The following is a 57,671-nucleotide window of genomic DNA, read 5'->3' on the forward strand; positions in this document are numbered from 1 at the left end:
AAAAGGGCATCAGCGTAATACTGAACATTACGGTGTTCTTTATAATGATGAAAAACCAGTTCCTGGAACAACATATTTAACTCCTGTTTACGGGTTTGTTTTCCTTTTATTATCAGGTGTTGCTTTTCATAGATGAAAGCGACTTCGTAAAGCAGCATATTTAGGGTATTCCTGGAGATTTCGACACGGTAGGGATGTTCCTCCCGCTGCAATGTTTGCTTTATAAGTGCATATATATTTTGCAATACTTTAACATCCTCCTGTTCAGGATAAATAACCGGGATAGAGGCGCTTTTAAAATAACTAAAGGATTCGAGGAAGTGGCTGTTAACATTATTTTCTGTTAAAAAAGCTTTCGAGAAAACGATGAACCTGCAAAGGAAATCGTCGCTGCTGTCATAAATTCTTAAAACGTGAAAAGGCGTAGCCAGCAGCATCGCATCCGGCCTGGCCTGGTATACCTGCAAATTTACTTCCACCTGCGCCGTTCCGCGTGTACATATACCTATAATATAACCGTCGGACCGGTATGGAAATTCGCTTAGGCTCAGCAATTGCTTCTCATCGGTAATAAAAAAATCCGGGCCAACTAATTTATCGGCATACAAATCTGCAAATTTTGATAAGCTTAATTGTGCAACTTTTTTACTCATTTGTCTAATTTATAAAATGATACTTCGGCAAATGCGCATATTTAAATTTAAATATGTTGTTCGGAAAATCACCCAGTATAATTCTCCGACTTTTTGACTAATATCTCCGCAGTATAGCCCTTTTTTTCTTTCAAATGCAAGCTAATTTTATTTTCTGATAGTTGTAAGCTTTGCAGCCATGCAAACTGCACATTATAAACCAATTCTATATTATATTAAATTATGAAGAAAATTTTGTTATTAGTGCTTGCACTAATTCCTGTATTGACCTTCGCCCAGGGTTTCCAGGTTAATCTTGAGGGGCAGAAACAGATAGGTATGGGGCACACCGGCACAGGGCTGGTTCAAGACGGCGCATCAGTTTTTTTCAATCCGGGGGCGGTGGTATTGCTGCCTGAGAATTATATCCAGGCAGGAATAAGCCCTCTGCTGTTTAAGTCTGACTTTAATCCATCGGGCACAAACGCTCAATATCAATCGTTGAACAAAGTGGCCACTCCATTTAATTTTTATGCCGTTTGGGGTCCGAAATCTTCCTGGTGGAAATTAGGCTTAGGTGTTTATACGCCATTTGGGGGATTAACCGATTGGGGAAAAAGCTGGCAAGGTAAATATGTACTGGAAAGCCTCGACCTGAAAGCCATCTATTTTCAACCCACGCTTAGTATTAAAATAAACAAGGTTTTAAGCATAGGCGGAGGCTTTGTTTATAACCGGGGAAGCGTTGACCTTACGCAGGCCATTCCTCTTGGCAATTCAAGTGGGCAGGACGGGCAGGCCGAATTAAAAGGCACCGGCAAAGGCTATGGCTGGAACGCCGGTTTATATATCAAGCCTTCGTCAAAAATATCCATTGGGCTTACGCACCGTTCAAAAGTGAGCACAACAATAAACAATAGCGACGCTATTTTTACCGTTCCAGCATCAGTTCAAGGCGGTTTTCCGCAGCCAAACACATTCACTGCAACTATACCTTTGCCCGCCACCAATTCGCTAGGGATTGGCTTCTATCCTACCGATAGGTGGACAGTTGCCCTGGATGTTAACCTTATTAACTGGAATGTTTACAAGGTATTGGCATTCGATTATAAAACCAACACATCATCGCTGCAAGATACTTATTCTCAACGAAACTATAAAAATGCGGTATCACTGCGCGCAGGCGCCCAATATAAGGCTAACACTAAGACGGCATTGCGATTTGGTGGAGGGTACGCTTCAACGGCCGTTCGGGATGGTTATGTAACCCCGGAAGCTCCGGACGCAAACCGGGTGTATGTTACGGCAGGACTTGGGTATAAATTGGCAAAAGGGCTTGATGTGGATGTGTCATTTGAATATGAGCACCTGATGTCGCGTACGCAAACAAACATCCAATCTCAATTGTCAGGCACATTTGAAACCAATGTGTACATCCCCGGTATTTCACTTGCTTATCACTGGTAATTTAAAAATCAAAACAAATGAAGACACTTAAACACTTTATTTATATTATAGTAGGTTTGGTTGGGTTGGTTGCCTGCAAACCCGAAATAAATACACCAAAGCCAAGCCATGGCACAGCCAATTTTTCAAGATTTATTGCTGTAGGCAACTCGCTGACAGCAGGCTACGCCGATGGTGGCCTTTACCTGCAGGGCCAGTTAAACTCCTACCCTGCTATCATGGCCAAACAGATGCTTTCCGTTGGCGGTGGAACATTCACCCAACCACTATTCAGCACCGCGCAGTCAAATGGCTCAGGTTATTTACAATTAACCGGATTTAGTTCAACTGGCAGTCCTATTACTGCCCCAGTTACTTCAAACCTGGCTGTTAGGGGAATTTTGCCTGTGCCCGGCTTTGGCAATGTAACATTGTATAGCAAGTACAGCGGCGATATTAATAATTATGGCGTACCGGGCATCAAACTGCTTAACATCACTTATGCACCTTATGGTAATTTAAATGGTTTTTATGAAAGGTTGTTACCAGGAGACTCACCAACAAATACCACCCCTTACCTTGCTTTCATTACCGCAAAACCTTTTACTTTCTTTTCAAACTGGCTGGGAAATAATGACGCCCTTGCCTATGCCACATCTGGAGGAGCCGGCGATGTCTTGACAGATCCCACAACTTTTGCGGCCTTAAATACTTTGTTGATAAATACGTTAACACAAGGCGGAGCAAAAGGCGTTGTAGCCACAATACCTGATGTAACGTCAATTCCGTACTTCAATACCGTTACAGAAGGTGCGATCCTTGCGGCAGTACAAAAAGCGAACCCATCGGTTACTGGCCTGTATATTAACGCCCTTGTTTCGGGCACAACATATGCACCACGGGTAGCAACGCCGACTGACCTGATTGTGCTAACATTCCCGACAAGTAAGATCGGGCAGCCGGTAAGCACGCCATACGGCACGCTTCCTTATGGATTAACACCTTATACGCCAATTGATAACCAATATGTGCTCGATGCCAACGAGGTAACTTTAACTGAAAATGCGGTTACAGCGTTTAACAGCTCTATAACTTCAACCGCTAATGCCAAGGGGCTCGCGGTATTTGATGCTTACACGTTCCTGAAAAACATAAAATCAAATGGCCTGGTTACAAATGGCATAAGCCTCAATTCGAATTATATAAGCGGCGGTTTGTTTTCTTTGGACGGGGTACACCTTACTCCACGGGGTTACGCCATCGTAGCCAACGAATTTATTAAGGCTATCAATTCAAAATATGGTTCAAATATTCCATTAGCTGACGTTGCGGCTTACGGCGGAATTAAGTTTCCTTAAGTAAAAAAATTCGCAATCGGACTTTTGCCTGAATGCTGGCATCGCAGAAAATGGATAACTTAAAACCTGACGCGTATTGAGTTAAAGACCGTTCGATGATTAGTGAAATCACCTGGTTTATTCTATTTTACCAAGTGCTTCTATTCAGGGGCCGACAAAAAAACAGAGAGCGAACTAAAATAAAAATCCTGCAAATCGTCTGATTTGCAGGATTTTTCGTTAAAAACGACTTAGAATTACCATTATTTATCTGATCAAATCATCGATTGGGTTATAACAGGCAGATAAACTTTCGGCAATCAATCGAGCAGACTAATTTTCAGCAGTAGAACCCGTAAATCATTACAGGCAGCGCCGGTTTTGATGCATATGACAGCAATGCATTCACGCTGTCATTTATTTGACCGGCGCAGCATTAACCAGCACCTGTAAGCCGGGCACAGTAATCGCAAAACTTGTGCCGATATCTAGTTTTGATGATACCTCAATATCTCCGCCAAGGCGGAGAATAAATTCCTTAGCGAGCCGGAGTCCCATACCCGATGAATCACTCCGAATGCTGTTCCATTCAAACAAAGCCGCCAATTGCTCGTTGGTCATGCCTGAGCCGGTATCAGTCACTTTTAATTTTAGGTTGCTGCCCATTGCTTCAGCTGTTACATCTACTGAACCACCAGCCGGAGTGAATTTTATGGCATTGCTGATGATGTTACGCAGCACAATTTTCAGGAAGTTAACATCGGTAACAAGCACCATATTTTCCGGGCATTCCGCATTAAGGGTTATGTGCTTCCCCTCTGCATGATTACGGTGCATATCCACTGCATGCGCTATCAATTCGCATACTTCAATTTTTTCGGGACTTAAGGCAAACGATTCCATCTGGCTTTTACTCCAAACCAGCAAATCCTCCATCGATTCCATCAGGTTTTCTGCCGAATGTATCAACCGTTCATTATGTTCCTTCTGTTGCTCCGGGTTTAATTTGTGTGCATGGTTTTTTTGTATTGTCAGAAACAGGAACAAATTGCTGATGGGCGACCGTAAGTCGTGGGTGATGACAGTGAAAAGGCGGGTTTTCGTCGTATTTGCTTCATTTAGTTTAGCGTTGAGCAGGTTTAGCGTACTATTTTTTTCTTCAAGCAGCATGTTCGAATCCCGTTTGATGCGAAAACTGCGATACAGCAAAAATGCGGTTACCGACAGAAAAGTGACCATTAGCAGCATCAGCCACCAATTTCGTTTCTGGTCGCGCAGTTCAATATCCTTCAGCTTACTCTGCTGATTTAAAAGTGTAATACGCTGTTCTTTCTCATTAGTCTGGTATTTTATTTCCAGGTCGGCGATATTCTTTTTCGAAGCCGCTTTTTCAATAGAATCTCTTATGGTATTGTATTGCGCATCATATTTATAAGCTTTTTCATATAATCCTGCTTTCCCGGCCACATCAGCAAGCAAACCAGATACATAAGATTCGCTATCATAATGTGCTGTTCGCTTGGCTATCTCAAGAGCCTTTTCAAAGTTAGCTATAGAAACGGGGTAATGGCCCTGGTTTCTTTCCATCTTGCCCCTCATTATCAGCACATACATAAAACCGGCTTCGTATTTCTTAGCTGTGTAGTAGGCCGTAGCTTTATTTAAATATTCCGTGGCTTTGTCATATTGCCTAAGCTCAATATACGGCGATGCTATTGATACGTACATATCCACCACATATGAATAGTAATTCATCTTTGTAGCTGCCTTAATAGCATTTTTATAAGCTTCAACTGCTTTTTGATATTCTTTTAAATCCACGTAATCAGAGCCAAGGTCGTTGAACACTACCATCCTGTTAAAATGACTTTCGCTCATGTACGATAAACTCTCCAATGCATAATCAACCGCCTTTTTGTAGTTTGCTATATGCTCATACATTTCGCCAATGTCAGAAAGCTCTACGGCAATTGTTGAACTGTCTTTTTGGGCACGGGCATGCTCCAGCACCCGAAAATATAGCTGAATTGCCTTTTCAGGCTGGTTGGTGGTTCCATAAATATCGGCCAGTTTTTCAAGCAGCCGCATTTTCATCGGCACATTTTTGATGGTATCGGCCTCCTGGCTCATCCTGTTCTTGTAAATATTTACCGAATCGGGTTTACCAGCATCATAGTAGACTCCGGATAGCGTGATCTGCGTAACAATTTTCAATTCCAGCGCATTGGACGCAGCTGCGTATACTTCGCAAGCTTTATAATAATTGATGGCGCTATCCTGGCGGCGCAGGCCTAAATAACCGTTGCCGATATTTGCGTATAAATATGCTACATGCTTTTTTACGTTGGCCTGCTTAGCCTTTGGAAGTTCCCTTTTCGCCTCTGTTATTATGCTGTCAAACTTTCCTTCTTTAAATAACCGCGCCATCTGTTTCTCAAAACTGAGAAAAGCTTCGTCTTTTGGGCCCTGGTGTGGCTCTTTTTTTCCCGCCAGATGGTTACAATTTGCCAGTAGTAAAACCATCGCCAACAACCCGGTACATTTTAAACAAGTACGCCGCGCGGAAAAGTTGATTATGTGCCTGGCAAAATTCATATTTACCTTTTTACTGAATATTATTAAGCAGCGCCTTGTTGATTTCACTGCGGAATGTCTTACCTACCGGAAGCCTTAAATTATCAAGTAGCAGCTCGTTCTGCTCCATTTTACGTATCTGGTTTATGGCAACCGCAAAACTTCGGTGTATTCTCAAAAAGCGGTCGCCTGGCAATTTCTCGAAGAAGTTTTTTAAACTGCACAACGTCAGGTACGTCTTGGCACGGGTAATCACTTTGGTATAATCCTTTAATGCCTCCAGGTAAATAATATCGCTCACTTTTAGCTGTATCAGGTTGTAACTCTCCTTTATTGTAAGGTAATCGCCTACGAACTGCACGTCGTACAGTTTTGCTTTATTCTGGATGTCAAGGTACTCACGCGCCCTTAGTACTGCGCGCTCCAGCCTGTCGGCTTTGGCCGGTTTCAACAGAAAATCGAATGCGTGGCTTTCATAGCTTTCAAGCGCATATTCGGCATACGAAGTTATAAAAATGCACAAAGGTGGATTTTTAAGGGAATTGAGAAACTCCAACCCGTTCAGGTATGGCATATCAATATCAAGAAAAGCAAGTTGAATATCAGCGTTCTGTATGAGTTCAAGACATTCAATAGGGTTTGCAAAACTCCCCAGTAGCCTTATAAACGAATATTTTTCCAGATACGATTCAATAGCAATTCTGTCTAACTCATTGTCATCTATTATGATACTATTGATATTTGCCATAAGAGGGGTCAAGGTCACGGATTCGTCAACTAAAGTATGCAAAAATTAATATCAAAGGAAATTTTATAGCTATTGAGCATACCAATATGGGCAAACAACGTATTATTTGAATATTATTTATCTTAAATACGTCAATGTACCTGTGTAGTTTGTAGTATTATTAAACGACAAAGAGGCAGGAATACCCCGCCTCTTTGCCGCCTGATTATTAAAATACTTTTAAAATGAGGTAAATGCTTCGTTGCTCTTTGGAGACGTTTCTGCAACATTTTTTCCGATTGAACGGATATAAAAATACCAGGTCTCGCCTTTGGTAGCAGCTTTGTCAACGTAAGTATTTGTTGCTGAAGGCACCGTGGCAATAAGTTTTGGTGCCGCGCCGCGTTTGTAACGGTAAATAGCAAACCGGGTAACGCGCTTGTCGTTTATAGCGCCCCACTTAAGTGTGATACCGGTGGGATCGGCAAGCGCTATCAAGCCTCCGGGCTGAATATATAGGTTAGGTGTAACAGTGATAGCATTACTTGGTACCTGCATGCTATGCGCTTTTCCGGCCGTACTTTCTATGTTGTAGGTATAGGTTAAACCCGGAACAGCAGTGCTGTCAACAAAAGTGCTGAACGGTGCCGGATAAGCGTTCCTGATTATAACGTCTTGCTTGCCATCATCCGAATGTCTTGTGATACGATAGCCTGTTTGATACTTATTGAATTTTAACATCTGCATCCAGGTAAGCCTTACAGCCCGTCCCTGTAGTTCCGCATGGAAGTTTTTCGGTGCAATTAACGCACTGTCAACGGTGTTCGCTTGAATATAAGCAATTGTGGAGTTTTTACTTTCCACATTACTTATATTTTCACTTCGTACGGCATAACCATACATTATGCCTGGTCTTAATTTTGATGAGTCGATATAGGTGTTAGTTGTAAGCAATGTGGTAATCCGTTTCATCGGCATCCCCACACCTTCGCTGCGGTACACATAAAAGCCGCTTTGTCTCTCGGCCGGTGGCTCCCAATTTACCAATACTGAATTTTCTTTCAGAACTGCAGTAACGGATCGCGGCGGAAAATTATTGACTTTGGTTTGATAAAGGCCAAAGGTTTTGGCGCTACGAACAGCCTTACGGCCCATCTTATCCACCATCTGCAGAAAATAATAATACTTCTGACCCGGCTCGATGCGAAAATCGGTATAAACAGTATCATACGGCATAGCAAGGCCCACCTGCTGATAACCTCCATCGTCATACGAAGTACTGCGCATTACAGCAACGCTCCCTATAAAACCCGGATTCGGCAGGTGATAATGAAGCTTGATGGTGTGTGTTAGTTCATCACCCACAGCCTTAAAATATTGCGGCGTCAATAGTCCCCGTGCCTCCATACATGTAGCGGGTATAGTATCCGATACCACGTTACCACCGCCGCCAAAGTTGTTAACCGGCATAATAAAATATCTGTACATCGTGCTAAAAGCTACATGTTCGTCCCGGATGGAATATTTCAGCGTATCACCTTTTCGTTCCATATAAACAAACGGGTGTATTTCCTCAAACACTTTATCCTGTTCGGCCTTGCGAAACGTTCTAAAATTGAAAGAATTATTATCGTTTTTAGCGAACCATTCCAAGCGAATAGCTTCGCTTTCAACTTTGCGCGACAATATATGTGGCTTCAACGCTGTAACCACTGCGGGATATTTTACGCTATTGGTGATGAATGATGTGCCCCCTGACCCAACTTCCGAAACCCGATAGCGGTAAGTTTTTCCTTTAACAACAGTTGTATCGGCAACCAGTATGTTAAATGCCATTTGCATCGGCGTAAAAGCCAATTCGTTGCTTAGCGAATCGAGCGTTTGGTTAGTGGAGAGAAACTTTTTCCATATTGCCGGCGGGTCAAGCCGAAGTTGTTTACCATCAGGAAAAAAGTGGAACGATGCGCGCAAATTCCTCACCAATTCATCAATATTCTTCGGTGTATGAAAATCACGGATCATCACCCATCTGTCTGGGACGCCGGCATCCTCACGTTCCAGCTTGTATCCGGTGATACCATTATTGGGATAAGTAGCCGATGCTGGATGAAATGCATGATAAATAAATACAGCCCCATCGCCTCCGTAAGCGGTTATTGGGTTATCCTGAGCTCTGGCAGCAGTAAGCCCGAACAATACTATTTGAAAAATTGTTATAAATGCCTTTCTCATTTTAATCTTAATAACTTAAGCCAGGGATATTAACATGCGTAGAATATGTATTGTCAAAAATACTTAACCAAAGGTTACCATCTGTTGGGGTCAGTTTGCCCGGAGGTTTTGTTACGTTGACGCCCATCCCAAGGTCCATCGATTTACCGATACCTGTAGAATGACATCCAGGAGGAATTTTAACGCCGAATACTTTTATTGAATTACAGTTATCGTCGCAAACCCCAAAGCCTACATAAGCACTACCTGATAATATAACATGTGCACTGGCGCTCATAGTAAGGTCGCTGGCCGACAGCAGGGCAACCGGGTCAAAGCCAAATTGGCTGAATGGCGGGAGGCCGACATGCTGCACAACGGTTGCGTTCACCTCGGCACTCAGGTTTAACCCTGCACAGCCTACCAGCACCGACGCCCCTGCATGCACTTTTACATAAGCGCCAACTTTTATTCCGCCATCGATGTTTACATTTTTGCCGCCAAAATCTATTGCTGTAAATATATTAGCGTAAATCCCTTTTTCAACAGTAACCGATGCAATTGGGCCGACATTCAAATTGATATCAGGGATGATAGGTAGATTCATATCGACCGCAGTAACCATTAATGTGCCTTTAATCGTGTTAAATTGCTTAAAACCATCAGGCAATATACCATCATGAAACTGTGATTGTATGATTGACTGGATACCCGGGGTAATAGTGCTTGCCCCAATCCATACGGCCCCATTGGCACTGTTTACCGGCACTGGCGAGCCTGTTATATGGTCAATTTTCGCCATGCCGAGCACATACCATTGCCCGCTGCCGAGCTGTAGCTCAAAATCTGTATGAAATTGGGCATTCGGTGTTGTTTCATCAAGGTGGAATGAACCAACAATCGCCTTTTTGTCGAAATCGTAAGTAAAATTCCCGTTCGACATATCGCCAAACGACAGGTTTTTTACGCCGATCTGGCTTTTATTTGCCACCAGGTCGCCTTGTACAACAAAACCCATTCTTGTTTTATTTGTGTTGGCATCAACCGAGGTACTGTCGCGCATACCTTCTGCTCCGATTACATCTCCTATAAATTTAAAGTTTTGCCACGACGAAAAATCACCGATCATCGTCCCTTGTATGGCCGATAGTTTTTGTGAGCCGCCCATCTCTACAAAATTGCTTTTATCCTGGGTTACAGATATCATGTGGGAGTTAGCATTATATTTAAGCAGTTTTACTTTGAAATTGTATGGCGAATTCGGTGCTTTATCTTTTAAGTGGCCAGGGATGATTAATTGATTATTGATGAAAGTTTGCCCAACATTATCAAATGTTACGTGTACGCCGTTGCTTACCATATCAAGCGGAGGTAAATTGGTTTGCAGGTGCACCAGCGATGTGCCATTGCTTTTGTAAGCCAGGTTGTAAATTTTATCACTCATACCTGTAAGGGCCGGTATATTAAGGTCGAGCGAGCCATCAAACGATATGTTGTCAATTCCATTCGCTACCTGGTAAGGTGTAAAGGTTGCAAAACCATTGAGTGTTAACGGTTTTTGACTATTCGAGATAACGATGCGCGATTCATCACCCTTACTGTAAAGCGATATGTTCGAAATCAGGATCTGGTCGTTTGTTCCCAGGTCCGGTAAGTCTTTTATCACGGTTACCGGGGCGTCGGTTGTTGAAACCATCGATAGCGACCATGAGCCATACTGCGGATTCTTTAGCGAGCCATATTTGGCTGCTTTATCATACCCGAACGAGGTAGCAACGTTTGAGCCCAGCGGCAGATCTTTAACGCCCGCAATGCCAATCTTATCTATGCTCATATATCCGTATCCAATATTATCGTATCCAATTTCAAGGTTACTAACCGGAACCGTGATGGAACCCGCAAACAAGTTACCCGTTAGTTTTATCGTGCCCTGATCCAGCGTCCATTTTCCCTGGGCTTTCCATTTATCAAAACCGATGCTGAGGTCAGATTTACTGAAGGTCTGCACCATCGACTTGTAATCAAAAATCAGGTAACCCACGTTAAGGTTCAGGTCGGGGTTGTTAATATTGGCAATGTTTGTATGTACCGTTGATGCAAGATGTAAACCTGTATAATCAAGATAACTGGCTGCAGAAGCATCTACGTTGTATAAATTGTTTAATGTGTATTTAAATGTTTTGCCATTTAAACTCTGAACCCGGTATTTGTAGGTGTTATCATCATCGAAAGTACTTACAAAAAGGTTAAAGAAATTTTTTGTAGCAGCGCCTAAACCATCGGCAAATACATCCGGCGAACCGGGCGAGTATACCTGCACCTGGTCAAGTCCGCCTTTACTTACTCCCATCTGCAAGCCCATATTGTTTCCATTATTTCCATCGTTACCGCCATTTTTCAGTATTTCATTGGCCACCTTATTGCTATTATCAAACTGTACTTGCTGTTGCTGTGACGGGGTAGGTGCATTTTGTCCTTGCTGGATTACCTCTTTACCATCGTCCACGAATGGAATTACCGTTTGCGAACCATTCCAAACCACGCCATGCGAAAACGAATTGGATGTTATAGCCGCCTCTCCCACTATTGAACCTCTGCCCGGGTCATTTGGCGCCTGCTGCAGCGATAAACCCTTCAGACCGGAAGCGGTTGCATGATAGTACTTGAACATCAACAAATCAATGTTGTTTTCGCTAAGCGCTATCGATCCATACGCCCCAACTATGATGTAAGGCGGCAATGGTCTGCCATACTGGTCGGTTGCATTTTTAGGCACCCGTTCAACAATCTTCACTTCTACATTTTTAAGTGTCAGAAAGTTGTTATAATAGTTACCCATATATATGTTTTTATTCGGCTTTACCTGCACTCTGCCATTCAGTATATAATTGGGACTATTGGGACTTTTTACCCATGATTCTACTTCTATCGGGAAGCCATATATAGAACTAAAATCGATAGCAGCATTACTGGTGAGGGAAAAATCAGCCTGGGCCGAATTGATAACAATATTTTTAAACATGGATGACTCCAGCTTTACCGGTTTTGTGGCTCCTGGCCCGGCTGGGTTCGAAGCTACAACCGTTATTTTACTTCCATCTTTCGGGAGGCCGTCAATGCTATACTTGCCGTTTTGGTCGGTGTAAACTTCCTGTACTGTTTGCCACATCTCCTTTATGTACACACCTACGTTTGCCTTTGGCTTACCGTCAACCTTAATCGTACCTATAATCGAAAATCCGGCGTCAAGTTTAATATCGAGGAACGTAACCGCATCAGGCGAGTTAGTTGCAATTACGGTGGTTTCCTGTGTAACATACCCGGCCGACACTACCTTTACGCCATATTTTACGGCACTGCTCTGGAAGGTAAAGCTTGCGCATTCACCTGCCTTAATATCAGTACCTCCCGGGGTCTCATCAGGCGGCAATTGAGTTATATACACCTGAGCCGGGATGGCCTTTTTAGTAACGGCACTCTTTACGCATACCGATAGCTTATTAACCGGGCGCAGCATTTCAAAAGCCTCCATTTGGCTGTAGCTATCGTCAATAGCACCTGCGTTAGCAAGGCCAATATTAGGCGGAGCGTCAACTGTTCGTGTAAATGTCTGGGTATGGTAGTTTACCTGGTCATCAGGTATCACAGTAAATTTAACCTGGCCATAACTGGTTTGCATTTGCGCACGTTCTTCGTTAGGGCTTGGCGCTCCCTGAAATGCATACAGCGATTGCGTATCTACCCAGCTAAAACCATCGCCGACAACAATCCTTGCTTTTACCGGCTTTTTGGTATCGTGGTCTATCACATCAGCCTGCATCAGGCGCGGAGGTAATACAAACCCATTTATATTCTCTTTCCTTCCGGGTCCCATCGGTATACCGGAATTAACAACGCTGTAACCGGTTATGAAACCATATTTTGTAAAAACAAGCAGCTTCCAGCCTTTATAGTCGTCCGTCTCAGGGTCATCAAACCTGAACAATCCATTGTCACCTGTTTGTTGTATTTTCTGCAGTTGAACCGGCGAATTGTTCCATTGAGACATATAGTCCAATATAGTCAGCGGGTCGGAACCTGCAAATAAATCCTTGAAATACTGGGCGTTATAAGCCTTCTTTGTAGCATCTATATCGTAGAGCCACACCAATACCTGTGATAATGCATTGGTGCTGGTATTACTTTGCGGGTATACCGCGCCATCTATATAAGGTTTTTGTGCCACGGTTTTTACTGTTACATCTACCGAAACATTTTTTTGACCGACTATGCTGTTCAACACCGGTTCGTCGAAATAGTGGCCATTGGCAGTAAAAATAGCGACATGGGGATCTACCTGCTGCGCCGAAACTGTTGAATAGTTATCCCCTGTTAATATTTCCGACTCCGAATAAATGTAATATGTATCGCTGGCATTGTACACGTCATTTGACACTAGCCTGCTGAAGGACGCGACACCGTCAGTATTGGTAACGCCGTAACCGATAACTTTATAATTATTATAATAATAATCCTGTATCGTCTTTTGTTCAAGCCCGTTTTGTTGTCCTTCATCATCTGGGATACCAAATTGTGCATAGTTAAAGCCAGTTAGGCGGCACAAGTACACACGCTGATTTTTCAATTTTTCAGTAAGTTTTGTATTGCTGTTATATCCTTTAATTGTTACATTCAGGTTAAAATCCTTTACCTGCGCTATCACTTCACCCACATTATAGGTATTGCCCGCACGGAATGAGTATGCTATATCGGGACTACCATAGTACGGGTTGAATACCTTTAGATATTGCTGAAAGCCAAAACCGTTATTATAATTATACAGCTCAAGCTGGTCATATTGCAAAACGCCTGAATTAAGCTCAAAATAGCCGTTCGGGTCGGTAAAGACAGCCGCGTACGTTTTCGCTTTGTTTTCGTCGTGAACAATATTGCCTTTACCATCAGGATACATAGGTATCGACTCAAGCACTACCGATGTATTCGGCAGCGGCCTTGCTGAACCATCTTTAAATCGATATTTCAGCACTCCCTTAACGGTGAACGACACATAGCTTGGCCTGAAATCGATGTCCTTGTAGCGTACAAAGGGTTTGGTGTACGGCTGGTAATCGTCGTCCTCAACCGGGGCCATCGACACCTCTACCGGCTCGAAGGATACTTTGCTGTGTTTGTATTCGGCGTATACGTAATATGAATCTGATGCCTTAAGGTTGTCGACCAGGTTGTCAAAAACAACACTACCGGTGTAAGTATTAAATAAATCGTCATGATCCATGCTGGATTGATGGTGTGATACAATTTCATATTTATTGCCGCCAACATACCAACCGGCGGTGGTATCAACCGGTTTAAACGGCGCGTGGCCAACATTATCACCTTCATCATTTGGAATGGAGGGCGAACGCGGCAGCTTTCTCAGTACGTATACCTGCACGGTATCGTCTGCCGTTCCCTCAACCGAAGCCCCGGCGACCTTGCCGGTATTAGTTCCGCCTTCCGGGTTTCGGTCTATTAAAACATGAAGCCGGTAGTTGTTTACAAAAATATTTTGCGTACCGGCGTCAACTTGGGTGGTTTCATCTTTATCAACCGGCGGTTTAGCGTAAATGAACGAATGCGGGTCGGAATACTGCTTGTTTATAACGTTAATATAGTAGCACATCACCATCGCCACGTTTGATTCCGGGTACACCTGGATAATTTTGCAGGGCAGCTTCGAATCAAAATCGAATTCATAATGTCCGTTTGCATCGGTTTTCGCAGTCGCAACAACATTTGGCGCCCCATAATCGGTCGCCGGCAGCAATAAGTCCCCGGTTTGGTCTATGGTATCTATCACGGGCGGGGTATAAGGAACATATTTCCCAGCCTTTATTGCTGCATTATCTCCCTTACCTAACTGGCTGGCGGCATTTACATTGCCGTTTACGCCGCCGTACTGTTCAATAATATTTTGCTGCTGATTTTGCGGCTGCAACTGTTCGGTATTTGGCGTATTTAGGTCTGCTTTGCCGCTTTTGCCAGGCCCGGTAATTTTATTGCCGACCAGGTCTTTTCGCGGTGTTTTTTTATCTTGCGGCGATGGTTGTTTGTATTCCTGTATCTTTTCAGTATGAATATCCATCGGCACATAGCACAACCCGTAAACCAGCTCAATTTTAGTAAGCTTTAGCGGCACCGCGCTGTCGCGGCGGGCGGTTTTTATATACGGCATCTGCTTGTCATTAGCCAAATGATACTTATAAGTCAAGTTTCCACTTACCTGGAAATCGTAATGAACTACAGATAAATCATCGCCGGGCTTGGTTGGCTGAAACTTATCATCCTTACCCTTATCTTGTTCATAAATAAAAACCGAGGCCGGGCTGCGACCGTTGTTCCTGAAGACCACTCTGTTATTCGGGTCAACCGCTGTTACCCGCCACGCGTAACTTTTACCTGGTTTAAACGGCACATTGCGCATGTTATACTGGTAGCTTGTGCCGGTAACAACGGTGGTTAAAACCGGTAGTGAGGAGGCATTAAGTATTTGATTAGGGTCTCTTGCCGGATCAGGCATTTCGGCAATTTCAAGCTTGTATTGTGTACCAAGCGGAACTGTACCGGGGTTAATCCAATTAAAAAAAGCAGTATTTGCGGGTGTAGCACGCAGACGCTCATTCTTTGCCGGGCCCACCAGTACCGGTGGGTCGGGATTGGTAGTCGTAATCATACTGCAACCCATCGGCGCATTTGCAGAAAGCAAACGGACACCACTATATTCATACGCTTCGATACACAATGTATAATGCCCCTCAGGTATGCGCGAGGACGCAGCCAGCTTAGCCTTATCTATGCCGTAAACGTTAACGCTGTTTAAATCAAACACACTTTGAAGGGTGGTTCCGTTCAGTTGCTTAGTTTCGTGGGGATTAAGAATAATTGGCTGAGCGGGGCGGTAATTGCCACGGGTTGAAATAAGAATGCCGTTATCGCCCTGCAATTTGCCGGTTAGTCGTATCTTTTGCTGTGTGCCTGAGGTATTTTGAAGGATGAGCAGCGTTTTAGAAGCATAAGCGCTGGTATAATCGGAATAATAAGGCGAATATGGCGGCAGAACGTTTATGGTGATATTTACGGTTTGCGCCTTAACAGCACCAGCAAACAGCAAGATGGCTGCAAAAATCACTCTGCTAAAATTCTTAATCGTGGATTTGTACGTTTTCATCATGCTAAAAAGTATGTGTTAAGGATAATGACGACCGTAATTCGCTGAAAGACGGCAGCGTTGCATCCTTCGAATTGCTTTTCAAGTAAGATATGGTAGTGGTAATGCCGTCGCGCTTACCGAGGCGGTATGAGCCGTTTAGATAGGCGTTGATTACGTTGCCTGCATCCTTGTCATCATTATGCTGTTGCTGATAGGCGATATTGGCATTCAGCATCAGCCTGTTTTTATCGAGTTGCTGGCCGATACCGATTGAAGGACCAAAAAGGCGGGTATGCATTGTGCTGATTTGCGCAACAGTATAGTTCAAATTGGAGTTGATACTTAATCCCGACTTACCAAACCCAAGGGAATAAGAAAGATTGGCGCTTTTGCTGTTACTCTCACTTTGGCCCGATGTAAAATGGTTTAAGTCAACCAGCGACTGCAGGTTACCCGATAAAATAAAATTGTGTGATATAACCGAATCGCCCAGCATGTAACGGATAAGGCCATTAACGTTATAATTGGTGCGGGCTACACGGAAGGTATCGATAACTGGATTAAGCCCCCTGTCTTGCGTAATACCATAGTTCGAAAAGCGGAAGTCGGCACCGAATTTTGATGTGTTGTACGATGCGCTAAACGAGCTAATGGTGCGATGCGATGTGTACATCAGGTCATGTGCGATATTATCTTGCTGAAAGCCTAAACTGCCATTTAGCTGGAGTTGGTTTTTGAGAAGCGAAATGCCGCCATTGACAGTATAGTTAGCCACATCGGTTTCGAAATAGTAAGCGCCCATCGATTTAAAATCCGGATCGACGCGTTTGTATTGTATGCCGATGTTATAATTATTATTCTGATAACTTAACGCGGTTTGCGCGGCGGTAAGCAGCTGACTGGAATTATTGAGCGTTATCCAGTTTTTCAGGAAGTTAAACCCGCCCAAATCAAAATCACGCAGTGTGTCGCTCAAACGGTTACGTGTGTACAAGCTACCCGCTACGTCTGCCTCCCACCGAAAATGTTTGGCAATCAGAAATTTTGTACCGATACCCACCACCAGGTTCTCCGCAGGCTGCAGGCCTGAAAGAATAGATGGGTTTTGAATAGAATTAGGATCGTCTTTTGCTTTCAGAAAAGTAATGTCGACATGATTTTGCTCGGTACCATAGCCTAATTTGGCGGCATAGCCCGAGCGGCTGTATGACGGTGTCTGAAAGAGCAGCGGCTCGGAAGAACTTTCAGCAATTGCCTTATTGAAACGTCCGTAAATAAAGCCCAGCCTGAGTTTACCCGGATTTGCTTCGATTCCCCCACCTAAAAAGTTATAGCCCGATAACGTAAACGGCGACCACGTAATGCTTTGCCAGCCGGCGTGCACGGTAAGCCATTTGTATTGCGGACTGATGCCATATTGATTAAAAGGTTGCCTGAATCCGCGCTGCTGGTCGCTTACGACCACCGAAAAAGGGAACGATATGCCATATACGGTTAAAACCGGCGCTCCGCTCAGCAGATAGGAAAATGGATGTTCGCGATTATCAATGCCCGATGAGGTGTAGGTGCCCAGGCCTAGGCCAAACTGGCCGCTGATGGTAACCGGCTGCGCGTTAGCCATTTTCGATACATCCTGCGCACGCGCCGGGATGGCCAAAACAACCATCAGCATTAAAACCCATAAGACGTTAATAAGGTGCTTCATAAACAAATCTGGCTGGTAGTGGCGAGTAGAAAAGGGGCGTGCCATTAATTTAAGGCACGCCTTGGTTATGAACTATTTAACTGTCTTAAAACTTCGATCCGTTAGGCTGAACTGCCGCATTACCTGCTTAATTGACTGACCGCCGACGACATTAAGCGTACCGGTGGACGTTTGCGGCGATATAATCACTCTTATCTTATTTATATTAAGCAGTGGCGACGGTTGCGTGTTAACAGCGTTACTGATATTGCAGAATATACGTACGCTGTTGCCGGCAAGGGATGCGATTGCACGGAATGTATATGATTGTATGTTTGATGTGCCTATAACATTGGTGTACGGCAATTGTATCCATTGGTGTACCGATGTATCAGCCGGGTTAACAATTTGCGCATAAACCAGTGTCACACCGTTCCGCAACGAATTATACACTGAATCAGGTAATTTGAAAAAGGTTACAGAGTCGCCGATAAAACGCTGGTGCCTTAGTACAAAGCTTGTGGGCGGGCCTGCAGTTGCGTTACCATAAACGTTCCATTGCGGAAAGTCGAAGTCCGAAGTTTCATAAGCGACAGCATTCCCGCCGCTGCCCGGAGCACCTTTCAGCGATACGCCAGGCCCCCAGCCATCCACGTTTTTAGGCCCGTAAAACAGGTAGGTTTGCCTGTCAAGGTAAAAGTCACCGGCTTTTCCGGTTGCAGGGTCGGGCGCTCCAAGGCCGCTCAATATTGTCGATCCATCGGCACCGGCAGCACCGGTTGCGCCCGTGGCACCAGTTCCGCCGGTCGCTCCTGTCGCGCCGACTAATGATGTCGGGCTTCCCCAGCCCCCGGCAGTTTTAGGGCCGTAAAAGGAGCGATTAGTTTTATCAAAATAATAATCGCCGATGGTGCCCACGGCAGCGTCAGGAGCCCCTGTGCCGCTGTAGATAATGCTGCCATCAGCCCCGGCGGGGCCAACCGGGCCTTGCGCTCCCTGGGCTCCTTTCAGGAGCGTTCTTGTTCCCCAGCTTGACGCAGTCTTCGGCCCATAAAAGAAATATGTACTCAGGTCGAGATAAAAATCTCCAACCTTGCCCATCGTCAGCGACGGTGGGCCGTTCCCGCTCAAAATCGTTGCTCCCGCCGCACCGGCGGCGCCTGTTGCCCCTGTGGCTCCGGTGGAGCCCGTTGCGCCGGTTGCTCCAGTAGAGCCGGTAGCTCCCTGCGGTCCTACTAATGACGTAGCCGAACCCCATCCGCGTGAGGTTTTAGGACCGTATAGTCCACCCGTAGCTTTATTGAAATAATAATCGCCGTTTTGGCCGAGCGTTGCATCCGGGGCGCCATTGCCGCTGTAAATTATACTTCCGTCGGCGCCGGCAGGGCCAACAGGGCCCTGCGGGCCTTGAGCGCCGCGCAATAAAACAGGGGTGCCCCAGCTTGTATTTTTTGGCCCATATAATAAAAGATTCGTTTTGTCCAGATAGTAATCGCCAACTGCCCCTTGTGTATTTGATGGCGTACCATTTCCGCTCAATATTTTACTGCCCGAGGCTCCGGTAGCTCCCGTAGCCCCGGTAGCACCTGTCGCTCCGGAGTTTCCTGCAGCACCGGTATTTCCCGTAGCGCCCTGTGCCCCCTTAAGGCTTATTGGCGGGTCCCAGCCGTTTGCAGTTTTAGGGCCATAGAGGTCGCCGGTGGAACGGTTCAGGTAATAATCGCCGGTCACACCTGTAGTTCCAGACGGAATTGTGTTACCACTATAAATAATTGAGCCGTCTTTCCCGGCAGGTCCGGCAGGTCCCGCCGTACCCGCCGTACCTTGCGGACCGGCGGGACCATCGGGCCCTTGTAACCCCTCCTTACTACATGACACGACTATGAATACTACTATAACTAACAGGAAAATGCTTTTGTAAATGTTTTTCATAACGCGATAGATTATTTGCAGGTGACAGCTTACATAGGCTATGAACCGTAATAAAAGTAAGCTGCACCATCGCAGCTAAAAACAAAACATAGACGAACGGCGGTTAATAATAGACGAAGGGATCCGGGTGGCAGAATAATGAGAAGCGAGAGGATGCTTAAGGACATTTACCTGCAGAAAAGTCAACTTTAAGAAATTGAAAAAGGTTATGGCTGTGCAACCAATTGTTATAAGGCCGGTGTTCCTTCCATCTCCACTCCCCAAATTCGATACTACACGCCCAAGCCGGGTCCCCACTAAAGAAAGGTATGCCTTGAGACTTTATCTTTGCACCATGCCGGGACGGGCTATGAAAGCTGCTTTACCTAAGAAACAAAGATTCGCAAGCAAAAAAAATGGGGCAAAAGTCCGATGTTCGACTTGTGCCCCCACGCGAGATTGAAGGACTTCCAAATTTCTTCACTATTTATCGCTGATTTAAAACGGCTGGCCGATTTGCCGCGAAAAATGAAAGAAATTGAATCATAGGTAAGGAAAGAATAATTTGAATATTCCCGAAGATTTTTGTGCGGTCACGTAAATAATCGTTTTATCCATAGGAGACTATGGAATTAATTTATTTAGCAAAGGTTCACGGCTCATGATTAAACAAGTCAACAAGCCGTACATTAAGCTTTTTTAAATCCCCTTGAAACCCAACAAGCGACAACCATATAATAGAGCCGTTTCATATTCCCTGCCATTTATTTAATGTCTGTATAAATTAAGATTTGATTAATTGTATGTCGCAGTTGATGCGGATCTCATCACTTACAACTATTTGCCCGGCCTCTGTCACAGCATCCCAGGTTAGTCCAAATTCTTTACGGCTTATTTTACCGGTAACAGTAAAACCTGCCTTGGTTTGGCCATAAGGGTCAACCACAATACCGCCAAAATCAACATGCAATAATATCGGCTTTGTAATACCTTTAATAGTAAGGTCGCCATGCAGTAAATATTCATCTGCATCCTGCTCAAACTTATTTCCGCCGAAGCGGATAACCACATGTTCCTCTGCATTAAAAAATTCCGCCGATTTTAAATGTGCATCTCGCTGCTCATTTTTTGTGCTGATTGAATCCACATCTGCCGAAAACTCAATTTTCGATGCAGTTGTAAAGTCATCGCCTTCGGTCAATACTTCCAGATCGTAATTGTGGAAGTGGCCGGAGATTGTGGTGATCATCAGGTGTTTTACCTTGAATTGTACTTCACTGTGTGAAGGATCGATTTTCCATGTTGTCGTCATGATAATAGCTTATTTGATTTTTATCAGATAGGCTAATCTTGTGCCGTTTTGTTAAGTAATTGATATTCAATGTATTATTTTTTCAAACTACAATCAGTTAACGAGATATAGTGAATGGTTTGCGAAATAACTTAATATGGTTGCGTTGCAGCCTCTGAGATAATTATTTATATTGGTATGTTATTTGGATATAAGTAAATCTGTTAACGGTTTTACTTTGGGTATAATACTTAACATCACAAACAACAGCGGAGTAGTGATCAGTACTAATTTTAAGTATGTTTAAGATACTGTCAGTAGGTTTATTGCTAATTATAGCACGACTGTGTTCCGCCCAGGAGACCAGGGGGCAGCTATATACTCAATTGGCGCACAAACAAATTGATACCGCGCGTTTAACCAGTTTATACAAACTGGGGCTTTTCTATTTATCACATTATGATAAAAAAGATCATTTGGATAGTGCTGAGGGTTATTTTAATAAGGCGCTTGTGATGGCTACTGCTGCCCATCGCAACGATGAGATAAACAATTGTAACTGGCAATTGGGAGATGTATACCTGGCACGCAATAACCTGCCAGTTGCAGAAAGGTATTGTGGACTTGTAGCGCAAGCTCATGAAGCAAAACACGAGACCGCCAGGCAGGCCAAAACCTGGTTAATATTTGGTGGGCATGTGTTAAGTAAATTGACAGACACAGGTAAAAAATTCCCTGAATCAGCAGCCGAAATGGCGGGAATTTACTATAACCGCGGCATAAAGATGCTGCAAAGCTTGAGGGACACCGGCTCTGCAATTGCATGGGAAATTTATGCAGCCACGTCTTATCATACCAGGGGATACGATCAGCGCTATAGAAAAGGAGCTTTAGACATCCTTAAAAGATTTGATAACTCCCGCTTTGTTGAACTTAACGTGCTGTTTACAGATTTATCGCAGGTGTATAGGGACGAGGGTAATAATAACATGTCGCTTTTTTATTTGCAAAAAGGGATGAACCGGATGGCCCGTTTACGCGATACGGATAAATACCAGGTGATATACGGCGAACTGGCGCTGGTTTATGATGAACTGGGCCAAACAGACAACAGTATTGAATGGTATAAAAAAACGTTAGCGCTACGCGAAAAAATACCCGACATGCCGCCTGCAGGCTTATACCGCACGGCCGGCTTCCTGGCGCTTAACCTGAATAAACTGGGGCGCAGCGCTGAGGGGCTTAGCTACATCAAGGGCCTTGAAAAAAGGCACCCGCCTAAGGATGATGACGTAAGAGGTATGGCCGCCCAGGTAAAAGCCTATTGTTATGAGGGGCTAAAGCAATATAATTTAGCCGAAAAATACTACCTCCTGATGATGGCTTATTATAAAAACTCCGCTATTGGTTACCTGCCGGCTTATGGCTTGTATGATATCGCTAATTTTTATATACAGCAAAAAAAATATATCAAAGCGGCCTATTACCTAAAAGATCTTCAAGTTGCGAATTTTAATTTGTCCGGCCAAAGGAATATCGATCTAATGCTTTTTAAGATCGATTCTGCCGCAGGAAAACCATGGTCTGCTATTAAGTATTTCCAGGACTATAAACAGTTGAATGATTCGATGTTTAACGTCACAAAAAGCGGACAAATAGAAGAGCTGCAGATAAAATATGCCACCGATCAGAAAGAGAGTGACCTGACATCGGTTAAAAAAGACCGGCAACTACAGTTTGAGAAGGCAAAACATGCCACCAACGCTCGCGATGTCACATTTATAGGTGCCGGCCTGCTTTTAATTGTTGTTGGATTGCTGTATAATAGTTATCGCGTCAATCAAAAAAAGACCGTTGTGATAAACCGTAAGAATAAAGAGCTAAACCAATTGGTGAACGAAAAAGACGGTTTGCTGGAAGAAAAAGAATGGCTGATAAAAGAGGTGCATCACCGGGTAAAAAACAACCTGCAAATAGTAATGGGCCTGTTGCAGCGGCAGGCATCATACATAAATAACGAGGAAGCTTTAACGGCTATCCAAAACAGCGAACACCGCATGCACTCTATTGCATTGATCCACCAAAAACTATATCAATCCGACAATTTTATGCTGGTTAACATAGCCGATTATATTGACGAAATGATAGGCTATTTACGGGATAGTTTTGACCTGGGCGAAAGCATCAGGTTTGAAAAACAAATTGCTAATGTCGACTTTGACGTAAACGTAGCGGTGCCGCTCGCCCTGATTCTTAACGAAGCTATTACCAATGCCATTAAATATGCTTTTACCAATTACAAATACGGTTGTATACAGGTTAGCTTTAGTCAAAAGGATAATGACAGCTATTTGCTAGAAATAATCGATAATGGCAGCGGTCTCCCGGATAGTTTTGATGCTCAGAACGCGAACTCGATGGGCTTTAGCCTTATGCGGGGCTTGAGCAAACAGTTAGGCGGAGTTATTTCAGTTACAAATAACTTGGGCGTCGCAATTAAAATATCGTTTCAACCAGGCGAACATCGGGCATAAATTAATCTACCCAACAACGATATACGGTTGCTAAACAGCTAAATATCGTTGTCTGATTACACCCAGGCGTGATTAGCGCTGGCTGAAAAAATAAAAATTCGTCTCAATTTTTGTTTTTCTTAGCTATTAAAGCCGCAGCAAGTATTCTTCGTAGCTATGGCAGGGTTTATGAACGCGCATATCCATAATAGCATAATTTACTCCCGATCAGTATTTAAGTTTTCGTGGTACCGGATTTATAAGTTTAAATTAAAGCCAGTTCATGGATAACAGATCGCGAATTTTACAAACAACACTGATCTGTAAATAGTATGAATTTTAACCGGCTATAATTTTAAATAATGCTCAAAGCGTCGCTCATCCTGTTATTGATTATTGCGGCACCCTACGCATGCCTTTGTCAAACGTCGCATCAAGACAAGCTTAACAGCCTGAATGCAAAATTACGAACGGCCAGACCGGACACCAATCAATTAAACATCCTTCACCAACTTGGCAGCTATTACCTTGAGCGGCACTTCAGGCTGAACAAACCCGATCTCGACAGCGCCTTTGTTTACTTTAAAAGGGAAAATAGCTTAAGCACCAGGCTGCAGGTGGATGGGGGTTCCGGCCGTTTGGAAAGCCTATGCAGTTTGGGTACAGTGTACCTTTCAAGGAATATGCTCGACAGCGGGAAAGCATACTTCATGCAGGTAGTTGATTTTTATAAAAAAAACGGCGACAAGCAACAGGAAGCAGAAACTTGGGAAAGGTTTGGTAAAACAACGGAATTTACGAACTGGCCTGTTGCCACGGAGATTTTAGCAGCGAAGGTAATTGATGCATATAAGAACGCCGTTGCGCTCTTCACCGTTACCGGTGACAGACAGCGTGAAATTATGGCCCGTTATAACCTCGCCCACGGGCATTTTAAATACACCTATATATATTTAGCGGAAGACGATTGCATGCAAGCCATTGAGAAATACGGAAAAAGCTCATATAGCAATATGGGAGCTATATATTTTGTCCTGGCCCATATCCAAAGGTATCGCGGTAATATGAATAAAGCGCTTTATTATATTTTAGAAAGTATCCGGTTGATGGATAAAAGCCATGATACTACGAACGTTCGTGCAAGGCAAGCTTCCCTGTTTGGCGAATTGGCTGAGGTGTACGACGCGCTCGGGCAAACTGATAACAGCATTACCTGGTATAAAAAAACATTATCGTTACGTGAAAACCTCCCTTTATTGCTCGAGCAAAAATACCGGACCGCGGGTTTTATTGTTAAGGGACTGATAAAACAAAAAAAAAATGCGGAAGCGCTTGCTCTGGCGCTCGGTGTAGAAAAGCGGCATCCGCCGGATAATAATTACGATAAAGCTATTATTACACAAATAAAGGCTTATTGTTACGAAGCATTAAAAGACTATAAAAAGGCAGAAGTTGCCTATGTTGAAATGATGAGGCTTTATCCAAAAACCAAAGCGGACGAGATCGTTTCGTTGGCCAAATATGATATTGCAAAATTTTATATTACGCAAAAAAAATTTGACAGGGCTGCATTTTACCTTGATGAAGAGATTTCGAAATACGCTGCTGTTACAAGGGCCAGGGACTTTCATTTTATTATTTATAAAATTGATTCGGCAAAAGGGGATTATCTATCGGCGCTACAGCATCAATATTTATTTAAGCAGTTTAACGATTCTATTTTTAACAGTAATAAAAGCAGGGAAATACAGGAGTTGCAGGTTAAGTATGAGACGGAGCAAAAAGAGCGCGATATCAAATTATTAACCAAGGACGGCCTGCTGCAACATGAAAAGGCGATACGTGCCAACAACACACGTAACCTTACTCTGGCAATTAGTGCGCTCCTTATTTTCTTATTGGGGTTAATCTACAACAGCTACAGAGCCAAGCAGCGCAGTAACGTTAAGCTGAATACAATTGTAAATGAAAAAGGCAAGTTATTGTCGGAAAAGGAATGGTTGCTTAAAGAAATCCATCACCGCGTAAAAAACAACCTGCAGATAGTAATGGGCCTGCTACAACGACAATCGGCTTATATCGATAACGACGAGGCACTGGCAGCCATACAAAATAGCGAAAACCGCATGCACTCCATTGCGCTGATCCACCAGAAACTTTATCAGTCCGAAAATCTCGACCTGATATGTATGCAGGAATATATTGATGAAATGATCAGTTATTTAAAAGACAGCAGCGGCTTGGATAACCGTATTATCTTTGAAAAACAAATAGATGAGCTTAATTTGGACGTAGCACAGGCCGTGCCGCTCGGTTTGATAATGAACGAGGCGATTACGAATGCCATTAAATACGCTTACAAACCCAACGAAACCGGCGTTATTTATATCTCGCTGCTTGCCAGGGGTAACGGATGTAACCAGTTAACCATAGCCGATAACGGACCCGGCCTGCCGGCAGAATTTGATATCAATAAAATTGAATCATTGGGTATAAATTTAATGCGGGGCTTAACCAAGCAATTGGGCGGGGCCTTTGATATCACAAACGAACAGGGGTGTATCATAAACATTGATTTCAAAACCGAAATTTTTAACAGGGTTACAGTAGAATCACAAATAATATTAACTTAGAGTGCCATGAATAGGAAAAAAATTCTTGTTGTTGAGGACGAATTTATTATTGCAGATGTATTAAGCAATATCCTGAAAACTGCAGGCTACGACGTTTGCGGCATTGCCGACAGCGTAGCAGAAGCGCTGGAAATGGTAGCTGAATTTGCACCGGGATTTGTATTGTTAGACATTTATTTAAAAGGAAAGCTGACGGGCATAGATCTGGCACATAGTTTAATGGAACGGAATATCCCGTTTATTTATATTTCTGCTAACTCCAACCAAAAGGTACTGGAGGCCGCAAAGGTTACCAATCCTTATGGTTTTGTAGTTAAGCCCTTCCGTGAAAAAGATGTATTGATTGCCCTTGATATTGCGCTGTACCGCTATGAAAACCAACTGGAGAACGGCTTGCGTCAAATTGCCGTATTGCAGAAAAAAGCCGCCGAAATACTGGCTTCAACCATTACCTGGGAGCATAAAATATTGCAGATGGGCAAAACCCTGCAGCCCTACATTCCGTTCGAGTTTTTGTCGGTGGGCATGAAACAGGAGGATGATGAGAGTTTTTATGAGATTGGCTTTTCGAGGATAGGTTTCGATGAATACCAGTTGATAGGCGTCACAGAACTGATGATCGTTACCAACCGCAAGCAGCACGAATTGGCCAACCTAAAGGCAAATGACCTAACCGATCCATTAGCAACCTGGTATGATGAACATGAATTAGAAGTTTTGGTGAAAAAACCATCGTTAAAAAAACTGTTTGCCGACACTTATCGCTTAAAGTCGCACTTGTCGTTACCTATTTCGTTAGGCGACGGAAAAGTATGTTATTTTAATTTTTACAGCCGCCGGCCGGATGCATACCAGGCCGATCATTTAGTGTTGTGCAACCGGCTACAACTACTTTTAATCAGTTTTATGGAAGGTATGCAGCATACACCTAACAGCCCATTGGTTAATGAGCTGAGTAATTATACACCAAAAAAACAGCAAGTTAAAACACCAGAGGAGCCAAACCCCTTCAGTGGGATTGTAGGCAGCAGTCATTTGTTATTAACCGTGTTCGACAATGTCGTGCAGGTTGCCAAATCAGACTCATCGGTACTTATATTGGGCGAAAGCGGTACCGGCAAGGAAAAAATAGCCGAGCGTATCCATTCGTTATCGCTGCGAAAAGATAAACCTTTTATCAGGATCAATTGCGCTGCCCTACCGACCTCGCTAATCGATTCTGAACTGTTCGGCCACGAAAAAGGAGCATTTACAGGCGCCCACGAAAGAAAAACAGGCCGGTTTGAACAAGCACATACGGGCACAATATTTTTGGATGAAATAGGCGAACTGCCGCTGGAATCGCAATCAAAGCTACTAAGGGTGTTGCAGGAAAAAGAGATAGAAAGAATTGGAGGCCGCCTTACCATTAAAACTGATGTCCGGATTATTGCAGCTACCAATCGTAATTTAGATAAGGAAGTTGCCGAGGGCCGTTTCAGACTCGATCTTTTTTACCGCATCAATGTTTTTCCCATATTGATGCCCCCGCTTCGCGAACGTAAAGAAGACATTGCCGACCTTGCAGCTCATTTTTTAAACATCTACGCCCGTAAAACCGGTAAAACTGTACGAGGTATTTCTCCACAGGTTTTGGAGAGTATGAAACGTTACCATTGGCCGGGCAACATCCGCGAGTTGGAAAATTTAATAGAGCGTAATGTATTGCTTACCCGCGATGATATGATCAACAGCATGGTGTTGCCTACCCAGTTAGAGCAATCCGCCGCTGCTATGACTGCCGAAACCGTGGTGACCACCATGGTTGAAGGAGAACGCGCGCACATATTGGCGGCGCTAAAAAAGTGTAACGGTAAAATATGGGGCGATGGCGGGGCAGCAGGCTTGCTGAACATCCCCCCTACCACGCTCAATTCTAAAATGAAAAAGCTGGGCATTCGGAAGGATTTTGGCATATAGCCACAAGAGTAATCAGGCTGCCTGTTGTCCAAACAGTTTATTTGCGCCCAGCCAGGTCAGCATCATCACTCCGGGCAGTAGTGCCGAAACCAGTCCGTACTGTTTAGCCATCAGGGCACCTGCAACGCATCCAACCAAAAAGCCAACGATCAGTGTAACCTGTTTTTTAAAGCTCACCCATGTTTCAGAATCCGCCGGCCTGGCCGTTAGGCCTTTGATCAAATCGAGCGACGCCTGGGTTACGTTGCCGGTCATTACAGTAGTTAAACCATAAGTAGCCTTGTTATACAGCTTTCCGAATGTATTTTGAAACGCCATAGCGATAACTATCCCCATTACGATAAGTTGCACCTGCCACCCTTTATCCAGCCCGCTATTTATCGGTACCGCCGACAGTATACCGCTGACCAGCAATAACAGTCCTTCCAAAATTAACAACGTGAACATATTAGCGGTTTTTTTGGCGATACGGCCGCCCAGCATTACCGCCAGTACAAAAACAGGGAAAGTGAGCAGCTTTTGCCAGCCATGCGGGTTATCATGTTTAATAAGGTCGTAAGCAAACACAATAAAATTGCCGGTTACATGCGCCGAAAATACTTCGCCGGCGGCAACAAAGGTAAGTGTATCGCAAAAGCCGGCGGCAAAGCATAACAGCAGCGTTGTATTCCTGGTCAATTTTTCCGTTTCCATTTTATTTAAGTTTTCCCGTTCAAAACTTAAGGGTGATGGTGCTGCCCGTCATTAAAATATCTTTGCCCGGGCCGGCCTCTTTTAAATAATCCCCGGCACTGAACCAGGTGAGCTCCTGCCTGAAATATAAGTATTTATTCGGGGTATATTCCAAAGCTGTACCCAATTGCCGGCCGATTTGCTTTGAAAGACCTTGTCTGCCCGAATAAATAATTTTACCATTTACGGCGTACAGCCCATCGTTGCGGTTCATCCGCCAAAACAGATCGTAGTCTGCAGCAAAAAGTAGTTTTTTGCTGAGATTAAACTGAACATACGGATGGGCATCAAGTAAATTAGCCGGGCCAATAAGTGCTGCCAGGCCAAAATATGCGCCTTTTGGAAACAGCGGGTTGAAGGTGTTTAACCTTCCATCACCATAATTTTTATCGCCACTAATGGCTTCAGTTTTTAAACCAACCTGTGGTTTGAGTTTGCTTTGATAAAATGTATATGAGATATTGGCCGACAAGGTCCACGCCGAAATGGTGCTGGCGGCAAAATCACCAAACTGGTAAAGGCCTTCAATATCGTACTGCCAGCCTTTTGTGGTTTCCCATATCCTTGCCCCAACAGAATGGCGTGTTTCAATCCCCTTTCCGTCATCGAACGATGCTGCTTTTTTATGGATACCCAAGTAATAAACGTCGAAATTTTGAAGTACCGGTATTTTGTTAAAGGCGGCATAAGCTCCCCAAAATTGCGTGGCATTGTTGAAGCCGTCATCAAATATATTCGGCTTGGCGGCCACGTAATGCGAATAAAAAAGATCCAGCTTAAGGTTTTTGCTGCCATACATTACTTTAGCCGCATCAAAGGATTGTCGGTTATTTGGAGCTTCGCGAACGGCCACCAGCCTTTGCGATCCGTACGAAAGTTCCTGCCGGCCAAATCTTAAAGTTAAATCTTGCCCATTGTTTAGTGATGTCGAAAAATCAACAAAAGCCTGATGCAAATCCAGCGGGTTTTGGTCCACCGGCGATGGGGTTTCCTTTTCGCCGTTTGCTAAGCTACTTTGCAATTGCACAAATGCCCGAAAATGTTTACCGGCATGGAAATCAACATGGCCCAGGTAACGCGTTAACACAAAGCCGTCCTTATCTTCCGGGGCGGCACCCCATTCCTCGTTCTCAAAATGAAAATACTGGTAGCGTACTTCGCCGCCAAAGCTAAAGTAGGCGGTTTTTTCTGTTGAAACAGGGTTAAACTTTAGCCGGTGGTACCAATTAGATGATGTATCCTTTGCCAGGTAAGCATAGTTTTCGTCGTAACGGAGCTGCTTGAACGGAACGTCCTGCGCTGAACATGCGCAGGATGTGAAAATAACGATCAGGATAACGAGGTTTTTCATGAGATGTAGCTGTAAGGGCAGATTTGATTTTTGGGTGATGAACTCATTGCTGGTGAATTTCGCACTTAGCTAATTTGAACAGCGTTAGTCAATTGTGATACCATTATTTCAACTAATTGATTATAACATGTTTAATACATCTAAAAAACGATTGACGGCTTTATTTCGGAGTTTGGCCAGTTGTTTTACGAAATAACGTTGCGACGTTATTTCGCTTCGGTTGTTAACATCCCACCTGCAGCCCATAACCTAAATAACGATATTTCGCTGCATCTTAAACCGTCTTTTGTTTTACCTTATTTCGTTGTTCTTACGTCGCCCGGTAACGATATACAGCAATTATAAATCCATCTTAAAATTTACACAACTGATTATCAGATATTTAAATTAATGGCTTGCGCCTTGTCAATAGTGTTCCATATCAAATAAAAAATGAACATGAACACAAATCACCAATCATCAGCCTTCCGCCCCGGGGCGGCATATTGGCCAATCCATTAACACCTTACACATTATGAAAGTTACTACGTCTAAAACCATTGTTTTTATTACCGGCGCGTTTGTAAGCAGCGACTGCTGGAAGGAATGGAAAGCTTACTTTGAACAACAAGGCTATACCACGCTGGCTCCGGCCTGGCCATATAAAGACGCGCCAGCATGCACGCTGCGCCAAAGGCACCCGGATACCGATGTGGCGAGCCAGCGCTTAGCTAACCTGACGGCTTATTTCACCACCATTGTGGAACAACTTCCTGAGAAACCGATTCTAATCGGCCACTCAATGGGTGGATTAATTACTCAACTATTAGTTCAAAAGGATTTGGCTGCGGCAGGGATCGCCATACATTCTCTGCAGCCCCGAGGTATTTTTACTTTCAAACTTTCCTTTTACAAAGCAGGCTGGGGTGCTTTGGGCTTTTTTACAGACCCTAAAAAGACCTACCTTATGTCGTTTACCGAATGGCAATATGCTTTTACCAATGGCATGCCGTTCGACGTGCAAAAAGAAGCCTATTACAACCTGCTGGTGCCTGAATCAAAGTTGCTGGTACGGGATGCTACCACCAGTGCAGCTAAGGTTGACTTTTCCCGCGCGCATGCCCCGCTATTGTTCCTGTCCGGCAGTGCCGACCGCTTTATCCCGGCTTCGCTTAACTATACCAATTACAAAAAATACACCGACAGCCAGTCCATAACTGACTATAAAGAATTTGCCGGGCGCAACCACTTTGTGCTTGGTCAGCCGGGTTGGGAAGAGAGCGCTGAGTTCATTTTAAACTGGCTGGGAAAAATTTAAAACTCAAAAAAAATACCTATGAAAAATTTACACCCGATTCTCGGAAAGCTGTTATGCCTGTTGTTTATGACTGAGGCACTCTCGGCATCCGCCCAGCAAAAAGCCGACCTTATTATTTACAACGGCAAAATTGCCACGATGACAAGGCCGGGCGACTTTAAACAGGCTATCGCCATGCAAAATGGCCTCATCCTGGCTACCGGCAACACGGAAACTATTTTGAATGCTTATAAAAGCGCGGCGACAAAACTGGTAGATGCCGGCGGAAAAACCGTTATTCCTGGCTTAAACGACAGCCATATGCACGCCATCCGCGAAGGGCTCAACTTCAATATGGAGTTGCGCTGGGATGGCGTGAAGACGCTGAAACGGGCTATGGAAATGCTGAAAGAACAAGCCGCACGCACCCCTCCCGGCGCCTGGATAAAAGTAGTTGGCGGCTGGAACGAATTTCAGTTTGCCGAAAAAAGACAGCCCACCATCGACGAGATTAATGCGGCCGTGCCGGATAAGCCTGTATTTATCACCTACCTGTATGGCAAAGCCTTTCTGAATAAAAAGGGCATAGAAGCCCTTGGCTATGACAAAAACACCAACTATCCCGGCAGCATAGTTGAGTTAGATAAGGATGAAAAGCCTACTGGCCTTTTGTATGCCAAAGAAACCCCGATGGCTATTTACCGCACACTTGCCCTAACCGGTACGCTTACACCCGAAGAAAGGATCAATAGCTCTGAGCATTTCTATCGCGAAATCAATAGTTTCGGCATCACCAGCGTAGTTGACGCGGCCGGCGGCGCACAAAATTATGATGCCGATTACAAGGCTTCGCTTTCGCTGGCTAAGGCTGGAAAACTTACGGTAAGGACTTCGTATTACTTATTCGCGCAGCAAAAAGGCAAAGAGTTTGCAGACTATGAAAAATGGATAACCCAAACCTATCCCAACAAAAACGACCATATGCTGATGCCAAACGGCTACGCGATGGAAGGCGCGGGTGAAAACCTGATCGCATCGGGAGCGGACTTTGAAAATTTCCTGGAGCCAAGGATTGTGCTTTCGCCGGATATGGAAGCCGATCTCGAGCCGGTTATCCGCCTGCTGGTTAAAAATCGCTGGCCGTTTCGCCTGCATGCTACTTATGGTGAGTCAATCGACCGTATGTTGTCTGTATTTGAAAAAGTGAATAAAGACACCCCATTTAACGGCCTACGCTGGTTTTTTGACCACGCTGAAACCATTACCGACCCGGAACTTGCCCGTGTTAAGGCCCTTGGCGGTGGTATTGCTGTACAGTTTCGCATGTATTTCCAGGGCGAGCTGTACACCAAAATGTACGGGCATCCTAAAACGCAGCTTCCTCCCATCAAAAAAATGCTTGCTATGGGTATCCCCGTAGGCATGGGGACTGATGCGCCGCGCATATCAACCTATAACCCCTGGATGGCGCTGCACTGGCTGCTAACCGGTAAAACCATAGGCGGCATGCAATTTTGGCCAAAAGAACAGTTGCTGGATAAATTTAGTGCACTTAAATTGTACACATCGGGCAGCGCCTGGTTCTCGGGCGAACAAAAACTGAAGGGCAAATTGGTGAAGGGTATGTATGCCGATATGGTCATTTTATCGGGCGATTATTTTACTGCCAGCCCCGAAAAAGTTAAGCACATCACTGCTTTGATGACCGTTGTAAACGGCAAAGTGGTATATGCAGCCGGTAAATATGCCGATCAAAGCCCGCCGATCCCTGAAGTTATTCCTTCATGGTCACCAGTAAAGTACTATGGCGGATATCAAAAATAAAATCAACCTAAAAAATAGAACATGAAAAATTGCAAACTGAATATTGCGGGCACCCTTTTATTGCTACTAATCGGTGCAACAGTCTCAGCCCAAACGGGTATGCCGCCGATAATACCCATCTGGGATGCCAACAAAGTAGAATTAAAACTGCAAAAGCTTAACAATGACATCTATGCGATAATCCCGACAACAGCCGAAAAAGAAACCTCCATGGGTATCCCGCAGGCAACTACCGGAGGCTTCATCGTAGGCAGTAAAGGGGTGCTGCTTATCGAGGTAATGCTGAGTAAACGCTTATACGACCAGGAAGTAAAACTCATCCATTCGGTAACTGATAAACCTATTATCTACGCAGTAAACACCAGCGACCACGGCGACCATTGTTTCAGCAATTACCTGCTACCGGCGGCAACTATTGTAATTCAGAATGAGTTTGCCAAAGAAAACCTTTCCCAAAATTACGACTATATCAAGCATTTTATGGTGACTTTATTTGGGACTAACCGCGGTATTGAAAATTCCGTTTACCGCGCAGCAGATATTGTCATCCCCAAAAACAGCAACCTTAAGATCGACCTTGGTGATGAAAAGCTAGTGGAGCTCTTAAATGTTGGCACCGCTCAATCGCCCGCCGACCTGTTTGTCTGGATGCCTAATCAAAAGATATTCTGGGCAGGTAACCCCTTCATCGCTGAAAGCCCTGCCATCCCGTGGCTGTTCGACGGTTTCTTTTTAGAACCCGCCGCTAACCTCAAAAAGGTCTACGACTTTTTGCCTGAAGATGCCGTCGTTATCCCCGGCCATGGTCGCATCACCAACAAAGCAGGTATAAAGTACACCATTGATTACGTACAGGAACTGAAAAAACAAGTGGAAGCTGCGGTTGATAAAGGCCTTACACTTGAGCAAACAAAAGAAGCGGTAAAAATGAAGGACTATGATAAAGGCTACGTGCTGTTCGACTGGCTGCACTTCAACTTTAACCTCCCAAATGCTTACAAAGATATCAGCGATAACAAGAAAAAATAAACATTAAAAAACAATCAAATCATGAAAACTATAACAACAATTAGGCACTTTGTTCTGGCCCTGGTATTTATTGCATTTGCCGCCAGTGTGTCGGCAGCCGATTTACCGGCCAACCCGCCGGCAAATTTTAAACATCAGTATGCCATGGTTAACGGCGTCAGGATTCACTACGTAATCGGCGGCAAGGGCGAACCGTTGTTGCTGGTACACGGCTTCGGCCAGAACTGGTATATGTGGAACAGGCTGCTGCCCGAGCTGTCCAAACACTTCACCGTAATTGTACCCGATATGCGCGGCGTTGGTGAATCAGGAAAAACGGCAGGCGGTTACGATAAAAAGAACATGGCTGTGGATATGCACGAACTGGTAAAAAAATTGGGCTTTCAGCATATCAACCTCGCGGGTCATGATATCGGCTTGATGGTGGCATACGCCTATGCAGCGCAATTTCCCGGCGATGTAAAAAAGCTGGCTTTAATGGATGCCTTGTTACCGGGCATTGAGCCGGTTTGGAGCCAGGTTAAAGCCCAGGCCTGGTGGTTCGGCTTTTTCGCACAGCCACATGCCGGAGAATTGGTTTCAGGTAAGGTCGGTCTATTTTTTACGGATTTTTGGCCAGTTGTTGGGTTTCAAAAAAATGCTTTTACCAAAGCAGAGACTGCCGAATTTATCAGGGCTTATTCTGTACCCGGCGCTACTACTGGTGCATTCCATTGGTTTGGCTATTTTAACCAAGATGCCAAAGACAACGTTGAATTTGCTAAGAAAAAACTGCCAATGCCTGTACTTGCTATGGGTTCAGATCATTTTGCAGGAGCATTCCTGGCGGCCCACACACGGCTGGTAGCGACCGACGTGCGGGAATCTATCATTAAAGACTCGGGCCATTGGGTGGTACAGGAAAATACCGCGCAGGTGCAAAAGGACCTGTTAGCGTTTTTTTTAAAGTAAAGTAGGAACCATATATTTTTAAGGCTGCGCTTTTTGTGCCAAGGCCGGTTACACGCCGGCAAAGCGTTCCGTTCTTGCACGGAACACCCCGAACAAAGTGGAACATTCTGACTATGAGAATGTTCCGCTTTTACTAAAATGCAAGTAACTGATAATAAAGTATTTTATTAATTTCATCTTTTTTAATGCAGAGCAGTTTACGCTAAAAATACCCAATGTACCGCGCCTGAGGCTTACCAATAGCCCGGGCTGCACACGGGCCGCCGAATGGGCAGTGTCGACCTTGGAATATTGGGGACTGCATTGCTGTTTACTCAACCGCTATTAACGGTATTTAATATTGCAATACCGTACTACCAAAACTTACTTTCTTTATGTTCCGTGTTGTTTTTACCAACCGGCTGGTTATTGCTTCGATATCTGAAAAAATATCGACCGACCACGTGAGTTTAGTTTTTAGCGGGTAGTCTCCGAAGATTAAGGGTTCGAGCGCCTGGTTCTGATGCCGAAAGGCAGATATAAAGGGCAAAAACCAATCAAACTTGTAGCAATAAATATTATAGCAATTATTAACAATACTGTCGCTAAAGTACCTGATATTAAGTTGGTATAATATAAAACCCCGATTGCTATCACTGCAAGTACGCGGATAATACGATCGGCTGTACCCATGTTCCTTTTCATAACTCTAATTTTTTATTAAAGCTAGCGGTTATAAACCCTTGGAACGGTGACAAATGTTACACAGAAACGTGATGTTGGTTACAGTCAGATCAGTCAAAATCATGCAGTAACTTGATCTCATTGCGATATAGCAAGATTTTTCCGTTATTTTCCAGGATCTTGAGCAGGCGGGAGATAACGACCCTGGAAGTAGCGAGTTCGTCGGCTATTTGATAATGAGAGGCTTTTATGGCACTCGAGCCTGACAGGCGCTTTTTTTCTTTTAAATAGGCAATGAGCCGATCATCCAGTTTATGAAAGGCAATACTTTCTATAGACTTTAACATTTCTGAGAAGCGCTCATTAAAGCTCCGCATAATGTAGTTTTTCCAACTAGGATACTTGCAAAGCCATTCATCCAGTTTATTATGCGGGATAGCGATGATCTCGAGATCGCCTTCAGCAATGGCTTTCACTTCGCTCTTCTTTTCTTCCAGGCAACAACTATAAGCCATAGAGCAAGTTTCGCTGCTTGAAAGGTAGTATAGCAATATCTCATTACCGTTATCGTCCATTTTCAGAACTTTTAAAGTCCCTTTAGCTACCAGCGGCATCATGCGGATATACTTTCCGTAGTCCATAACGATGTCTCCATCTTTAAATGACCGCAGTTCACCAAATTCCTCGATTTCTTTAATCAGGGCGGGTTCAAATTGAAAAGCTAAATTGGCTGGTTCGTCCATGCAGCTAAGTTAACAGTATTAAGCCACATTATTCCAGCTCCCGCCATTGATAACATTCGTAATCCCGTTGTTTTCAAGAATAGCCTTTGCCTGCCCGCTTCGGCCTCCGCTCATACAACAAACAATGATATTGTTCTTGTCTTTAAATTTGTCCAGTTGTAACGCTACCTGTTCAACCGGGATATTTACAGCACCCTTCGCATGCCCCGGCCGCGAACTCGCCGGGTGAGCGAACATCTACTAAAAATGCCCCCTGTTTAATCAGACTTTTTAAGTCAACCGACGAAGAACCGCCGAATAGTTGATTAAATATACCCATCACACAATGTTATTAGTAAGCGGCTTACTTAATTCAGGATCATAGCGCAACCCCGGCGTCAGCCAGTGCAGCAGGAGCACTTTTGAATACCTCAAATTAAACGGCGCCAGCACTCCCACTACTCCCAAAAGAATAATAATATACAACCAGGGATTGTCGCTCCCTGTAAGTATCGATGTTGCGACGGCTAAGGTCACAAGTTCAGCTACTATAAAGGCATAACTTACATACATAGCCGCATAAAAGTACCCGGGCTCCCGTTCATAAGTCATACCACAATGCGGGCAATGGTCATGAATTTTCTGCCCGGTTAAGCTGTATATCGGTTTGGAATAAATGTCGCCAACGCGGCATTTTGGGCATTTGCCACTGATAATAGCAGGCCACATGGTCAACTTCTTTTCCTCGATCTTTTCCATTTCTTTGATGGTTAATTTTAAAAACCTACACACAAAGGTGCTTTGAATCTGGGTTCATGACGGTTACAATTGTTACATTTAGTCTTTGACACCAGCCGCCTTCAGGATCAGTTCCAGGGGGCAAAATTTTGTAAACGCTGATTGCAGTAAGTTAACCCCTACAAAAACGCCCAGCCATAGCCAGTTAATATTTACAGTATATGCTAAAGCGATGCTGGTTAGCACCATCACGCCGGCAACGGCGCGTACTATTCTTTCTTTCATGATCTTTAAATTATAGGATTAAACGGATTTCTCAACAGGCATGACAAATGCCCTGACCGGGAAATTTTCTTTAAGGGTTTCGTTATACTCTCTAATCAGCGCCATACCGTGTTCAGCATTTGCTGCCGGGGTAAAGGTGAATATCATCATCGAATCAACCTCTTCACCACCGCTGGCAAACCAGTCTTCTAAAAGGTTTAAGGGCGCGCCATTCCGGTGCCCTGCGATTTCACTCGTGCTGAACACATCAATATTTGCCTGTTTAAATATCCGGGAAACATCGCCCAGGTATTCTTTTAGACAGGTTACTACCAATAGTTTCATGAGTTAGATTTTTTAGGGTTAAGTTTTGTTTTGCGCATCATTTTGAAGTATAGTAAAGGCACCACGATGAGGGTCAGGAAAGTGGAGGTAACCGTACCGCCCATCAGCGAAATTGCCAGGCCCTGGAAGATAGGGTCAAACAAAATGATCACCGCTCCTAAGGCAACAGCACCAGCTGTCAATAAAATAGGCGTAGTACGAACGGCACCAGCTTCGATGATCGCCTGCTTGAGCGGGATGCCTTCATCCAGCCTGATATTAATAAAATCAATGAGTAATATGGAATTACGTACCATCACACCAGCGAGTGCGATAAAACCGATCATAGAGGTAGCTGTAAAATACGCATGCAGCATCCAGTGGCCCAAAACAATGCCGATCAGGGACAATGGTATCGCAGCCAGCATCACCAGCGGAACGATGAAATTCTGGAACCAGCCTACGATCAGGATATAGATCATGATGATCACTACTGCAAATGCAATACCCAGGTCGCGGAACACCTCGAAAGTGATCTGCCATTCTCCATCCCATTTCAGGCTGTAATTATCCTCTAATTCCGGCTGATGCGTGTATTCCTCTTTTAATGTAAACCCTTTTGGCACTTTAACAGTTTTTAAATGATCAGACACGTCAGAGATCGCATACGAAGGACTTTCAAGGTTGCCGGCCATATCACCCAGCACATAAACCACTTCTTTCTGATTTTTGCGGTAAATGCTTTTCGGCTTGATCTGCCGGGTTACGGTAACTAGGTCCTTTACGGGTACAGCATTACCCTGTATACCCATCACTTTCAGATTCAACACATCGTCTATACTGCTCTTATCCGCATCGCTTAATTGCAGCTTGATCGCTGTTTGGTTATAAGCGGCGGGCTGGGCAATATTGCCTACGGGCATCCCAGACAAGCCTGCATTAACCGTAGCTGCTATTTGTGCGGTGGCAATGCCATAACGCATGGCTTTTTCCTTATTCACTTCAATATGGTACTCGGGCTGATCATCTTCCACCATCCAGTCCATATCCACCACATTGGAGGTTTTTTCCATCAAACCCTTCACCTGCCGGGCAACTTTGATCTGCTCTTGGTAGTCGGGCCCATAAATTTCGGCCACCAGGGTCGACAACACCGGCGGTCCCGGCGGAACTTCCACGATCTTCGCATTCGCCTTATATTTTTTAGCGATTGCCTGGATCGGGGCGCGCATTTCCTTGGCAATCCCGTGGCTTTGGATGCTGCGGTCTTTTTTATCTACCAGGTTGACCTGTATATCGGCTACGTTGTCGCCACGACGTAAGTCGTAATGACGCACCAGCCCGTTGAAACTAATCGGTGCTGAAGTGCCGATATAAGTTTCATAATTCCGAACGAGCGCTTGCCCCGACACATAGGAACCAATGTCTTTAGCTACGGCTTGCGTCTTTTCGAGCGTGGTACCTTCCGGCATATCGATCACCACCTGGAACTCATTCTTGTTATCAAATGGCAGCATTTTAACGGCAACTGCTTTGGTATAGAACATCGACAATGACGCGAACAGGATCACCACAATGCTCATTATAAATGTCCATCGTTTCCAGCGGGTTGCCAGTAATGGCTGGATGAACGAACGGTATATTTTATAAATACGTGTTTCTTCCAGTAACTTCGGTTTGCTTTCTTCGTGTGCGGTACCATGTTTTTCTTTTTCGCGCAGAAAGATGTAACCCAAGTATGGGGTTAACGTCAACGCAACGATCAGCGAAAGGATCATGGCAATAGAAGCGCCGATCGGCATCGGGCTCATATAAGGCCCCATCATACCGGATACAAAGGCCATCGGCAAGACGGCAGCTATTACCGTGAATGTTGCAAGGATAGTAGGGTTACCCACTTCGTTAATGGCATAAATAGCGGCTTGCAGTGGCGGCAGCTTTTTCATTTTAAAGTGCCGGTGCATATTTTCCGCGATGATGATGGAATCATCCACCACGATACCGGTAATAAACACCAGCGCAAACAGCGTGATACGGTTAAGCGTATAATGCATAAAGTAATAGGCGAACAAGGTAAGCGCAAAGGTGACCGGTACGGATAAGAATACTACCAGGCCACCGCGCCAGCCCATCGCCAGCATCACAAATACGGTGACCACTACGATGGCGATGAACAGATGGAACAACAATTCGCCTACCTTGTCCGAAGCGCTTTCGCCATAATTACGGGTAACGGTCAAATGCACATCGTTAGGCAAAAGGCTTGCTTTCAGGTGTTCCACTTTACCAAGGATCTGTTCGGACAGTTTCATCGCGTCCGCGCCTTTCTTTTTGGCTATCGAAAGGGTGACAGCCGGGTAATTCGATTTAAAGACCTGTACGTTTTTAGCATCCGCTTTTCCATAACCAAATAGAACATACTGATTGGGCGTTTCAGCGCCTTCGTCAACTTTGGCAATCTGTTTCAGGTAAACCGGCTGTTGCTGGTTAATGCCCACCACTAAATTACCTACATCATCTGAAGAGGCCAGGAAATTCCCCGTCTCTACGGAAAAAGCCGTATCCTTTTGGAGCAGGGTGCCCCCAGGCAATTGCATATTGCTGCCCTGTATTTGTTTACTGAGCGATAAAAAGTCCACATGGTTCTCCGCCATCTTATTTTTGTCCAGCAATACTTTTACCTCACGGTTGCGGCCACCAATGATGTTGACATCCGATACATCGTTGATCTTTTTAACCTCATTGGCCAATTCCTGGCCAATTTGTTTCAGCTGGTAGTCGTCGTATTTATCGCTCCAAAGGGTTAAACCCAATACCGGCACATCGTCAATGGCCCTGGTTTTGATCAATGGCAGCGTAACACCCTGCGGCATTTTATCCATGTTCTTCATCAGCTCACTGTACAGTTTCACTAGCGAACGTTCCACATCTTCACCTACATTAAACTGCACGATAACCATCGCCTGTCCCTGCATCGAAGTGGAATACACGTATTCCACCCCCTTGATATTCGAGATCATTTTTTCAATTGGCGCCGCAACTTTGGTTTCCACATCTTTTGGGGAGGCCCCCGGGTAGCCGATAAAAATATCGGCCATCGGTACCTGTATCTGAGGTTCTTCCTCGCGCGGAATTAAGAACGTACTGTAACCGCCGATGAGTAAAAAGGCGATCATCAACAGTATCGTTAATTTCGACTGTATAAATGCCTTGGCTATATTTCCTGCAAATCCGTCTTTCATGTCCTTATTTTATTTTAACAGCTACACCGTTATACAATCTGCCTTCTGCGCTTACAATGAATTGTTCGTTTGCTGCCAGCCCGCTTAAAACTTCGACTTGATTGCCTTGTGTTCTGCCCAGCCTTACCCAGCGCAGCAGGGCAGTATGGTTACTGCCAATGGTGTACAAACCCGTTAACTGGTCTTTATATTCAATAGCTGATACCGGAACCATGATTTGTTCACTGGTATTAGCTGTTTTTACTATCTGTGTTACAGGGATAGTTACATTGGCATACATCCCGGCGAGCAAGCCTTGCTTTTCATTATCGGGGATATTTACTTTGATTATATACTGGCCGCCGCTGCTTTGAGAAGACTGGGCGATCTGTGCTATTGTTCCTTTGATCGATTTATGAATAGCATCGATATTTATCGTCACCGGTGCATTTTCCTTTATCAAACTGATCTCACTTTCCGGCACCGACGCGCTAACCTGGTAACTGCCGCTTTGTTCAATGGTGAGCAGCGGCATACCGGGATTGGCCATACTGCCGGCGTCCATCATTTTCTGGGTAACCGTTCCGGCAAATGGTGCTGTCAAATTGGTATAGCTAAGCATCGCGTTCACTTCGTTGCGCTGTTGTTTGGCAGCTTCGAGTCCGGACTTGGCTGATTGATACTGTAGTGTGATATTATCCAGTTCTTTGGCCGAAGCGCTTTGTTGCTTATAGAGTGCAGTAAAGCGGTCATAATCTTTTTGTGCGTTTTGTGCGGCTGCGTTAGCTTCTGCAATCATTGCGTCGGCCTGGGCCCGTTTCGCAAGGATATCGTCATTGTTGATCGTTGCCAGTAATTGCCCTTTACTTACCCGGTCACCCACTTTGACATTGATCCTGGTGATATAACCCATTACCCGGGTGCTGATGTTAGCCGTTTGACTGGCTTCAACCTGTCCGCTTACGGTTAAGCCCTGTTTGGGATCAGCGGCAGGCTGGCTTACCGTAACTAATATCGCGGTATCTGTACCGGTTTGTGTATCTTTTTTTTCATTGGAAGAACAGGAACTGATAAGCACTAAACCTATAGCGGTAAATAGTTGTAAGGCCCTGTTTTTATAGATAGGTAAGTTCATATCTGATGGGTTATTTAGTGGTCGTTGTTGTTAATAATTTGATATATGCGCTGGTCATGTTGGCAGTAAACTGCGCCTGTGAGAGCGAAAACTTTAATTGAGATAGCTGGGTGTCGGCTGTTAATACATCAGTGGTGTTAACCAGCCCCTGCTGGTAACGATTTTGTAAGATCCTTACGGCTTCAGCTGCCTGTTCTATGGCTGCCTGGTCCTGAGCCATTTCAAACCGGGCGTCGGACAAGTCGCGGTAGGCTTTGTCCAGTTCCAACTGGCTTTGGTCTTTCTGCTGGGCTAACTGAACTGTCAGCTTGTCCCGTTCCAGTTTTTGCGCGGCAATTACATGTTTGGTTTTATTCCCGTTAAATACATTCCAAGATAACTGTACGCCTACCAGGTAAGCATTAGCGCCAAAACCGGTTAACCGGCTGTCGTTGTACTGGTAATTGCCAAAAGCGTTCAGTTTGGGCAGGTAGCTCATCTGGCTGGATTTGATCATCAGGCCGGATGCTTCGATTGCTTTTTGCATGGCCATAAAATCGGAACGGGTGGCCAATGCCTTTTGCGTGCTGTCTATAGCCCGCAGGTTTGTTTGCGGTTCATCAGCAATGCTGTAAATTTTCCCGGTCGGCTGGCCCATTAACAGGCTGAGGTAATCAGAAGCGTTAAGGATACTGCTTCTAGCTTTTGCCAGGTTACTTTCAACTGCGGTTACATGTACCTGGGCATTCAATAAGTCCGACTTCTGGATCAATCCCTGCTTGAAGTGATTGTCGGTGAAAGTATATACCGACTTTGCTGTTTGGCCTGCTTCCGCCAAAACCTTCTCTGCCTGGTAAGCCAGCTGTAGTTGCAAAAATGCTTTAGTAGTTTCGAAAGTGACATACTCCTGGGTACGCTGGGTTTTGTACCGGCAAACTTCGGTTTGCTTTTCGGCTCCCTTGCGTATGTACAACATATCGATATTGAGCAATGGCTGTTTAACCTCCATCTGTGCCATATAATCCGGTGTCGCGGAAGGGTGGTTTAAAAGGGCAGGATTAAAATCATTTTGGGTAATGCTGCGCTGCTGTAGCTTAAAACCAAAAGCATTGAGCGGGTTGTTCGTGCTCATCGCGGTATAGGACAGATCTACCTGCGGCAGGAAGATCGCGTCTGTTAGCCGGAAATTGGCCATTGCAATATTTTCGTCCATTTTGGCCATCTGGATGCTTTTATTGTTTGTTAGTGTAGCCTCAATTGCGTCATGTAGTGTCAAAATTTTGGTGTCCCCCTGGGCTAAAGCCATCGGGAGGAAGCCGATTGTCGATGCCAGGATACTGGCAAGGAACGTTATCAAATACTTATTACCGTTCATTAACTTTTTATTTGAAACAAAAGTAGTCCCGGCGAAAAAGTCAAACGGTAACATTTGTTACCCAGCACATAGAAGCGAAGATTAAATGTTCTAAAGGCTTTTTATCCTATCGAAACAAACCGGTCAGAAGGGTGGCGATAGTTGGAATCAAATTTTTCTTAGCTTTATAGCATCATTATTCAACTGCTCCCTTGAGTTCATCGCTGATCTTGTTTATTATCCTGGCTTATTTTGCCCTGCTGATGCTTATTTCGTGGTTTACCTCGAGGCAAACCAAAGACAATAGTTTCTTTGACGGCGACCGCGCCTCCCCCTGGTTCCTGGTCGCATTCGGGATGATCGGTTCGGGGATATCAGCGGTTTCGCTCGTTTCTATCCCAGGCAATGTTGGGAACAACAGCCTGTACTATTTTCAGTTTATCCTGGGCACTATCGTAGGTTATCTCTTTATAGCCTTTGTGCTGACGCCCATCTATTACAAATTGAAACTGGTTTCCATTTATACTTATCTGAAAATCCGCTTTGGCAATGTGACCTATAAAACCGGGTCGCTGTTTTTCCTGGTATCACAATCGTTCGGTGCAGCGCTCAGATTGCTGTTGTCTGTCAAGATACTGCAATACGCCTTTTTCGACAGCCTGCACATCCCCTATTTTCTCACCATTATTATCCTGCTGCTGCTCATATGGCTCTATACTAATAAATCGGGTATCAAAACCATTGTTTGGACTGATGCCCTTCAATCTTTTTTCCTTATCACGGTGATCATCGTTTCCATGGTCACTATAAAAAACTCCCTGCATTTGTCGGTGAGCGAAATGGTTGGGGCCATTATACACCATCCCTACGCTAAATTGTTCGACTGGAACATCAATTCAGGCTCCAACTTTTTCAAGCAATTTATCTCGGGGTTGCTGATTACGGTGGCGCTGGTAGGGCTTGACCAGAGTATGATGCAAAAAACATTAACCATCGCTAATGTCAAAGGAGCGCGAAAAAATGTATTGGCTTTCAGCTTTTTCATTGCGGCCGCACAAACGCTTTTCCTGGGTTTGGGTGTCCTTCTTTACATTTTTGTTGAAAAACAGGGTATCAGGCTCGAATCACAAAATGGCCTGCTGGTAAATACCGACGGCTTGTACCCTTATCTCACGCTCCATTATTTTGGCCAGGTTGGCGCCATTGCTTTCTTTATCGGTGTTGTTGCCTCAACCTTTGCCAGTATTGATGCCTGCATAACAGCTTTGACTACGGCATTCAGCTACGACTTCCTGGATTTCGAAAATAAACCGCACGAACAGAAAAAGCAGATCAAAAACCGGGTATTGCTGGGTGTGAACATCGTGATGTTCATCATCGTGATGGTTTTCTGGAGTAGTAAGGGCGCTATTATCAACACTATTTTTAAAATAGCAGGTTATACTTATGGGCCTATTTTGGGCTTATATTTAACGGGGCTGTTTACAAATATCCAATTGAAAGACAAGTGGACGCCGCTAGCCTGCGTTGCCGCCGCATTGTTTACCTGGGTGTTGAACAGTATATTTATTAGCTATTTGAATTTCGATTTCGGATTCATGAATATCCTGGTAAATGCTGTGCTAACCATACTGTTTCTGTTCATAATCAAAACGAAAAAAGATGCCCACACCTGAGGAATATGTTGTAATAGAACAAACAACCGACCCTGCTGATTTTGCCACTTGCGCTGCAATCATGTCGCGGACAGATCCCTGGATTACGCTCGGTATGGGTGCTGAAGACTGTTCGAAAGCCTTCCAGGGCCTTTACCGCGAGGTGTTTGTGCTAAGAAGGGGCGATGAGATCGCCGGTTTTTTTATCATTCAGCCACAGGGAAGTTTCAAAGGCTATGTCCAAACTATAGCCGTAGCTGAAGGCTACCGTGGCAAGGGTTATGGCACCCGGATATTGAAATTCTGTGAGGATCGTATCCTGAAGTACTCGCCCAATATTTTCATCTGTGTAAGTTCGTTTAACCCGGGCGCGCTCAATCTTTATACCCGCTTCGGTTTTAAAAAAGTAGGTGAGCTAAAGGATTTTATAAAGATTGGATTTACCGAAATATTGCTCCGCAAGACAGTAGGGCCTGCTTTCGATTATAAGGGTTCAGATTAACCGCGTTTATTTTTGTTATATTTCGCTTTTTCTCACCGTTCATTATGCGATTTTTAAAAACCTCGTTAGCAGCCTACATTATCAGTATGTGTTTAGTGACAAACTATTCGCACGCGCAAATGCAGGATCATAAGACACGGCTCGTGCACACCGTTGATAGTATATTAAAAAGCCAGGTGAATGCCAATAAGATACCCGGGGCGGTAATAGAAATAAAAATAGGTGATGAAGTGATCGTTAAACAAGCCTATGGTTATGCTCAGAAATATGATTATAATCATCAGTTACTGGCCCACCCTGATACCATGGCCACAGGCACCTTGTTCGATATCGCTTCACTGACAAAAGTGGTGGGTACTACCACCTCGATCATGTTACTAGTCGACCGCGGCCTGGTGCATATTGATGACCCTGTTAGCAAATTCATCAAAGCCTTTGCCAGCCCGGATAAGTCTTCTATCACCATACGCCACCTGCTGACGCATACCTCCGGTCTGTACGAGTGGTACCCGATGTACTATCGCGCATCCGGCAAGGAAGAAACCTTTAAGTTGATCGGCGGGCTGCCCCTTGGATTCCCGGTTGGGGCTGGTCGCCATTACAGCGACCTTGGCTTTACGGTTCTGGGTGAGATCATTGAAAAGGTTTCCGGGATGCCGTTGGATCAGTTCGAAGAACAAAATATATTTGTTCCGCTGGGCATGGGGCATACGATGTTTAACCCGCTTGCCAAAGGAAAACACTACGATATAGCCGCAACGTCATTTGGGAACCCTTATGAGAAAAGAATGGTATACGAGCCCTCGCTCGGGTACCAGTTCAAAGAGCTCAAACACGACCAATGGGCCGGCTGGCGCCATTACGTGTTACGCGGCGAAGTAAATGATGGAAACGCCTGGTATGCCGAAAAGGGTGTGGCCGGCGCAGCCGGACTGTTCTCGACAGCGGAGGATCTTCAGAAATTGGTCGATATGCTGGTCAATCACGGCAGGATCGGTTCAAAACAGTTTATTTCAGAGCAGACTGTTCAAACATTCCTTACTAAAGATCAATTCAGAAATGGCCTGGGCTGGATGATGGACCCGGAGAACCCCGTCATTGCCGGCGGACCGGCAGGTACGTTCGGGCATACTGGTTTCACCGGCACGAGTATAGCTGTTGTTCCTTCACTGAAAATTTCGGTGATCCTGCTTATTAATCGCCAGCACGAGGGACTAATCGATAACAAGGCCTACTACAACGTGAGTCCTGTTCGCGAAGAGATATTCAAAGCAGTGCTGAGGGCTGGGGAAAGGGTGAAATAGCTAAATCGCCGGGAGATCATATCTAGTTGCCCTCAATAATTACTTAGAAGTAGCAGATGAATTATTGGGCGTGGCTGATAGTCCTTCGACTAATACAGTCACGCAGGCTGGGCGAAAAGACAACTGCATGTGGCCGGCAAACATAAAACTTAGTTCATGTTTCTAAGTTGGTTGAGCAACACGGCACCCCCATTCAGATCCTAAAGAAATTATTCGTTCCCCTATCCATCCTTTAATCGTATAGCTCAGTCCCCTCAGTTTCCATTTGCAGTCGTTTATACCTTACTAATTCATTATCGGATTATTGGCGGTTGAATTTTTAATTATGTTTCTGCCGGTACCAAAACAATAAATAGGTATATTCAAACAATGCCATTTATAAGGTATGTCTGCCTTTTATATTTACCAGGCGGCATACCGGTAACCTTTTTAAATATTTTCGAGAAATAAAATACATTCTCAAAGCCCGCTTGTGCAGCGACATCGGAAAGTGGTAATTGCGTAGTGACCATTAGATATTGGGCACGTTCAATTCTTTTTTCATGAATGTATTGCAAAGGCCTTTCGCCCGTATGTTCATGAAATAAACGGGAAAAATAATCAGGATGCTGGTTAGCTATTTCAGCCAGGCTATTTACCGTCAGGTCCCGGTGCAGGTTTAACTGGATATAACTCATGGCATCGAGAATCTTAACAGGGATGCGGCTTGTCTCGTGATACTTAAATATTCCAGGCGCCAGGAAACGGGAAACCAATTGCAAAAGAATACCTTGTGTTTCGGTAAAAGCAGACATGCTTTGATGATTATTTAATTCCTGGTATTCCCGGTAATAAATATTTTTCTCATAAACAATCGGATTGTCGGAGCGATTGATGCCCCTGCCCGGGTTAATTTCCAATAGTCGTTTGAAATTAAGGGTATCTACTTCCTTTGCTTCGATTTTAAAGATCTTACGGTTATTTAAAAAAAGCGAAATGCCGTCTGGCGAGTCTTCAAAAAATTGCACGAAATACTGGCTGAGGGCATCCTGGCAGCTTAGGTTGCAGAAAGTAAAACTAGGTATTATATAAAGAAACCCGGCCTCCAGCTTTAACGTGGTGAAGACATCCGAAATTTCGCCCGCACCGGAATCGATATAATAAATCCTGAAATAGGGACTGATTACATTTTTGTAATTCCATTTACGACCAAGATGGACATGATCTACGTTTAATAATGTAAACGTATGCCTTAGCATTCTTTTTATCATAAGCACCCGTTTTAGTCTTTGTTGCAATAATAAGTAAAATGTCGGTTTTGTATAAAAAAAAGTCCCTTTAAATTAAACATTGGGGCATTTCTTCGGGCTAAATTTGATTTGCCAATCATCAACGCCCTTTAAGGATGTTGGGAGAACCAATTAATAAACGCCATGCTTCTCAATGTCCGGATTTGTTATGCCTTGCTAAAGAGGTTGCAAACGGCAAATGAGTAACATATTGAAATGTAGAAACCAATGAAAAGAAGAACACTTATTAAAGGAGCGCTATCTGCAATTCCTGCGCTATATCTGCAAAAAACATTCGGGAAAAGCATCTTTCCGTCAGTTACCGAACCGCATCTTGCATCCGGGCCATTTCAGCCGAATTGGGATTCATTAGCCCAGTACCAGGTACCTGATTGGTTTCGTGATGCCAAGTTTGGAATGTGGGCGCACTGGGGGCCGCAATGCCAGCCGGAGCGCGGCGACTGGTATGCCCGCGGTATGTACCAGGAAGGCAGCGATCAGTATAAATATCACATTCAAAAATATGGGCATCCCTCAAAATTTGGCTTTAAGGATGTTATAAACGAATGGAAGGCCGAGAGCTGGGACCCCGGTGAATTAGTTGGCTTATATAAGCGCGCCGGCGCTAAATATTTTATGGCCCTGGCCAATCACCATGATAATTTTGATCTTTACGACAGCAAATACCAAAGCTGGAACTCTACCCGCCTGGGCCCCAAAAAAGACCTTGTTGACGGTTGGGCAAAAGCTGCCCGTGAAAACGGCCTGCCCTTTGGGGTGACGGTGCATGCCTCGCATCCCTGGACATGGTATGAAGTTGCACAGCGAGCAGATAAAACCGGGCCTTACGCAGGTATCCCTTACGACGGCAGGCTCAGTAAAGCGGATGGCGGCGGCAAATGGTGGGAAGGTTATGACCCGCAGGGACTGTATGCGCAAAACCACGCACTTAGCAAAGATAGCCTGGATGATAACAGCATGGGCCGCCATTGGGATTGGGGCAATGGGGCCAGTGTGCCTGATAAGGCCTACTGCGATAAATTTTTGAACCGCACCATAGAATTGATCGACAAATACGGCCCCGAACTGATTTACTTTGATGATACCGCCTTACCCCTTTGGCCAGTGAGTGATGCTGGCTTAAAAATAGCAGCGCATATGTACAATACCAGCATTAAAAAACACGGCAAACTACAAGCGGCACTGTTTGGTAAAGTACTAAATGAACAGCAGCGCAAATGTATGATATGGGATATTGAACGCGGACAAAGTAACCAGATAGAACCTTTGCCATGGCAAACAGATACCTGTATTGGCGGGTGGCACTATGATCGCCGCATATTTGATAATAAACGCTATAAAAGTGCCAAAACAGTGGTGCATACCCTGGTTGATATAGTAAGCAAAAATGGTAACCTGCTGTTGAACATCCCGGTACGCGGCGATGGCACCATTGACAGTGAAGAACGTACCGTAGTTGAAAATATTGGTGCGTGGATGCAGGTTAACGGCGAAGCGATTTACGGCACCCGCCCATGGAAGGTATTTGGGGAAGGCCCGGCAACAGACTCGGCAGCACCAATTAGCGCGCAGGGCTTTAATGAGGGTAAAGGTAAACCATTCGGGGCCGAAGATATCCGGTTTACCGTAAAAGGTAAAACTCTTTACGCTATCATGCTGGGTTGGCCGGCGGGAAATGAAACCCTTGTGAAAAAACTAGCCACAGGTGATGATACTGGTAGGGTAAGCAAGGTAAGCATGCTCGGAAACGGTAATTTGAGTTTTGAGCAAACCGCAGCAGGCCTTAAAGTGAAATTGCCGGAACAGGCTCCTGGTAAAGATGCTTTTGTACTAAAGATTGAAGGAGCTATTGGGTAAATATCATGACAAAAAATAAAAGTCTTTTCCCATTTATATTGATCACCAGTTTGTTCTTTTTATGGGGATTTGCGCATAACCTCGACCCTATACTGATACCTCACTTAAAAAAGTCATTTACGCTTACAACCGTTGAAGCTACGCTGGTAGATTCCGCTGTATTTATAGCGTATTTTTTGATGGCGTTACCGGCCGGATTTATGATGAAGAGGTATGGTTATAAAGCCGGTATTATAACCGGGCTGTTGGTTTTTGCATGCGGTTCATATTTGTTTATACCTGCTGCAAATACACAGCAATACGCATTTTTCCTGGTTGCTTTGTTTATCATTGCCTGCGGATTGACTATCCTGGAAACAGCGGCAAATCCCTACGCTTCCTCGTTAGGAGCTCCGGAAACAGCTACACAACGACTCAATTTTGCACAGTCGTTTAACGGCCTGTCTACAACGCTGGCGCCTATCGTGGGTGCAAAAGTCATACTTACCAGGGACTTTACCCCGGCGCAATTACATGGAATGACAGCCGGCGCCCGCAAATTAGCGCTTGCCGCCGAAGCATCATCTGTAAAAATGCCTTATTTTATACTTGGTAGCGTACTGGTATTAATAGCGATTCTTTTTGCATTTACCCGTCTGCCTAAAATTCAGCATCGTGAAGGTCATACAGCGAGCAAGAGTATTTTTCATGCACTTAAACACCGCCATTTGGCATGGAGTGTTGTTGCCCAGTTTTTTTACGTGGGCGGGCAGGTTTGTGTTTTCAGCCTGTTTATCCTGTATGCGACAAAGGCAGCCGGTTTGCAGGAGGAGAAGGCAGCATACTATCTGGGCGCATGCGGGCTGGCGTTCGTTATCGGCAGGTTCATCGGTACTTTCCTTATGCGGTATTACAGTTCAACAAGGTTGCTGGCCGCTTACGCAGGTATCAATATTTTACTTTGCACCGTTGCCATTTGGGGGCATGGCATGACAACTATTTATACCATCATTGTTATGTGCTTTTTTATGTCTATTATGTTCCCAACAATTTTTGCATTGGGCATAAAAGAACTGCGCGGTGATACGGAATTCGGCAGCAGCCTCATTATCATGTCCATTGTGGGAGGGGCAATTTTACCACGAGTATTTGGTTATATCAGCGATGCGACAGGCAATATCCAATACGGCTATGCTGTGCCGTTAGTTTGTTTTATAGTAGTGGCCTATTTCGGACTGAGAGGGCATCGCGTAAATGCAAGACAGGAGACATTAAGCGCGCCTGTGAGTATTTAATAATGACCCAATTGACATCAACACATTGCAAAAACATGAAAAAATATTGTTTCGCCCTTGATTTAAAAGATGATCCTGAACTGATAGCCGAATATGAATATTGGCACAGAGCTGAAAACGGCTGGCCCGAGATAAGAAAAAGCATTATGGATGCCGGAATCACAGATATGCAAATATACCGCACCGGCAACCGTTTATTCATGGTCATGGACACCTCCGACAATTACAATTCCTCTCAAAAAAAACAGATGGACGCAGGTAATCCCAAGGTTCAGGAATGGGAACAGTTGATGTGGAAATTTCAGCAACCGCTGCCCTGGGCAAAAGACGGAGAAAAGTGGGTGCAGATGGAACAGATTTTTCAACTTTAAATTTCAATTGCAAAATATGCGAATTATCACTTGTGAAGAACCCGGGAAACTGGTGCCAGGTCAAATAGAAAGACCGTTGATAAAAAAGGGGTATGCACAAATCAGGATCAGGAGAATAGGTATTTGCGGAACTGACCTGCATGCCTTTGAAGGAACACAACCTTACTTTAGTTATCCGCGTGTTTTAGGGCATGAACTTTCCGGTGAACTGGTTAATGCTAACGGCGCACCGGGGTTTACCGAAGGCGAAATAGTGACGTTTATACCCTATTTCAGTTGCGGCCTGTGCATCGCCTGCCGGTCAGGCAAACCCAATTGCTGTTCCGCCATTACCGTTTGCGGTGTACATGCAGATGGCGGGATGGTGGAATTCCTGAACGTACCTGTCGACTCACTAATTCATGGTGAGGGGCTATCCTTCGATGAACTGGCATTGGTAGAACCATTGGCAATAGGGGCTCACGGCATAAGAAGAGCAAGTGTAAGCCCCAACGAATATGTATTGGTTATTGGGGCCGGGCCAATTGGTTTAGGTGCTATGGAATTTGCCCGCATTGCAGGAGCAAATGTAATAGCCATGGACATGAACGCAAAACGCCTGGAATTTTGCAAAAAACGACTGGGCGTTTCGCATACTATCGATGTAACACTAGAAAACGCAACCGAAAAGTTGTCTCATATCACAAATGGTGATATGCCCACCGTTGTAATAGATGCTACCGGCAGCTTAAAAGCAATCAATAACGGGTTTCAGTATATGGCCCATGGCGCCCGTTATGTACTTATCGGGTTACAGAAAGGCGAGATCAGCTTTAGTCACCCGGAGTTTCATAAACGGGAGGCAACCTTGATGAGTAGTCGCAATGCCACACGTTCGGATTTTGAACATGTAATCGCATCGATGAAAAAAGGCCTTGTACAACCCCATAATTATATTACACACCGCGTTCAATTCGACCAGGTAACAGAAGAATTCGAAACCTGGCTTGATCCGGCGAACGGTGTTATTAAGGTAATGATAGAATTACCTTGATCTCATAAAGTATGGACAAAGAAATAAAATGGCCTGAAGTAATTTTTGGAACCAGTGGCCTTGGTAATTTGTACGAGGCGGTTCCTTTTGAGCAAAAACGGGCTATTGTAAAAGCTTGCCTGCAGCATTCTGAAAAACCGGTGTGTTTTGATTCAGCAGGAAAATATGGTGCCGGCCTGGCCTTGGAAGCATTAGGCCGGTCATTAAAGGAACTTGGTGTAAACCGGGAAGAGGTACTGATCAGTAATAAACTTGGTTGGTTACGAACAAACTTAAACACCCCGGAACCAACTTTTGAACCCGGCGTGTGGCGCGACCTGAAGCATGATGCAATACAAAAAATAAGCTATGACGGGATATTGGAATGCTACCAACAAGGAAATGAATTACTGAATGGTTACAAGGCAGAACTTGTTTCGGTACATGACCCTGATGAGTACCTGGCAAATGCAAAAGATGCCGCCGACCGTAAAGCCCGATATCTCGACATTCTTGAAGCATATAGAGCTTTGTCCGAATTGAAAGCTTCCGGCGAAGTGAAATCAATTGGGGTGGGTTCAAAGGACTGGCGTATCATTAAACACATCACCAACGAGGTAAAGCTTGATTGGGTAATGATTGCCAATAGTATGACGATCCATAGCCATCCAAAAGCCCTGTTGGCGTATATGCAATCACTCGAATCGCAGGGAATAGCGATCATTAACTCGGCCGTGTTTAATGGTGGCTTTTTAGTAGGTTCAGGCTATTATAATTACCTGTTGAAAGATCCTATAGCAGATAAGAGCCTGTTCGATTGGCGCGAAAAGTTTAATCGGCTATGCGCTGAGCATGGGATACAGCCGGTAGAAGCTTGCATCGTTTTTGGCAAAAGTGCGCCCGGCGTTAAATGCATCGCTCTCAATACTACCAAAGCTGAAAAAGTTGCAGCGAACATTACATTAATGTCAAAAAAAATACCTGACGAATTTTGGACAGCCATGAAACAGGACGGACTTATCGAGCCTTCCTGTACTTTCATATAAAACGATATTTCAGTCACACTTATTCCAGTTCTGAAAATTGCCGCGTCGTTACCATCTGGTCAGCAATGGCCTAGTCAGCCATTTTCACCCGTATCACACTGAAGGAATACGGTTTGAGCCTTAATTTTACGTGATTGTCATTAAACAGTATTTCACTTTTTAGCGGGCTAACGGTTAACGGTTTGTCCAATGAATTTACACTGGTCAGATCGTCACTTTGTAACAATGTCATCGTTCCGGTTGATCCCATTTTTATGCCGTTCACCACAAAATCAGCACTTTGCTCCTCTTTACCGGTATTCACCATTTTGATGATCAGTTCGTGTGTATGCATATCTAAAGCTGCGGTGCCAAAACATCCGTCCTGACCGGTTACAGTTTCATTGTTCAGAGTAAGCGGGACAACGTCTGTTCCCTTATTTAACGAATATAATTGCTGTACATAATAATTTGGTGTGCCGTAGGACCGCAGGTTATCAAACCAGATAAGATCAGGCGTCCATTGCCATCCTTCAACATTAGCAAAAAGCGGCGCGTAGGAAGCCATACTTACCACGTCGGCATTGCGTTCCAAACCGGTCATAAAAGCGGCTTCGGCCATGGCACATTCCCAGTTATTTTTATTTTCAGGACTACCTGTTGAAACGCTTTGTGCTGCATATTCACCTGCAAAAATTTTTGGACCGTTACGGTCATAATTATCATAGCGCTTTACATTTTGTAAGAACCATTTAGGCGAGGCATAATAATGTTCATCTAAAATAGATGCTTTAAGTTTTCGAAAGGTTTCATTTGCAAAATTAAATATATCGCCACCCGGGAATGGCCCAAGGCTGCTAACCAATTTTATCTGCGGGTATTTTGCATGAATGGCCTTCTCAAATATCTTATACCTTTCAATATACTGTTCACCCCATTGCTCATTGCCCACTCCCAGCATCTTTAAATTAAATGGTGCCGGGTGACCAAGACCGGCGCGTTTTTTACCCCATTTTGTAAGAATCGATCCATTTGCAAACTCAATCAGGTCCAACGCGTCCTGAACATAAGGACCAAGCTGATTTACAGGCACCAGTTCGCAGGTGTTAAACTGACAGGCCATCCCGCAATTGATAATCGGCAGCGGTGACGCGCCTATGTCCTCGGCAATCTCAAAGTATTCCAGGAAACCCAGCCCAAAACTCTGGTAGTAATCGGGAGCCGGGCGATGTGCAAATTCAGTATTCCAGCGATTGATGATCATCCTGCGGTTTGCCACATCCCCGATCGTTTTTTTCCATTGATACCGGGTATCCAGTTCACGTCCCTCAACGATACAGCCACCCGGAAAACGCAAGAACCCGGGTTTCATATCAGCTAGTTTTTGAACAAGATCGGCACGTAAACCACCAGGGCGCTGCTTCCAGGTATCCTGCGGAAAAAGTGAGACCATATCCAAATCAATCGATCCGGCGCCTTTTAGTAAAACCTTAAGCGTGGCTTTAGGCTCTGTTTCTTTTGCCGTAAAACTGGCCGCATATTTTTTCCATTCTTTTGAAGATGGAGTAACCGAGGTGCTGCCAATAACTTCTCCCTTTGAATTGATCAATTCTATCTGCAGGCTAACGTTGCTCCCCATGGCCTGTTTCGCTAAAACAGAAAAATTATATTGATCATCTTTTTTAATACCCATCCCATGAAAGCCTTCGTTACTTAAACCATAACCCTTAACTGACTTGGATGTTACATGTATAAATTTGGGATTATCGGGATTGACTGCCCCCCTGTTTAATATGAGGATACTTCCATTGGCGCCACCCTCTTTTAACTCGTTCCAACCCATTAAAGGTTCTTTGAATTCAAACGAGCGGTTTTTTACCAACTCCGCATATACCCCACCGTCAGCACCCATATTAATATCTTCAAAAAATATCCCGTACATAGTTGGCTGCACATGGGCTTTTATCTTACCTGCTTCAATGGTATAAACTTTTTCTGCACTGTTTGACTGGCTGTACGCCGGCAAATAAAACACAGCTGTGCAGAGTGCTAAAATGTATTTTTTCACGATGATAAATTTCAGTTAGTTGTTTGTTTCAGACTACTTCTTCAAAAAGTTCATCAATAGTATTGGTATTAATAACTGGAAAAAGTAGTTATGCAGCTTATAATAATTCAGACACCTACAACGTCTAATTAAAACCTAAGTAAAACAAAAATATTTTAATTGTGAAATAAACACTTAAAATAAAATTCAAATAATGAAAAAATGTGAAATCCGGTTCATTGCCCCGGAGGTCTGCTTATTAGATGAAACAGATTTAAAAAAGTCTTATACCTATCATGTTGTATTATTCCTATCCCTAATTTTGAGTACTCATTAGGCATTACTTTTTCAACACATCTCAAATGGTGAAAGGATGGTTTTCACCGGTTTCCTGGTTTTTTAAATGGGGAATCTAAAAATCCAGTTAATGGTTATGGTCAGGCAGTGCGTTAAAATAAAAATGAATCACAAAGAGTCTGCAACATTCACTATTGCAGACTCTTTATCAATTATAATACTAGTTCCAATCACCCGAAATATCTTTAGCAACTGCAGAATTTGCATTCCTCTCGGATAAAGGTATAGGGAGCAGTACATTTTTATCTTGAAACGGCTGGGTGCCGTCTTCAATTTGCCTTTCGGCATTTATTGTTTGCTTCGCTATGCCCCAACGTATTAAGTCAAAATAACGGCTTTGTTCACCGGTTAGTTCTAACTGTCTTTCACGCATCAGGATGGTAATGGCATTTGCCTGGCTGCCAAGGGAGGGATAAAGCGGAGCATTGACGCTTGGCCTGCTGCGCACCTGGTTAATTAAAGCCAATGGCTGAGCGCCGGTATTACCCTGCTGTATATAGCTTTCTGCCAGCATAAGCAATACATCAGCATAGCGTATTACCTGGCCGTTTATACCACTTTGCGGTCCACCGAAAGAGGCTTGTTTGTTGTAGTATTCATATTTAAGCCACTCGTACCCTTTTGAGGCGAAAGGAAAAGCTATAGGCGGCGCTCCAGGGGTACATAGCTGGCAATATTGTGTTTGCCCGCCACTTGCAGCATCGCCATAAAAGGTAAAGGCTGCACGGGGGTCTACATAATTTGCGGACGGATTTTGTGGGTTAGGATAGGTGAAAGCTTTAACAGCAGTTGTAGTTATATGTACATTGTTCCAATCATTCCAGCCGTATTCCTGTGCACGGTCTGAGTGTGTTGCTTTGCCACCCCAGGTTTCCTGGCCGCCAAAAACGTAATATTGGTTACCTATACCCCAATCTGTCCATTTCTGATTCATCACCTGGAAAATAGTTTCAGGATTCGCAGCAGCATCATCCTGCTTCGGATCATCAAAAAGATCATTGTAAACCGGCGCCAGCGAATAACCGAAAGATGTCTGGGTTAACTTAGTAAGTTCGGTTTGTGCCTGGCTCCATTTTTTCTCATATAAATATGATTTACCCAAAAGCGCCACTGCGGCACCTTGTGTTGCCCGTCCATAATGGTCAGAGGAATAGGAAACAGGAAGGCCTGCTTCAGCATCTGTCAAATCCTTTTCAATAAACGCCCATATGTCGACAACCGACGCTCTCGGCGCGTTAATATCTGCAGGTGTTGGCAGCGTTATATAGTGGGTGCGGAGTGGTACCCGGCCGTACAAATTAACTAATT

Annotated in this window: 39 protein-coding genes (2 of these 39 running past the window's edge); 17 read left to right on the forward strand and 22 right to left on the reverse strand. The window is 44.4% G+C overall.

Annotated features, from left to right (window positions below; translation table 11 throughout):
• Nucleotides 1–653 carry the 5' portion of a helix-turn-helix domain-containing protein gene (locus Q0R52_RS08300; protein ID WP_252790922.1) on the reverse strand. It extends 235 nt beyond the left edge of the window, so 653 of the gene's 888 nt are visible here — the first part of the coding sequence; the start codon lies at nucleotides 651–653; its stop codon lies off the left edge, out of view.
• A gap of 222 nt (nucleotides 654–875) precedes the next feature.
• Here Q0R52_RS08300 and Q0R52_RS08305 point away from each other — a divergent pair, with 222 nt between their 5' ends.
• Together Q0R52_RS08305 and Q0R52_RS08310 are read left to right on the forward strand one after the other, a co-directional pair.
• The gene (locus Q0R52_RS08305; protein ID WP_295793872.1) at nucleotides 876–2,099 is read left to right on the forward strand and encodes an outer membrane protein transport protein; all 1,224 of its coding nucleotides are present in this window, start codon (nucleotides 876–878) and stop codon (nucleotides 2,097–2,099) included.
• Nucleotides 2,100–2,116: 17 nt separating this feature from the next.
• Nucleotides 2,117–3,436, forward strand: a complete 1,320-nt coding sequence (locus Q0R52_RS08310; RefSeq protein WP_295793874.1) for an SGNH/GDSL hydrolase family protein — start codon at nucleotides 2,117–2,119, stop codon at nucleotides 3,434–3,436.
• Nucleotides 3,437–3,832: 396 nt separating this feature from the next.
• Here Q0R52_RS08310 and Q0R52_RS08315 read toward each other — a convergent pair whose 3' ends face one another.
• The 7 genes from Q0R52_RS08315 to Q0R52_RS08345 all read right to left on the reverse strand — a co-directional run bounded on the left by Q0R52_RS08315 (nucleotide 3,833) and on the right by Q0R52_RS08345 (nucleotide 21,023).
• Nucleotides 3,833–5,938, reverse strand: a complete 2,106-nt coding sequence (locus Q0R52_RS08315; RefSeq protein WP_295793876.1) for an ATP-binding protein — start codon at nucleotides 5,936–5,938, stop codon at nucleotides 3,833–3,835.
• Between the two features lie 82 nt (nucleotides 5,939–6,020).
• Nucleotides 6,021–6,737 carry a LytTR family DNA-binding domain-containing protein gene (locus Q0R52_RS08320; protein WP_295793877.1) on the reverse strand — a complete coding sequence of 239 codons (717 nt, stop codon included), beginning with the start codon at nucleotides 6,735–6,737 and terminating at the stop codon, nucleotides 6,021–6,023.
• Between the two features lie 219 nt (nucleotides 6,738–6,956).
• A complete protein-coding gene (locus tag Q0R52_RS08325; protein ID WP_295793878.1) occupies nucleotides 6,957–8,948 on the reverse strand; it encodes a hypothetical protein in 1,992 nt (663 codons plus the stop codon).
• Nucleotides 8,949–8,955: 7 nt separating this feature from the next.
• A complete protein-coding gene (locus Q0R52_RS08330) occupies nucleotides 8,956–16,137 on the reverse strand; it encodes a hypothetical protein (RefSeq protein WP_295793880.1) in 7,182 nt (2,393 codons plus the stop codon).
• A 1-nt stretch (nucleotide 16,138) separates the two neighbouring features.
• A complete protein-coding gene (locus Q0R52_RS08335) occupies nucleotides 16,139–17,866 on the reverse strand; it encodes a hypothetical protein (protein ID WP_295793882.1) in 1,728 nt (575 codons plus the stop codon).
• A gap of 27 nt (nucleotides 17,867–17,893) precedes the next feature.
• Nucleotides 17,894–19,732 carry a hypothetical protein gene (locus Q0R52_RS08340; protein ID WP_295793884.1) on the reverse strand — a complete coding sequence of 613 codons (1,839 nt, stop codon included), beginning with the start codon at nucleotides 19,730–19,732 and terminating at the stop codon, nucleotides 17,894–17,896.
• Nucleotides 19,733–20,495: 763 nt separating this feature from the next.
• On the reverse strand, nucleotides 20,496–21,023 hold the full coding sequence (locus Q0R52_RS08345; RefSeq protein WP_295793886.1) for a YceI family protein: 528 nt from the start codon (nucleotides 21,021–21,023) through the stop codon (nucleotides 20,496–20,498).
• A gap of 278 nt (nucleotides 21,024–21,301) precedes the next feature.
• On the opposite strand from Q0R52_RS08345, the gene Q0R52_RS08350 reads away from it, so the two are divergent.
• From Q0R52_RS08350 to Q0R52_RS08360, 3 genes are all read left to right on the forward strand, one after another.
• Nucleotides 21,302–23,536, forward strand: coding sequence for a histidine kinase dimerization/phosphoacceptor domain -containing protein (locus tag Q0R52_RS08350; protein WP_295793888.1), 2,235 nt, complete (start codon nucleotides 21,302–21,304; stop codon nucleotides 23,534–23,536).
• Between the two features lie 341 nt (nucleotides 23,537–23,877).
• Complete coding sequence (locus Q0R52_RS08355) at nucleotides 23,878–26,148, forward strand: histidine kinase dimerization/phosphoacceptor domain -containing protein (protein ID WP_295793889.1); 2,271 nt, start codon at nucleotides 23,878–23,880, stop codon at nucleotides 26,146–26,148.
• 6 nt (nucleotides 26,149–26,154) lie between these two features.
• On the forward strand, nucleotides 26,155–28,107 hold the full coding sequence (locus Q0R52_RS08360; RefSeq protein WP_295793892.1) for a sigma 54-interacting transcriptional regulator: 1,953 nt from the start codon (nucleotides 26,155–26,157) through the stop codon (nucleotides 28,105–28,107).
• A 12-nt stretch (nucleotides 28,108–28,119) separates the two neighbouring features.
• Here Q0R52_RS08360 and Q0R52_RS08365 read toward each other — a convergent pair whose 3' ends face one another.
• Both Q0R52_RS08365 and Q0R52_RS08370 read right to left on the reverse strand, forming a co-directional pair.
• Nucleotides 28,120–28,800 carry a YoaK family protein gene (locus Q0R52_RS08365; RefSeq protein ID WP_295793893.1) on the reverse strand — a complete coding sequence of 227 codons (681 nt, stop codon included), beginning with the start codon at nucleotides 28,798–28,800 and terminating at the stop codon, nucleotides 28,120–28,122.
• A 19-nt stretch (nucleotides 28,801–28,819) separates the two neighbouring features.
• A complete protein-coding gene (locus Q0R52_RS08370) occupies nucleotides 28,820–30,190 on the reverse strand; it encodes an alginate export family protein (RefSeq protein WP_295793895.1) in 1,371 nt (456 codons plus the stop codon).
• 514 nt (nucleotides 30,191–30,704) lie between these two features.
• On the opposite strand from Q0R52_RS08370, the gene Q0R52_RS08375 reads away from it, so the two are divergent.
• Genes Q0R52_RS08375 through Q0R52_RS08390 form a run of 4 tightly spaced genes read left to right on the forward strand, consistent with a single transcriptional unit; the run spans nucleotide 30,705 to nucleotide 35,270 of the window.
• On the forward strand, nucleotides 30,705–31,487 hold the full coding sequence (locus tag Q0R52_RS08375) for an alpha/beta hydrolase (protein ID WP_295793897.1): 783 nt from the start codon (nucleotides 30,705–30,707) through the stop codon (nucleotides 31,485–31,487).
• Nucleotides 31,488–31,505: 18 nt separating this feature from the next.
• On the forward strand, nucleotides 31,506–33,290 hold the full coding sequence (locus tag Q0R52_RS08380; RefSeq protein ID WP_295793899.1) for an amidohydrolase: 1,785 nt from the start codon (nucleotides 31,506–31,508) through the stop codon (nucleotides 33,288–33,290).
• Nucleotides 33,291–33,311: 21 nt separating this feature from the next.
• Nucleotides 33,312–34,319: a hypothetical protein gene (locus Q0R52_RS08385; RefSeq protein ID WP_295793901.1), complete on the forward strand. Its 1,008-nt coding sequence runs from the start codon at nucleotides 33,312–33,314 to the stop codon at nucleotides 34,317–34,319.
• 21 nt (nucleotides 34,320–34,340) lie between these two features.
• On the forward strand, nucleotides 34,341–35,270 hold the full coding sequence (locus Q0R52_RS08390; RefSeq protein WP_295793903.1) for an alpha/beta hydrolase: 930 nt from the start codon (nucleotides 34,341–34,343) through the stop codon (nucleotides 35,268–35,270).
• Between the two features lie 477 nt (nucleotides 35,271–35,747).
• On the opposite strand, the gene Q0R52_RS08395 is transcribed toward Q0R52_RS08390, so the two are convergent.
• The 9 genes from Q0R52_RS08395 to Q0R52_RS08435 all read right to left on the reverse strand — a co-directional run bounded on the left by Q0R52_RS08395 (nucleotide 35,748) and on the right by Q0R52_RS08435 (nucleotide 43,691).
• A complete protein-coding gene (locus Q0R52_RS08395) occupies nucleotides 35,748–35,954 on the reverse strand; it encodes a DUF2892 domain-containing protein (RefSeq protein ID WP_295793905.1) in 207 nt (68 codons plus the stop codon).
• 89 nt (nucleotides 35,955–36,043) lie between these two features.
• Entirely contained in the window at nucleotides 36,044–36,676 is a 633-nt protein-coding gene (locus Q0R52_RS08400; RefSeq protein ID WP_295793906.1) for a Crp/Fnr family transcriptional regulator, read from the reverse strand.
• Between the two features lie 18 nt (nucleotides 36,677–36,694).
• On the reverse strand, nucleotides 36,695–36,913 hold the full coding sequence (locus Q0R52_RS08405) for a rhodanese-like domain-containing protein (protein ID WP_295793907.1): 219 nt from the start codon (nucleotides 36,911–36,913) through the stop codon (nucleotides 36,695–36,697).
• A gap of 81 nt (nucleotides 36,914–36,994) precedes the next feature.
• On the reverse strand, nucleotides 36,995–37,414 hold the full coding sequence (locus Q0R52_RS08410) for a DUF983 domain-containing protein (RefSeq protein ID WP_295793909.1): 420 nt from the start codon (nucleotides 37,412–37,414) through the stop codon (nucleotides 36,995–36,997).
• A gap of 78 nt (nucleotides 37,415–37,492) precedes the next feature.
• Nucleotides 37,493–37,678 carry a DUF2892 domain-containing protein gene (locus Q0R52_RS08415; protein ID WP_295793911.1) on the reverse strand — a complete coding sequence of 62 codons (186 nt, stop codon included), beginning with the start codon at nucleotides 37,676–37,678 and terminating at the stop codon, nucleotides 37,493–37,495.
• Nucleotides 37,679–37,696: 18 nt separating this feature from the next.
• On the reverse strand, nucleotides 37,697–38,002 hold the full coding sequence (locus Q0R52_RS08420) for a hypothetical protein (RefSeq protein WP_252790904.1): 306 nt from the start codon (nucleotides 38,000–38,002) through the stop codon (nucleotides 37,697–37,699).
• The gene (locus Q0R52_RS08425; RefSeq protein ID WP_295793913.1) at nucleotides 37,999–41,223 is read right to left on the reverse strand and encodes an efflux RND transporter permease subunit; all 3,225 of its coding nucleotides are present in this window, start codon (nucleotides 41,221–41,223) and stop codon (nucleotides 37,999–38,001) included. Before Q0R52_RS08425 ends, Q0R52_RS08420 begins: the two co-directional genes overlap by 4 nt.
• Nucleotides 41,224–41,227: 4 nt before the next feature.
• Nucleotides 41,228–42,337, reverse strand: a complete 1,110-nt coding sequence (locus Q0R52_RS08430; protein WP_295793915.1) for an efflux RND transporter periplasmic adaptor subunit — start codon at nucleotides 42,335–42,337, stop codon at nucleotides 41,228–41,230.
• Between the two features lie 10 nt (nucleotides 42,338–42,347).
• A complete protein-coding gene (locus Q0R52_RS08435; protein WP_295793916.1) occupies nucleotides 42,348–43,691 on the reverse strand; it encodes a TolC family protein in 1,344 nt (447 codons plus the stop codon).
• 191 nt (nucleotides 43,692–43,882) lie between these two features.
• Between Q0R52_RS08435 and Q0R52_RS08440 the strand changes: the two genes are divergently transcribed.
• Genes Q0R52_RS08440 through Q0R52_RS08450 form a run of 3 tightly spaced genes read left to right on the forward strand, consistent with a single transcriptional unit; the run spans nucleotide 43,883 to nucleotide 47,131 of the window.
• Nucleotides 43,883–45,346, forward strand: a complete 1,464-nt coding sequence (locus tag Q0R52_RS08440; RefSeq protein WP_295793917.1) for a sodium:solute symporter — start codon at nucleotides 43,883–43,885, stop codon at nucleotides 45,344–45,346.
• The gene (locus Q0R52_RS08445; RefSeq protein WP_295793919.1) at nucleotides 45,333–45,827 is read left to right on the forward strand and encodes a GNAT family N-acetyltransferase; all 495 of its coding nucleotides are present in this window, start codon (nucleotides 45,333–45,335) and stop codon (nucleotides 45,825–45,827) included. The genes Q0R52_RS08440 and Q0R52_RS08445 overlap by 14 nt, the downstream gene beginning before the upstream one ends.
• A 44-nt stretch (nucleotides 45,828–45,871) precedes the next feature.
• Complete coding sequence (locus tag Q0R52_RS08450) at nucleotides 45,872–47,131, forward strand: serine hydrolase (protein ID WP_295793921.1); 1,260 nt, start codon at nucleotides 45,872–45,874, stop codon at nucleotides 47,129–47,131.
• A 362-nt stretch (nucleotides 47,132–47,493) separates the two neighbouring features.
• Here Q0R52_RS08450 and Q0R52_RS08455 read toward each other — a convergent pair whose 3' ends face one another.
• Complete coding sequence (locus Q0R52_RS08455; RefSeq protein WP_295793923.1) at nucleotides 47,494–48,381, reverse strand: AraC family transcriptional regulator; 888 nt, start codon at nucleotides 48,379–48,381, stop codon at nucleotides 47,494–47,496.
• 246 nt (nucleotides 48,382–48,627) lie between these two features.
• Between Q0R52_RS08455 and Q0R52_RS08460 the strand changes: the two genes are divergently transcribed.
• From Q0R52_RS08460 to Q0R52_RS08480, 5 genes are read left to right on the forward strand one after another with little or no spacing between them, the layout of a single operon-like run.
• Nucleotides 48,628–50,277 (forward strand): alpha-L-fucosidase, encoded by a 1,650-nt coding sequence (locus Q0R52_RS08460; RefSeq protein WP_295793924.1) that lies wholly within the window; start codon nucleotides 48,628–48,630, stop codon nucleotides 50,275–50,277.
• A 5-nt stretch (nucleotides 50,278–50,282) separates the two neighbouring features.
• Entirely contained in the window at nucleotides 50,283–51,551 is a 1,269-nt protein-coding gene (fucP, locus tag Q0R52_RS08465) for an L-fucose:H+ symporter permease (RefSeq protein ID WP_295793925.1), read from the forward strand.
• Nucleotides 51,552–51,586: 35 nt separating this feature from the next.
• Nucleotides 51,587–51,922: an L-rhamnose mutarotase gene (locus tag Q0R52_RS08470; RefSeq protein ID WP_295793927.1), complete on the forward strand. Its 336-nt coding sequence runs from the start codon at nucleotides 51,587–51,589 to the stop codon at nucleotides 51,920–51,922.
• Nucleotides 51,923–51,938: 16 nt separating this feature from the next.
• Nucleotides 51,939–52,955 (forward strand): zinc-binding alcohol dehydrogenase family protein, encoded by a 1,017-nt coding sequence (locus Q0R52_RS08475; protein ID WP_295793929.1) that lies wholly within the window; start codon nucleotides 51,939–51,941, stop codon nucleotides 52,953–52,955.
• Nucleotides 52,956–52,966: 11 nt separating this feature from the next.
• The gene (locus Q0R52_RS08480; RefSeq protein ID WP_295793930.1) at nucleotides 52,967–53,980 is read left to right on the forward strand and encodes an aldo/keto reductase; all 1,014 of its coding nucleotides are present in this window, start codon (nucleotides 52,967–52,969) and stop codon (nucleotides 53,978–53,980) included.
• 70 nt (nucleotides 53,981–54,050) lie between these two features.
• Here Q0R52_RS08480 and Q0R52_RS08485 read toward each other — a convergent pair whose 3' ends face one another.
• The gene (locus Q0R52_RS08485) at nucleotides 54,051–56,027 is read right to left on the reverse strand and encodes an alpha-L-arabinofuranosidase C-terminal domain-containing protein (protein WP_295793933.1); all 1,977 of its coding nucleotides are present in this window, start codon (nucleotides 56,025–56,027) and stop codon (nucleotides 54,051–54,053) included.
• Nucleotides 56,028–56,523: 496 nt separating this feature from the next.
• On the reverse strand, nucleotides 56,524–57,671 hold the 3' portion of the coding sequence (locus Q0R52_RS08490) for a RagB/SusD family nutrient uptake outer membrane protein (protein WP_295793935.1). 301 nt of this gene lie beyond the right edge of the window; 1,148 of the gene's 1,449 nt are visible here — the last part of the coding sequence; its start codon lies beyond the right edge, outside the window — the gene reads right to left on this strand; the stop codon is at nucleotides 56,524–56,526.

It is taken from the genome of Mucilaginibacter sp. (genome assembly GCF_025359345.1).
Lineage (GTDB): Bacteria > Bacteroidota > Bacteroidia > Sphingobacteriales > Sphingobacteriaceae > Mucilaginibacter.

Coding starts and splice junctions, on each gene's coding strand:
- Q0R52_RS08305 (WP_295793872.1), top strand. CDS start 876: ATGAAGAAAATTTTGTTATTAGTGCTTGCACTAATTCCTGTATTGACC.
- Q0R52_RS08310 (WP_295793874.1), top strand. CDS start 2,117: ATGAAGACACTTAAACACTTTATTTATATTATAGTAGGTTTGGTTGGG.
- Q0R52_RS08315 (WP_295793876.1), bottom strand. CDS start 5,938: ATGGTTTTACTACTGGCAAATTGTAACCATCTGGCGGGAAAAAAAGAG.
- Q0R52_RS08320 (WP_295793877.1), bottom strand. CDS start 6,737: ATGGCAAATATCAATAGTATCATAATAGATGACAATGAGTTAGACAGA.
- Q0R52_RS08325 (WP_295793878.1), bottom strand. CDS start 8,948: ATGAGAAAGGCATTTATAACAATTTTTCAAATAGTATTGTTCGGGCTT.
- Q0R52_RS08330 (WP_295793880.1), bottom strand. CDS start 16,137: ATGATGAAAACGTACAAATCCACGATTAAGAATTTTAGCAGAGTGATT.
- Q0R52_RS08335 (WP_295793882.1), bottom strand. CDS start 17,866: ATGGCACGCCCCTTTTCTACTCGCCACTACCAGCCAGATTTGTTTATG.
- Q0R52_RS08340 (WP_295793884.1), bottom strand. CDS start 19,732: ATGAAAAACATTTACAAAAGCATTTTCCTGTTAGTTATAGTAGTATTC.
- Q0R52_RS08345 (WP_295793886.1), bottom strand. CDS start 21,023: ATGACGACAACATGGAAAATCGATCCTTCACACAGTGAAGTACAATTC.
- Q0R52_RS08350 (WP_295793888.1), top strand. CDS start 21,302: ATGTTTAAGATACTGTCAGTAGGTTTATTGCTAATTATAGCACGACTG.
- Q0R52_RS08355 (WP_295793889.1), top strand. CDS start 23,878: ATGCTCAAAGCGTCGCTCATCCTGTTATTGATTATTGCGGCACCCTAC.
- Q0R52_RS08360 (WP_295793892.1), top strand. CDS start 26,155: ATGAATAGGAAAAAAATTCTTGTTGTTGAGGACGAATTTATTATTGCA.
- Q0R52_RS08365 (WP_295793893.1), bottom strand. CDS start 28,800: ATGGAAACGGAAAAATTGACCAGGAATACAACGCTGCTGTTATGCTTT.
- Q0R52_RS08370 (WP_295793895.1), bottom strand. CDS start 30,190: ATGAAAAACCTCGTTATCCTGATCGTTATTTTCACATCCTGCGCATGT.
- Q0R52_RS08375 (WP_295793897.1), top strand. CDS start 30,705: ATGAAAGTTACTACGTCTAAAACCATTGTTTTTATTACCGGCGCGTTT.
- Q0R52_RS08380 (WP_295793899.1), top strand. CDS start 31,506: ATGAAAAATTTACACCCGATTCTCGGAAAGCTGTTATGCCTGTTGTTT.
- Q0R52_RS08385 (WP_295793901.1), top strand. CDS start 33,312: ATGAAAAATTGCAAACTGAATATTGCGGGCACCCTTTTATTGCTACTA.
- Q0R52_RS08390 (WP_295793903.1), top strand. CDS start 34,341: ATGAAAACTATAACAACAATTAGGCACTTTGTTCTGGCCCTGGTATTT.
- Q0R52_RS08395 (WP_295793905.1), bottom strand. CDS start 35,954: ATGAAAAGGAACATGGGTACAGCCGATCGTATTATCCGCGTACTTGCA.
- Q0R52_RS08400 (WP_295793906.1), bottom strand. CDS start 36,676: ATGGACGAACCAGCCAATTTAGCTTTTCAATTTGAACCCGCCCTGATT.
- Q0R52_RS08405 (WP_295793907.1), bottom strand. CDS start 36,913: ATGTTCGCTCACCCGGCGAGTTCGCGGCCGGGGCATGCGAAGGGTGCT.
- Q0R52_RS08410 (WP_295793909.1), bottom strand. CDS start 37,414: ATGGAAAAGATCGAGGAAAAGAAGTTGACCATGTGGCCTGCTATTATC.
- Q0R52_RS08415 (WP_295793911.1), bottom strand. CDS start 37,678: ATGAAAGAAAGAATAGTACGCGCCGTTGCCGGCGTGATGGTGCTAACC.
- Q0R52_RS08420 (WP_252790904.1), bottom strand. CDS start 38,002: ATGAAACTATTGGTAGTAACCTGTCTAAAAGAATACCTGGGCGATGTT.
- Q0R52_RS08425 (WP_295793913.1), bottom strand. CDS start 41,223: ATGAAAGACGGATTTGCAGGAAATATAGCCAAGGCATTTATACAGTCG.
- Q0R52_RS08430 (WP_295793915.1), bottom strand. CDS start 42,337: ATGAACTTACCTATCTATAAAAACAGGGCCTTACAACTATTTACCGCT.
- Q0R52_RS08435 (WP_295793916.1), bottom strand. CDS start 43,691: ATGAACGGTAATAAGTATTTGATAACGTTCCTTGCCAGTATCCTGGCA.
- Q0R52_RS08445 (WP_295793919.1), top strand. CDS start 45,333: ATGCCCACACCTGAGGAATATGTTGTAATAGAACAAACAACCGACCCT.
- Q0R52_RS08450 (WP_295793921.1), top strand. CDS start 45,872: ATGCGATTTTTAAAAACCTCGTTAGCAGCCTACATTATCAGTATGTGT.
- Q0R52_RS08455 (WP_295793923.1), bottom strand. CDS start 48,381: ATGATAAAAAGAATGCTAAGGCATACGTTTACATTATTAAACGTAGAT.
- Q0R52_RS08460 (WP_295793924.1), top strand. CDS start 48,628: ATGAAAAGAAGAACACTTATTAAAGGAGCGCTATCTGCAATTCCTGCG.
- fucP (WP_295793925.1), top strand. CDS start 50,283: ATGACAAAAAATAAAAGTCTTTTCCCATTTATATTGATCACCAGTTTG.
- Q0R52_RS08470 (WP_295793927.1), top strand. CDS start 51,587: ATGAAAAAATATTGTTTCGCCCTTGATTTAAAAGATGATCCTGAACTG.
- Q0R52_RS08475 (WP_295793929.1), top strand. CDS start 51,939: ATGCGAATTATCACTTGTGAAGAACCCGGGAAACTGGTGCCAGGTCAA.
- Q0R52_RS08480 (WP_295793930.1), top strand. CDS start 52,967: ATGGACAAAGAAATAAAATGGCCTGAAGTAATTTTTGGAACCAGTGGC.